We start from the raw sequence: 57,671 nt of genomic DNA on the forward strand, positions 1-57,671 counted from the left end.
AATTGGCAAATCGGCTGGTGTGGATTTGCCACAATCCCCTCAAGTAATGTGACAAAATGATTTGCCATCCGCTCAATGGTGCTGCCATCAAACAAATCGGTGTTATATTTCCAAATCCCTTTGAGTGCTTCTGTTGTATCAAAAATTGTCAAAATTAAATCAAAAGGAGTCGCTTGTGACCGTGGAGTTAGTGTCTTGACAATTAAGCAATCACTATCTGTAATTGATACTTGTCCCTCATTTTGGTGCGAACGATCCCAGACGATCGCTACCTGATAAAGTGGAGAACGGCTAGGGTCGCGTAATGGTTGCAGTCGCTCTACTAATAAAGGAAACGGGTAGTCTTGATGTTCTAGCGCACCTAACACACAACAGCGCACTCGTCTGAGCAACTCTGTAAAGGTAGGATTTCTAGACAAATCGGCTCGCAAAACAACCGGACTGGTAAAGTAACCAACAATCTTTTCAAACTCTTCCAGGCTGCGTCCCGCCATTGCAGAGCCAATTAAAATATCTTCTTGATTTGTATATCGTAGTAATAGTACCTGAAATATTGCCAGCATAACTGTGTAAACAGTTACACCTTCGGTTCTTGCTAATTCTGTAAGCTTATGGCTCAGTTCTTCCTCTAAAACAAAAGGAAAGGAAGCACCTTTATAAGTTTGTACTGGTGGTCTTGGTCGATCTGTTGGTAAACTTAGTATCGGTAACTCCCTAGCCAACTGCTCGCGCCAGTAGTTCCACAGGCGTTCACCTTCCTGACTTGCTAACATGCGGGTTTCCCACTGCACGTAATCTCTGTATTGCAGGTTTTGGGATGGGAGTGTTACTTCTAAGCCGTTGTTGATGGCTTGATAAATTACCCTCAGTTCATTGATCAGCAATTCCAAAGACCAGAAATCCACGACTATGTGATGTGCCGTGATTAGCAGAATTACTTCTTTTGTTGCCAATGCATCTGTTATAATTTCTCGAATTAACAGATGAAAGCGGATTATAGGCCCGTTGTTGAGATGAAAGGGGCGATCGCTCTGTGTCACCAACCAGTTTTGTAAGTCTTCTTGGCTCCAGTTAGCCTCTGTTTGCACTCTAAAGCAGACTTGTTGATTTTCTTGAATTGTTTGTACTGTTTCACCGTACTCCACGGTGTAGATAGTTCTTAAAACTGAATGGCGCTCAATCAAGGCTTGAGCGGCCTGTTTTAATGCTGAAATAGTAACATCTGATACTAATTGTGCTGCGTATCCAACATTGTAAGCTGCACTATCAGGTGCTAGTTGGTATAAAAACCAAAGAGCTTTTTGTCTATGGCAGAGAGGGTGAGTTTGCTTTTGCAGCAGGGAGATAATTTCTGGTTTATATTGCTTAATTTCCGCCAACAACTCAGGGGTTAATGCATCTTCTGGAGCTTCATAGCATAGTTTGCCGTCCTCAACCCACAATTCTATATCTGTTATCAAAAGATTTTGCAGGAACTTGACTATATTCATAACTCACCTCTAATCCTGGTCTTCTTCGTAGATGTGGTAGGTACAACAAGTGTTTTGGAAATGGAATTAACCTCGAAAAGTTGCTCGCTGACAAGTTTTGTTAGACTAACGACACTGAGATTATCCAAGAATTTGGCGATCGCAATGTCCACTCCTAAATCTGCTCTCAGCCGATTTCTGAGTTCGATCACTGTTAAAGAATCAAGCCCCATTTGGTTTAAAGGCTCATCAATATTTAGTCCCGATGCACTAATTCCTAAAGCTTTAGCAATTCGCTCTTGCAGATAAGTAATTAACAGCAATTGACATTTTTCTGTGGAGGCTATCTTTAATTGGTCTAAAATCTGGGGCTGTTGAACTGCTTTCTGCTCAGACAGTCTTTGTTTCTGGACTTTTGCCATCAATTCAGCAATTAAAGTAGGGTAGTCACCCAATGGAAATTGCTCAAGCAACTTCGACCAGTTAATCTGGATTACTCCGACTTGAGCTATATCTTTCTGCACTACTTGTTCTAGAATTTGTAACACCTGTCGCGCTGAGAACGGCTCTACTCCTTGAGCCATTAACTGGGCAAAGCGTCTCTCGCCAACAACACGCGCCATACCAACCGTAGACCAAGGCCCCCAGTTGATACTTAGCCCTGGTAAACCGAGTACCTGGCGATGATGTGCCAAAGAATCTAAAAAGGTGTTTGCTGCTGCATAACTACCTGATCCGGAAGAACTAAATATAGAAATAGCTGAAGAAAAAAGTACAAACAAGTCTAAAGGTAAATCTTTGGTTAGGGTATGTAAATTCCATGCACCGCTTACCTTGGGTGCAAAAATTTTTGCAAATCCTTCCCATTGCTGTTCTTGTAACAAGCGAGCTTCATAAATACCTGCGGCATGGATAACACCCCGCAAAGGTGGTAGAGATATTTTAATTTGAGTTAGTAAATCGGCGACTTGCTCTTTTACAGATACATCAGCTTGGACTACTACAACTTCAGTTCCAGTTTCTTCTAATGTCCTTAAAGTTGCTTGAGCAGCTTCATTAGGTTGACTACGCCCTACTAAAACTAGGTGTTTTGCTCCATGCTCTACCATCCATTGGGCTAGCAATAAACCAATTCCACCAAAACCACCTGTGATTAAATAGGTAGCATCAGCTTTGAGGCGCAAAGATTTTTTGACAATTCTATTACTGTGTACTAATCGCTGAACATACCGTTTTCCGTTGCGAAAAGCTATATGAGTTTCATTAATAGTTGCCTTGTGTGGAAAAATTTCGGCAAATAAAGCTTGTGCATTGTTATTTCCTACTGGGTCTAGATCCACCAGAGTACAGTTAAATTCTGGATGCTCATCTTTAATTACTTTTCCTAGTCCCCAGACAGGTGATTGCGCTACTCCCCCAAGTGTAGATTCCTCACTCACTCGTTGTGCGCCTTGTGTCACCAACCACAATGTAAAAGACGGCAAAAATCTTTTACTAATCAAAGATTGGACTAGGGATAAAATACCACCACATCCTATCTGTGAGGCAATCTCTAAGTCTGTTACTGTAAGAGCGTCTGCTTCAACTGTATCTAAGCCCCATAAATAAACCACTCCCCGCCAGGGAATTTTATCTTTTGCCACTTGTTCAACTAATAGCTGAAAGTCTTCTGGTGAGGCAGGGTTGATGCTGAATTCTTGGCTTGTTATCTGTTTATATTCCTTAGCAGGGAAGACAAAGATAGCAGCTTGTTCTTGTGAGCGTAAAAGTTCACTTAACTGCTGACAAATACCTTGATTGTCAGCAAAAATTAGCCAATTTCCTAATCCTGTTTTGTTTTGATTTGGTTTAGCTGCTTGAGCGAGAATCACCGCTTGCTGTAATAGGCTGCCTTGATAACTTGGAGCAATGGTGGTTGCATTTTGAAAGTTACTATTATGCAATAACTTTTGCCAATTTTCAGTTGTCAGTAATGGGTAGTTGGGACGTAACTGCAAATCAGTAAATCTCCACCATCCGTCTGTTAACCCAAAAATTAAATCTAGCCAGCGTGATTTACTAGTTCCTTCTAGCAGCAATAATAATCCTTTAGGAGCTAATAATTTGTGTACATGCTGCAAAGTAACTTGCAAATCTTGAGTAGCGTGTAACACGTTAGCTACTACAATTAAATCATACTGATGTTCGCTAAAACCTTGCAATTGTGGGTCTTTTTCGATGTCCAATAACTGATAGTTGACAAAAGAGTAATTTTGAAACTTTTGCTTCGCCTGAGCTAGGAATAAAGAAGATAAATCAGTAAAGACATACTCTGTTTGCTCGGCATTAAAGGATGCTAATAGGTAGGAGGTGGTTCCGCCAGTTCCGCCACCAATTTCTAATACTCGCAGTTTACGCCCTGGTGGTAAATGTTCTAGTATTGATACAATGGACTGCTGCATCAGGGTATTCATCACTTTTGCCACTGGTGAATCCTGATATAGCTGGGTTGCTGTAGTTAAATCACCTTCGGGAAATAGCAAATCTAGAGGATTAAGTTCTCCTCGCAGAACTTGTGCTAGATTCGACCCGCATCGCTCCAATAGGGTAAGTGCAGCAAAGGCATCTGGGTATTGAGATAAAAGGCTAGTTATTTGTGAGTGAGGATGCTGTATCTCAGGAACTTTTACCACATACCATTGTTCGCCCTGGCGCTGGAGTATTTCAACTTCTACAAGCATTTCCAACAGCCGAGCCATTAGCCGCGAATGTTGGTTAACTACACCCAACTGCTGTATCATGTCTGGAAGACAAAAGTGTTGCCCCAACTGAAAGTTGAATTTCATTTCTTGGAATGCTGAGATTACATAGGTAATACTCAAAGCTTCCAGTTGAATTAGTACTTCTTGATATAGTTGACTTTCTGGCGATATTAAATGCTGTGTTTGAGGCAAGAGGCGATCGCCTATTTCTTTGGGATTAGGTATATAATCTGCAATTGACTGCTGTATACTACCTTGCGATCGCCACACTATTTCGTAACAGCAATCTCGAATAAAATCTGGTATTTGGTGTTGTTTGTGTTCTCTGACTAAAACTGCTAATAGTTCAGGTAATAATTTTAGTTGTTCTTGTGAGAAATTCCCTGCCTTCTGTACTAACTCAGTTAACTGTTCAGTATCTCCTTGTTCAAGAAGGTTAGTAATCGGGGTCTGGATATTTTCAGGCAATAAAGACTCTGCTTGTTGATATTTTCGTTCGGAAGTGGGAATCCAGTAGCGTTGCTTTTGCCAGGGATAGGTTGGTAGTCCGCTCAGCTGTCGCCCATAACCTTTTTCAAAGCTAGACCAGTCTACAGGTACTCCACAGACATATAATTTTCCTAAACTCTGGAGTATTTGCTGCCAATCATTTTGTCCTTGACGCAAACTTGGAAGCCAAACGCCCACTTTTTCAGGAAGACAGTTGCGCCCCATTCCTAACAAGGTAGGTTTTGGCCCAATCTCCACAAAAATTTCGTAACCATCAGCATGAAGTGTCTTTAAACTATCAGCAAATTGCACACAATAACGTAAGTGTTTTCCCCAATATTCAGGGGTAATATCTGCTTGAGTTAATCGTTCTCCTGTCAGGTTAGAAATTAAGTCAAATTGAGGTGTATTATATGTGATACTAGTAGCAACTTGATGGAATTCTGTTAGAATTGGCTCCATCAAGGGTGAGTGGAAGGCGTGGGAAACTTGTAGTTTTTTTGTCTTAATTCCCTCTGCTTCTAAGGCAGTACAAATTGACTCAATTGCGTGCTGTTCGCCAGAAATTACAGTATTTTGTGGAGAATTTATAGCAGCAAATGCGACTTTTGTATATTCTATTTTGGTAATTGCACGTATAGTGTCTGCCTCGGCAAACACTACAGCCATCTCTCCCCCTGGTGGTAATGTCTGCATTAGACGGCTTCTTGCGGCAATCAGCTTCAGCCCATCTTCTAGGCTAAAGACTCCCGCCACACAAGCAGCAACATATTCTCCTAAACTATGACCCATGACGGCGGTAGGTACGACACCCCAAGATTTCCAAAGTTTGAAGAGTGCATATTCAATAGCAAATAAAGCAGGTTGGGTGTAAGCAGTCTGGTCTAGTGGAGAAGTCTCTGTTGGTTCGGGGTAAAGAATTTTAATTAATGACTTGTCTAAATAGTTACGTGAAATTACCTCGCAAAGGTCTAGGGTTTGGCGAAAGACGGGCGCTGTTTCATACAATTGGCGTGCCATGCCAATATATTGTGAGCCTTGTCCAGTGAATAGAAATGCCACTTTTGGAGGCTTCTTACTTTTTACCTGACCACTAACAACTGTGACAGTCTCTTCCGAAGTCGTAAAGGCATTTAGTTCCTTTTGCAACTGCACACTAGATTCAGCGACAACAGCCAGACGGTAGTTAAAATGAGATCGCTTTGTGTTGGCAGTAAAACAAATATCTGCTAACAATATCTCAGGGTGGTTGTTCAAGAACTTCTGATAACTTTGTGTCAGTTCCAACAGAGCATCTTCACTTTTAGCTGACAGGGTAAGAAGTTGTACAGGACGTTCAATTGGGTTATCTAGGGGAATTTCTGGGGGTGCTTCTGTTAAGACTACATGAGCATTTGTGCCGCCAAATCCAAAGGAACTAACGCCTGCTATTGCCAAATTATTTCCTTGCGGCCAAGGCTCTAAGGTTTGTTGAACTCGTAGAGGCAGTTTCTCAAAGGGTATATAAGGATTTGGCTTTTGAAAATGCAGGTTTGGAGGAATTTGTCGATTTTTGAGAGACAACGCTACTTTAATTAACCCAGCAATTCCGGCTGCTGCTTCTAAATGTCCAATGTTGGTTTTAACTGAACCTACACGACAATAATTTCCAGGGAGTCGCCCTTGTGCCAGTACTTTTCCCAGAGCCTTCATTTCTATAGGATCGCCCAGGCTCGTACCTGTTCCATGAGCTTCAATGTACTGCACCTGGCCAGGTGAGATGCCTGAGTTTTGGTAGGCAGAGCGCAGAACGGCTTTCTGGGCTTGGGGATTGGGAGCTGTAAGTCCATTGCTACGCCCATCTTGGTTGATGGCGCTTCCTCTGATGAGGGCATAAATGCGATCGCCATCAGCCACAGCTTGCGATAGAGGCTTTAAAATTACTACACCTGCGCCCTCGCCGCGAACGTAGCCATCTGCTCGCTCATCGAAGGTTTTGCAACGCCCATCGGCAGCCATGAACCCTGCTTTGGCAAAGTTAACGGTAGCTTCAGGTAACAACAAGGCATTCACTCCTCCAGCCACAGCCAAGGTAGACTCTTGATTCCATAAGCTCTGACATGCATAGTGAATCGCCACCAGTGACGAGGAGCAAGCCGTATCAAATGCTACGCTTGGCCCCAAAAAATTAAACAAGTAGGAAATGCGGTTAGCGGCCATGGAATGAGAAGCCCCAGTACTCATATACATGTCTGCGGTGGCCTTCTCCCACGTCAATACAGAAAAATCTTGTGATGATATTCCCATAAAGACACCTGTGTGGGTACCTTGAAGATGGTCTGGTATTTGCCCAGCATCTTCTAATGCTTCCCATGTAACCTCCAGCAACAATCGCTGTTGGGGATCTATGCTCATCGCTTCCCGTGCAGAAATACCAAAAAATTTAGGGTCAAATTGATCTATCTGTTCTAGAAAACCACCCCAATAAGTTTTTGTTTTATCTAATTTTTCTGTATCTGGAGCTAAGTGCCATCGAGAAGCAGGCATTTCTGTAATGGCATCTACACCGTTGCATAGTAATTGCCAAAAAGCTTTTGGATGATTGGCCTGCGGAAAACGACACCCTATGCCTATGATTGCAATTTCTTCTTTATTCATTGTTAAGTATATGTTAAAAAAAAAGCATGATTTATGAATTATTGACAACTAAAAGTTACAGGCAGAGATGTTAAGCCCCGTAAGGCTAGATTCTTTCGCCACTCTAAGTTGTCTGAAGCTAGCTGTAAATTAGGGAATTGTTGCAGCAGTGTGTTAATAGCAATTTGAGCCTGAGCGCGTGCAAGGGTGGCTCCTAAACAGTAATGAATACCATCACCAAAAGCAAGGTGATTATTCTCAGATCGATTAATATTTAACCGATCTGGGTCAGGAAATTGGGCTGGATCTCGGTTAGCTGCTCCTAAGCAAAGAAGTATCTTTTCACCTGCTTTAATTGTTTGGTTGCCTATTTCTATGTTTTCTAGTACAATCCGGTTTGTCAGTTGAACTGGGCTATCGTAGCGAAGTATTTCTTCAACAGCATTTTGAATAAGTGTCGGTTCCTTTTTGAGCTTTTCCATTTCTTCTGGGTGACGAAGCAAGGCCAGCATCCCGTTGCCTATTGTGTTGACTGTAGTTTCTTCACCTGTTGCAAATAACAATATACAAGTTGACAATAGTTCTTCTTCACTGAGCTTGTCACCTTGCTCTCTAGCTGCAATCAAGCCACTGATTAAGTCTGGTTGTGGATTTTTTTCTCGTTCGGCAACAAGCGTGCGTAAATACTCTTGAAATTCATTGATAGCCTGATTCATGGCTTCATATTCTTCTAATGACACCAGCGCATCTAATATGCGAGACAAAACATTAGACCACTGATGAAGCTGGTCTTGAGCTTCATTCGGTATTCCCAACATGCTACCAATTACAGTTACAGGAAGTGGACTAGCAAGGTCGGCAATAATATCTATATTTCCTGTGTTCTGAACTTTGCCCAGCAACTCATTAACAATTCCCTGGATACGGGGACGCATTTGTTCAACTACTGTCAAAGAAAAGGCTTTTGTTACTAAACCGCGTAATCTCGTATGATCCGGCGGATTCATATAAAATAATAATCTATTGCTGATAGAAGCTAGGGAATTTAGATTCCTTTGTTTGCCTTGGAGGTATTGGTTTTTTTCTTTAATTAATTCTGGCTTGTCATGGCTACAAACACGACCACTTTTTAAAACTGCTTTCACATCAACGTAGCGGGTAAGTACCCAATCACCATCAACAAAGTATCGGTGTAAAGGTTCTTCACTACGGAGGTGATGGTAAGTTGGATAAGGATTAGTGCGAAATTCTCTGTTAAAAGGATTGAATTTGAATGTTTTGGCAGAACTGAGTTTTTTTGTCTGAGTATTTGTATTGGAAGTTAGGTTCATTGAATGTACCTTTCTAAACTACAAGTGGAAAAGTTGTTGATTGCAATAATTGATATTCCGCTGCTAAATACTGTGCTAGCTCTTCAATGTTGGGGTACTCCCAAAAAAGAGTAGGTTCAAGTTCACAACCAAGCCATTGCGCTAATTCACCTGTTAAGCTGACTGCTACTGCGGAATCTAGACCGTATACAGCAAAAGGCTCTTGAATATCTATATTATCTGGGGACACTTTCAAGGACAAGGCTAGATGAGAAACTAGCCAAGTGGCGATCGCTTCTTCTGTAAAAGTTGGTGGGAAGGATTCGCTATTGACTGACGATTCTTGTGAATTTTGCACTTCTTCCCAAAGGGCTGCTACTTCTTGTTGGAGTTGTTGTAAATCTATTTGTCGAAGACTCGTTGTCCAATCTCCGATGACATCCAAACTTTTATTCAAAAAACCATCCCGACAAGCATGGCGTTGAATCTTACCACTGGATGTTTTCGGGATACTCGCTGGCTTCACTAGCACAACAGCATGGACTTGTAGCTCGTGTTGCTGGAATATTGTCTGACAAATTGCCTTAGCTACTTCATCCACATCTAGCTTTTGTAAATAACTTCGCTCTATTTCTTGAACAATGACTAGCCTTTCAATACCTTCTAACTCCACAGAAAATGCTGCACCACAATTCAAACGCATTGCTGGATGGCTCTTCTGGACTGCCAATTCAATATCTTGAGGATAATGATTTTGCCCTCGAATGATAATCATGTCTTTGATGCGACCTGTGACAAATAACTCGCCATCAAGCAAAAATCCTAAATCTCCAGTGCGAAGAAATGGCCCTTCTTTTGAGTCTTGCAGTTGTGCATTAAAGGTCTGTTGAGTTTCTTGAGGTTTTTGCCAATAGCCACCAGCCACACTCGGCCCACAAACCCAGATTTCTCCTATTTGTCCATCTGAGCGCTTAGTTAATGACTCAGGGTGAACAATGACGATTTTTTGGTCTAACCAACTCTTACCCACACCAACAATTTCTCTAGTATCCTTTTGCTTTGTTGTGGCAATTTCTACAAGGTTGTGCTGCAAAGCTTTTTCTTTCACAAAGTTAGTAACTGGCGGAGCTATTTTTAAACCCCCAGACACTATTAAAGTCGCTTCAGCCATTCCATAGCAGGGGTAAAAAACACTTCTTCTAAAGCCACAATCTTTAAAGGTGGTTGAAAACTTTTCTATAGTTTCAGCACGCACAGGTTCCGAACCGTTGAAAGCAAGCTCCCAACTACTCAAATCAAGCTGCGATCGCTGTTCGGGAGTAATCTTATTAACACACAGATCGTAAGCAAAATTAGGCCCGCCGCTGGTCGTTGCTTGATAGCGGGAAATTGCCATTAACCATCTTAAAGGTTTCTGAAGAAATGCACTAGGTGATAAAAGAAAGCTTGGTATCCCTAAATACAATGGCTGTAGCACATTCCCAATCAGTCCCATGTCATGAAATAAGGGTAACCAACCAACACTTACAGTTTTTTGTGTATTTTGGAATGCTGTCTTAATCAATTCCTGGTTGTGTAGCAAATTACCATGACTTACCATCACCCCTTTCGGTGTGCCTGTAGAACCTGAAGTGTACTGAAGAAATGCCAAAGTGTCGCTAGTTATTTTTAAGGGCTGCCAATTTTGTCCAAAGTTGTCGTTAAGCTTTTCGGTAGCTATGTAATGCAAAGCTGCTAGGTCTGGTTCTTGTTTTAAGCTGTGTTCAATATTAGTCAGAACAGATGTTGTTGTGAGGGCGAAACTAGCTTGAGTATCTTTCACAATCGCTTGCAACCTTCTCATACTTTGATTGCGACGTGGTGGATATATGGGAACTGCTGTAACACCTGCGTATAAACAACCAAAAAAAGCGATAATGAAATCTAGTCCGGGTGGATATAAAAGCAGCACTCTTTCTTTTGTAGCTTTCATACTCTGTAACTTGGCAGCAAGCGATCGCGCTTTTTGGTCTAATGCTTGATAAGTTAAGCTAACTTCTTCTGTTTCTCCATCAAGCAAAAAGGTATATCCTACCTGGCTTTGTTGCTCTTGCGCTCTTTTGCATAACAGGTCAACTAAAGTCTCTTCACCGTAAGTTAATACTGAAAATAAATTGTTTGTCATCAATACTCCTGCTTGGTTATTTGTGTAAATGAGTTAGTCAATCTACATATAAATAAAGAGTGTTTCTAGTTGTTAGTCTCTAAAATTTCTGTAACTTTCACGGATCATAAGTTACTGCCTACAGTTATAGTAATTTTGACCTCCATCAAAGTCCCACATTAAGTAATTTACTATAGGGAGCAACGTGAAAAAGTGAGAACCAACAAATAATGTCACTTTAAAAACTTTTTCAAGCTGATAGCATCAGTAAAAACACTAAAAAAACGGTAATTCTGCCCAGTTTCCTATCAATAAACCAATTTTATTGATAGAAAAAATCAAATCTCACAAAATCGCGTTACTCCCCTATAGTAATCCGATTTTATTTATGAAAAAATCTAAGTATGTGTGGTAGCGTGGCAAGGCTAAAATAGTGCTTTAAAAATATCTTTGAAGGAGGCAGGAGGCAGGAGGCTCATAAGGGGATTCAGACCCATCCTGAACGGGAGCCACCAAATTGTAAATTTGGTGGGGGTCTTAAACCCTTGCTCCCTCTGCCTCCTGCTTTCGTTGATAAAACCGCTTCGACTTGCCAAACATCAAGCTGATTCCATAATCATAAGATGTGTATCTATTATTGTCCACGAGTTTGTAGAGATTTAATCTCCAAGCTCGTATTCTCGCTCAATCAATACCCAACAACTTCTCTTCAACAGCAGTCAAATACGGTGGCTTCAACTCACCCAGATGCTTCAAAGCAGTACGGGCAGATTCTTCCAAGTTTTCCTTTTCCCGTAGCCTATGAATGCGATCGCTAATTTCCTGCATCTGCTGACATTCCGATTCCAGGTCATCAGTGATAAGTTAAAATAATTTTACTTTTGTCAATTAGAAATTATACTGAAAACTTAGATAGGTAAAATGTATTGAATGAAGTTTTATACGGAAATGGGGGAGCGACAATGAATTGATAGGTATCAAGATTATGCGTAGGCGTAGCCAATCGAAAAATTCTGTTTTCGACCCCGATTTAGGCAATATTTTAAGTATGATTGCTTATTGACAAATAGTATATGGTCTTAAACTCTCACGAATGCACGTTGCCAGGCCGCAATCATGATGTTGATGGTCAGGGGATGCCCTCAAGCTGGCCTCAGTTTGGGTGTAACCGAGAGAATCGATGCGATCGCAGCTATCTGAACATACTCGAATGACATTCATGGCTGTAATCTATATAGAGCATAGCTTAGAGCTTTTCTTAGTGCCATTCTCTCGTGATCTAAGTCCCCCACCATCTCCTCAATATCCACAATATGAATATCGATCGATTGCAGTCACTTAAGCAAAAACTGACGAATGACGCAGACTTGTCCGATATCTGGCTATTTTATATGGATCATTTTGCGGATCAACCGGAATTGACTGACCTGGGTGAGCCTGCCGATAATGAATATCTAGATGCTGTCCTCCAAAAAACTTGTCAGCAGATGTTTAGCAGGGCAATAAACATTAGTGACTTTTTGCTGATCTACATCGCTCAATATCATTTATTTCATGGAGCTTTCCAAGTTGAAGGACGTATTGGGGTGTGATTTATTTCGAGGATATAAAAATTGGCTTAATTGTAGTGTCAGAGGATTATCCAGCTACTAATGTAGTTAATTATTCAGGGTTTTCTGAGGTGATTCAACTGTCGGCTCCTAATCGCAACGATCGCAATTGAGAGAAGCACAACTTATAGATGTTTCAAGAAGTGCGATTGCATTTATTGACAAGGCAGGCGCAGTTTTCAATTCATGGTTGTTAGAAGGAGGTTTTGTTGGGTTGCAACAAGACAAGACGATTTCTTAAGGGCAGTGACTCTCAAAAAAATACTCTACTGAGTTATTCATCTAGGCATTTACAAGTTCCAAGTTTTACAGACACCGCCGCAGAGAAAGTAAAAAAACTTAGTAATTTGGCACTCGCATGAAACCACTAGTACAAGTCGGCGGAAATAAACCCACTATTACGAACCTTGAAAAAATCATCATTTGCAGTCTTTAAAAATGGTAAGCGTATTTACGCCAAGCTGTACTAGTAAGCTAATAGGCATTTAAATTGCAACATAGTCACTATTACATTTATTTTTTGATTTTCGATACCACTTAATTACTAATTCACCTTTATTTAAAAGTTTATCTAGTAAAAGCTTCGATTCATCTACTGATTGAAAGAGACGATGAGCGATGTACTCTTTACATGAATACTAGACTAATTCGATGATATTGTAATCAGGACTATATGCAGGTAAAAACTCTAATATGAAATTAGGGATTTCCTGGGCAATAAAAGCCAAGAATATCTTTACGTTTATGGAAACTGGTATTATCTAAAATTAAAATAATCTTGGGGACAAGCTCCCGGAAATCCTCAGTGCTGTTTCCCTGACTTATCCACTCTTGTTTAATTAATTTATTTAATTCCTATAACTGCTCATAAAAGATATCTCTCTCACCTTTTTTAATAAAAAAGCATACCCGTTTCCGATCTCCTTCTCGGATTCCTCCCATCACATTGACCCGACCACGCCGTTTATATTATGCAGCTTAAATGCCTATTAGCTTAGTCTGGCAAAGAAAGTTTGCTATGTAATGGAGTTCTCGATATGCTATCTGACGTTGGTGTGCGACTAGAATTTTGGTGAGGCTCAAAGACAGCCCCCATAGTTAATAATCCCTTGATGCTGGATAAGAGTTAGTTCTTTTTGCTTGGGAGGAACTGACCTTTTAGCGATCGCAATCTGTGCAGAAAAATCACACCATCCATTCAGTCCACTGGGGGGCTAGGCTGTTGACTTTGGGTGTTTTGAGTCAATTTCAGAGAAAATTATTTATGCTACTTTTCTTTGTTGTAAAGCGGCTGGAACAGCCGCTTTACAACAAAAACAGGCGACACATTTTTTGCATGAAGTCTTATAGGGTAAAGGGTTCAGAGTCAACACCCTACTGGGGGGCATCTGCCACCATCTGAGCAAGGCGGAACTTTTCACACTCCAGCAGGCAGCATCAGGCTTCAGATAATCCTGATGCTGCCTGCTGGTGTAAGTCCTTGTATCAATACCTTTGGCATTAGCCACCTTACGATAATGCTCCTCATCGATGGCAATAAGAGCCGCCTTCATCCACAGCGAAGTCCCTTCATCACCACCGTTGCCCAAAGGAATAATCGTATTGCCCATCTCTTCTTTTGAGCGATGGCGCTGTTTCGCCCGCCGTAGGCGATCGCCAGCCGCAAGCAGAGGCGAAAAATGCTTTTAAAATTATAACTTAGGTTTTTACTTAGGTTGCCATAATGGAGTGATATCAAGGTTTTTAGCAGGAGATACGGCAATTAAACCTACTTAGTACGGTTTACACCCCTTTGATCTTTGTAAAGCTAACGTAACATTTATTTATATAAAGCAATATTTGCTTACAGAAGCAAACTTAAATAAAAGAGTAGGTAATAAAGCGATGAATCAACCAATTGAATTATCTTTAGAACAAGAATTTAGCCTGAGAACATTTGCTGACGTTGTGCAGCAGATGTCCCGTGAACAAGCTCAAGAGTTTTTGCTGATGCTCTATAAGCAGATGATAGTTAGGGAAGCGACTTACCAAGAATTGCTCAAACATCAGTGGGAACTTGATTCAGGTTCAATCTTGGGCTAAAACAAACTTTGCAAGGTCACTTTAAGCGACTCAGAAGAGAACGAACACACAATTGTTTTTTCAAGGGAATGTTGCGGCAAGGCAATAGAGATTATTTGCTCCAAACTGGGAAACTGCAAAATAACCGACTCACAGTAACAGTTTTGATGGAACACTGAACTACTCTGAACTACACGCCCACCAGCCAATCACACACCACAGACGTACACTCGCTATTCATTAGTCATTAAGTTGGGGGGCAAGCCCATCAATAAGTTCGAGCGCTGTCTGAGGACTATCTACCATTGAGATTGCCACCGCCCGGTTCAGCGACACAATCGGCGAACAGAGAGCAAATCCTAGAGGCTGTTTGCATTATGATACTGAGGATGGAACACTCATACAACTTCATGGGTCTAAAAAAGTCGTACGCTCTTGTTCCATGAGGACTCCGAGCATTAGTTGTTGTTAGACCAAGCAGAACACCCATTTCATCCAAAAATACAATGTTGTCTGGGTCTATTTCTTTGACTTTCTCCCAATACTCGCATCGCAATTTCTGGACTCTTTCTGTTACAGCTTGGCTGCTATGTAAAGTCTTTTTTTTAGCGTTAACTGTTGCTTTTTTAATTCCCGACACATGGTACTATTACTAACCCATTGACCAGAGGTTTGGCCCCAATATTCGCAGTATTCTGCTAAGGTTGCGTCGGGATATTTTTCAACCATATCAGCAAGTTAAGTCGAGTATCCATTCAACTCACTTTTCATAGTTCCACCCTGTTGTTTTGGTTCCAAATTACCTTGAGTTTTCTTCATCTCAAGCATTTTTTGTACAAAACTCTTGCTGACATTAAATATTTGAGCTACTTTTCTGATTGAAGTGTCTCTTTACTCGTAGGCTTCAACAATTTTTGAACGGAAGTCGGTGGAGTAAGCTTTCATTGTCGTAATTAACGCACTAATAATTAGTGTGCCTCATTTACCTGCAATTTCCTGTATAAAGGTAAAGTTTTGGCTATCTAATACTTAGTTTATTTACGCCGTACTGTACTAGAGTATAATCAACTTTGCTTGGTGTGCTTTACGCTTTTTCATACATGAGTAAATTTGAAATAGTCAATCAAGAACTGGTGATTCTGTTAGTGGATGACGAACCCGATAATTTTGAAGTCATCAGCGGCATTCTGTACAATTGTAGCTATCGTTTGGGATATGCCTCCAGTGGTGTTAGTGCCTTAGAATGGCTAAAAAGGAGCCAGCCTGATGTGATTTTGCTCGACGTGATGATGCCAGAGTTAGATGGCATTGAGGTGTGCCGTCGCATCAAAGCTAATCCAAGTTGGAAGCATATTCCGATCATTATGGTCACTGCATTGAATCTTAAAGAAGAGTTAGCCCACTGCCTTGAAAGTGGAGCTGATGATTTTCTGAGTAAGCCTGTGAGTGCACTAGAGCTACGCGCCAGAATTCGCTCAATGCTCCGCATTAAGCAACAGTCTGATGCCCTCAAAGCCTCTTTGCAACTGCGATCGGACATGGCAAATATGATTGTGCATGATTTGCGTAATCCGCTGACCAGCATTGTTCTGTCTTGTGAAATGCTGGAGCGAGCGAATTTGCCCGATCAATGTCAAACTCGGATCAATCGCATAAAAGTAGCGGAACAACAGTTGCGATCGCTAACCGAAAGCTTGCTGCTAATGGCAAAACTAGAGTCAGGAAAAATGATCCTGAATCTTGAGGAAATAGAGCTCAGTCGCCTTGTTAATAGTTGTATGAGCGATATGCAGGCGATCGCAGCCCAGAAAATGATTCAGATGATTCCCGACCTCCCAGAACCCGAAAGACCCATTTGCGCCGATAAGCTCGTGATGCGTCGAGTTTTAGACAATTTATTGTTAAATGCGATTAAATTTTCTCCATCTAGAAGTCAAGTCACGGTGCAAGTCAATTATTTAGATGACATGAGTACCCAGATTCGAGTGATTGATATGGGTGTTGGAATCACTGACGAACTGAAACAACGAGTCTTTGAAAAGTATGAAATTGGTACTCTGATGGAAAACATTGAGCAGGTTGGCTTGGGGTTGGCATTTTGTCAGATGGCGATCGAAGCTCATGGCGGCAGGATCTCAGTGGAAGATAATCAGCCTCAAGGGTCAGTCATATTAATAGAAATCAGCCAGGGCGAACGCATCTAAATATTAAAGATTAAAAGGATTGTTTATCCAAATGCAGCTTTGCAGAAAATCTATAAAACTGATGTATTTGGTCTGGCGGTAATGCGTCTGAACCTATACCAATGACTTCCCCTTTGATATCGCCAAATTCGCTGTAAAAAAATGAGTCAATTCTTATATCTACCTTCATTCATTTTCTACAAAACAGATATCTTTGTTGGTGATAAAAACTTCAGTTATGTACTTTTAATTCTGGACAATTTGCAGTAGTTTTGTCGTCGGAGTGTCCACAAATCTAGGGTTTTTTCCTTGTAAATCGAAACCTGTTCCGGCTAAAGGTACACGGAGTTCTTGATATTTAACGTTTAACTGTGATCGAGAGATTTTACTATCGATATCTGCTAAATGCTTAACTCGATTTTGAGAAAGTTGTTTCTTGGTTTTTTCTACTTCTAATTCTGCCGCAGTATACCAGAATCTAATTATTTCTTGGTAACTTTTAGACGTTATTGCTCATCAATTCCTAACGTATAATATTGATCATAATTTCTTAATTGAGTCCGTAGTAAGTCATTTTCTACTACTAACACTACTCGACTTTTCAGCATAAAAGCAGCTTCTTGTGGCAAATTAACGCGCAAATATAACAGTTCTGTTCCTGTGGTGGTACTTGAACTCATCAATCGGCGATAAATCTGGTTTTCTTTAATTAATGCAACGCGAATTTTATTTAAAGAATTTAATTCGGCAACCGAAGCAATAAATCTCCTGTTAATTGCGATACAAGAGTCCTGGAATCATAAGACCAGAATGTCAATGATATCGCAGTGAAAATAGAGAAAGCAAAGCAGCTTACTTCAAAGAAATTTAAGCGCATGACTGGAGTCAGCCGCCAAACCTTTGAGCTAATGGTTGGGTTAGTCAAAGCTGATGATCGTCCCCCGTACCCTAATTTTACTGCTTCAATTGCTGCATATCGGCGGCGTACAGACACGATTAATCGCGTCTCCTAAAAAAAATCCCCACCCAAGCGTTTGCTTGGATGGGAATATGAGGCGGGATAAAATAATCATCCCGAAAGAAGTAGGGAAATTATTTGCTCTCTGTAAAATCAGCGTCAATCACATCGTCGCCGCTACCAGAACTAGAGGTGGAACCGCCATCTTGAGGTTCAGCCCCTGGTGCAGCACCAGCACCAGCTTGTTGATAGATGTTGCTACCAACGGCGAATAGAGCTTGTTGCAATTCTGGAGTGAGCTTTTTGATTTGCTCATCGTCTTCTTTAGCAACGGCTTCCCGCAGTTCTTTCACTAAACCTTCGACTTTGGTCTTGTCAGCATCGGGAACTTTATCGCCCAATTCTTGTAACTGCTTTTCAGCTTGGTATGCTAAAGAGTCGGCTTGGTTCTTGCGTTCAATCTTCTCACGCTTGTCTTTGTCAGATGAAGCGTTTTGTTCAGCTTCTCTTACCATCCGGTCAACATCAGTTTTATCCAGAGTGGAAGCGCCGGTTATGCTGATGGACTGTTCTTTACCAGTACCTTTGTCCTTAGCGGTGACGTTAAGGATACCGTTAGCGTCAATATCAAACACTACTTCAATTTGAGGAACGCCACGTGGTGCGGGAGGAATACCATCTAGACGGAAGGTTCCCAAACTCTTGTTGTCGTTAGAGAATTCGCGTTCACCTTGAAGGACGTGAATTTCTACGTTGGTTTGACCATCCACTGCCGTGGAGAAGACTTCTGATTTCTTCGTGGGAATTGTTGTGTTGCGGGGGATAATTTTGGTCATCACGCCGCCCAATGTTTCTACACCCAAAGAAAGGGGTGATACATCTAACAACAAGATGCCAGTAACTTCATTATTCAATACACCTGCTTGAATAGCTGCACCAATTGCTACAACTTCATCAGGGTTAACGCTTTGGTTAGGGTCTTTACCCAATACCTGCTTCACAATCTGGTGGACTGCGGGAATCCGGGTAGAACCACCAACTAACACCACTTCATCAATATCGCCTTTGGTTAACTTGGCATCCCGGAGAGCATTTTCTACAGGGATACGGCAACGGTCGATTAAGTCAGAACAAAGTTCTTCAAAGGTGGCACGAGTCAGGGTTGTATCCAGGTGCTTGGGGCCATCCTGGGTAGCGGTGATAAATGGTAGGTTGATTTCTGCTTGGGTAACGCTAGAAAGCTCAATTTTGGCTTTTTCTGCGGCTTCAGTCAGACGTTGTAAAGCTTGTTTATCTTTCCGCAGGTCAATACCTTCGGCTTTCTTGAACTTTTCAGCTAAAAAGTCAACTATTTTTTTATCAAAGTCGTCACCACCAAGGTGTGTATCCCCAGATGTGGCTAGTACTTCAAAAACTCCATCTCCTACTTCCAGCACAGATACGTCGAAGGTACCACCACCAAGGTCAAATACGAGGATGGTTTCGTTACTCTTCTTGTCAAAGCCATAAGCTAGAGAAGCAGCAGTTGGCTCGTTGATAATCCGCAGAACCTCAATACCTGCAATTTTACCAGCGTCTTTTGTTGCTTGCCGTTGAGAGTCGTTAAAGTATGCGGGAACGGTGATTACAGCTTGGGTGACAGTTTCACCAAGGTATTTGCTGGCATCTTCAACTAGTTTGCGAAGAACTTTTGCAGAAATTTCTTCAGGAGCAAACGGTTTACCAGCTATCGGACAATCTAATTTGACATTGCCGTTGCTGCTGAGAACTTTGTAAGAAACTTCAGTTGCTTCGTTACTAACTTCGTCGTAGCGGCGACCGATAAAGCGTTTGACTGAGTAAAACGTATTTTCGGGGTTCATCACCGCTTGGCGTTTGGCGATTTGGCCAACCAAGTTGTCGCCATTTTTCGCAAATGCTACTACTGATGGCGTTGTCCGAAAACCTTCAGCATTAGCAATTACTGTGGGTTTACCACCTTCCATCACTGCCACGCAGGAGTTCGTTGTTCCTAAGTCAATTCCAACTACTTTTGCCATTTTAGGTGCTGGCTCCGTATAACTACAAATGAATGAATGAGAATAAAAAGGACTAAATTTTGAACCAACAGGTCAATAAATCAGCCAATTCAGCATGAATACCTTTGATTTGGCTTTCCTGGGGTTAAAACTCCAGACTATGCTGATATATATACTGAAGCTTAGTGGTAGCCAGTCCATGAAGGGTGGTTTCCCGAACCTTGCTTAGGACGGTTAAACTAACTAAATAGTTTTTTTAGTTGGTTCATAGATTGATTTGCCTTCACTCTGTCTAATGTATGAGAATTAATACTTTCAGTAATTAGGGTGAACCGTAACATCAGAGTGGTGTTTGCCGTCTTTAGAGGTAAAGTATTGGGAATTAGGGATTGGAAATTGTGGATTGGATAAAATAGAACTCAGCACTTAGCAGTTACTCAAGTCGAGAGAAAAGAGTTTCCCAATCAATCACGGGTGGTCTTTGTCCCTGGTTGACTAGTTCAAAAATTTTCCTGGAACTATTTAGCTGAAAAAGGCATTCCACGCAAGCGTTTGCTACGTCAATGCGACTGGTATCACCCGAAAGTGTATCGCCTGTGGCTACGACTACACCGTATTTACCATCGGTTTTTGCCTTTAGCAGTGTGTTGAGGTCGTATGAGGTATAAGGCCCGTCAATCAAGCGTCCTGGACGGATAATGGTGTAAGGCAATCCGGAATTAATAATCGATTCCTCACCTTTTTGTTTGGCATCCAGGACACCAAAAGCGTTAAGAATACTAAAAGGAAACTGATTTTTACGGAGAATTCCACAGGAAGAGACGAAAACGAATCGCTTCAAATTCTGTGGTGCTACTGTAACTAGGTTTCTCACACCTTGGGCATCGACCTTGGCCGGACTATTCTTTGCTTTTGCTTCGCTAGATTTGGGATTAAGGAAAGTGATTCCCCATTCAAGCAAGTTCGGGGTTTGGTCAAATTCCCATCGTGTAGAGGGAAAGGCAGTGGTTCCAGTACAGCAGATTATCTGGGTGACATTTTGCGTTGCGGCTGGGAGTGTAGCTGGCTGACGGATGTCACCAACGGCAATTTCCGTTCTTTGGTTAAACATTTCTTCGGCTTTTGCGGCATTGCGTGTCAGGACACGAACTTTCAAACCCTTTTCTAAGAGTTTGCCTACCACCAGTTGCCCTACTCCACCAGTAGCACCAGCAACTAGTACTAAATCTTCAGCTGAAGTTTCAAAAGAAGTCATAAATTGCCTTTGAGATAGTCTATTTTTAATCTACTCAAAAAATGCGATCGCGTAGCCTCTCTGTAAGAAGTATCGCCAAGATAGACCCAGATTAAAGATTTGGCTAATAGCTGTTGACTGTGTAGCTTTTAGGCACACATGTGGGAATTTTAAAATCAGGGCAAATTCCCCAAAACTAAATCAGCACAGTAGCCAGCACTTGAGGTTTCGAGCAAGGAATGAAGATTAGTCAGAAATTAATTTCGGGTATTCTAGGAATGGCTACTCTCTCAGTAATTATTGGTGCAGTTAGTGCTTATCAACAATTAAAGATAGCTAAGTATCTTGCCCAAGAAGAGGCTGAAGAAGTTGCTGGACTACTGGAATATTTCGTAAGCCATGAGTTTGAATACCACGAAACGCGATCGCGTGAGGAAACTCTAGCTCAATTACAAGAGCATGTTCAATCGCTACACAAGCAACGTCAGCGCGATTTGGAGATTGTAGACCGTAATAAAATCATACTAGCAGATGTCCTTGCTGAAGATATCGGTACACGATTAGATCGCGATCGCAATAATGAAGTTGGTAAAACTATTCACGATGGTATACCAAGAACTTATGTTGAGGCCAGTCCTGACTACCCACAAGGGATTCAATTAATTGCTGTTGTTTTTAAGACTAAGAAGGGTGAAACAATTGGTGCAGTCATTCTAGAATATACACCTCTTTATGAAGCAGCATTAGCAACAGCCCAAAAAAATATTGTTGTCACCTCGCTCATCAGTTTGGCATCTAGCATACTAGCACTATCAGCAGGCTATTTACTCTCTAAAAGCATCTCAAAACCGATTAAAAAACTCCAGCAAGCTGTTGTAAATCTGGCTGAAGGGAAGTTAAATACCAGAGTTAGTATTCGCTCCCAAGATGAAATTGGCGATTTAGCTACTTCGTTCAACAAAATGGCAGACGATCTCCAACATTCCAGAGATGAGTTGGTTAATGCTAATGAACAATTACGAGAGGAAATTAGCGATCGCCAGCAGGCAGAAGCAGAACTTCAGCAAGCTTTAAAAGAACTGCAAAAAACCCAAATCCAATTAATTCAATCTGAAAAAATGTCGAGTCTGGGTCAATTAGTAGCGGGAGTTGCCCATGAAATCAACAATCCGGTTAACTTTATCTACGGCAACCTCAAATACACTGATGATTACACTCAACAGATGTTGCTGTTAATTAAGCTTTATCAAAAATACTACCCTAACCCAGAGCCAGAAATTCAAAATGCTAACCAACTGACTGATATTGACTACCTAATAGAAGATTTGCCTAAGATGTTAGCCTCAATGAAAATGGGGGCTGAACGCATCCGAGAAATTGTTCTCAGTCTACGAATTTTCTCTCACTTGGGTGAAGCTGAGTTCAAAACGGCGGATCTGCATGAAGGAATCGAAAGTACCTTGTTAATTTTGCAACACCGACTCAAGGCACAAAATAATCGTCCTCAAATTCAAATGGTTAAAGAGTATGGCGAAATGCCTAAAATTCAGTGTTTTGCAGGGCAAATGAATCAGGTATTTATGAACCTTTTAGCAAATGCAATCGATGCTTTAGAAGAGGCTTTTCAAAAAGAACTTTGTCCAAATCCCTTGATTCGCATTTTTTCACAACAGGTAAATGATCGTGTCGTAATTCGGATTGCTGATAATGGATCGGGAATTCCAGAAGCAATCCAGTCGCGTTTATTTGACCCTTTTTTCACTACGAAAGCAGTTGGTAAGGGGACTGGTATGGGATTATCGATTAGTTACCAGATAATTACTGAAAAGCATGGTGGTTCTTTGGAATGTATTTCATCACCGGGACAGGGTGCGGAGTTTGTCATTGCAATCCCGATTCGAGCCGGGAAATCAGTACAATCATCAAGTTGCGATCGCCACGATCGCGTAACAGGGTAAGTACGAGGGTTTTTAGAAAATAATTGCGTAGGCGTAGCCCATCGTAGACATCGCTATATAGGGGAAATTGCGCCCGAATTGTTCGGTTCTACCACTTTCAACAGCACACAAATGGTTATAACCTCGGAGGTAGTAGTGAAATGTCTACCTTAGACGCTGTTAGTCGCTCTTGAATTAAGGAGTGAAAACCTGTGTACGAATGGATATTGCCAAGTCTGAGCGAAATCTTGGCCCAAAATCAATCAAGTGTGGCTGAATGTTCACCTGGCAAAGCAGAGCGGCAGTGGCGTGTTAGCCTCGCAGCGACAGAACATTTGCTATTAAATACTTTAGCATCTGATTCAGTTGACACAACCCAAGGACTAGTTTTAGCTGCACCAGCACCCTTATTTAGCCAGCCAAAACTGACTCAAAGTTTAGAAACAGTCACTTTCACGGCAAAACCATTTAATCCCTTGGCGCTGATGCCATTTCAGATGCCAGATGCGATTGCACCTATAGATGAAGAAATCGCTCCTCATGAATCGGTACTTCCCTTATTACCTGCCGATCCTCTCGGTGCAGAGCAGTTTTGCTTAGTATTTACTGATAAATTTAGATTAGTACTGGTTCTAGCAACCCACAAAAACGGTAAAAAAACCTTTTCCTTTTCTTTTGAGCCAGAAGTAGTACAGCAAGCTTGGCGATCGCTCGGAGCGAGGGTAATGCTGGCTAATCCAGAATTTTTTGCCCGCCTCGATGTATTGGTACAACAGTATTCTCCGGTAGCACCAGATTGCCGCATCATGATTCAGTTTAGTCAGTTATTGCTTCAGGAATTAACAGAAGCAGAAGAGACTAAGGAGTGGGCAATCGGAACTGGAGAAGAAGCAGGGGAGCAGGCGGCAGGCGGCAGGGGGTACAAGAAGTATAACAATTCGCAATTCGCAATTCCCAATGCCCAATGCCCCATGCCCCATGCCCAATCCCCAAATCCTGATGTAGAACTGCTCCAAGCTTTTGCTCATGAAGTCCGCACACCTTTAACCACTATTCGCACCATGACTCGTCTGCTGCTGAAGCGGCGAGATTTAGATACTAGTGTGATCAATCGCCTAAAAATTATCGATCACGAGTGTACCGAGCAAATTGATCGCATGGAGTTGCTGTTTAAGGCAGCAGAACTAGAAACTACTGCCTCTACAAAATCATCAAAAACTCAACTCACACCGATGTCTTTAGATCAAGTGTTGCAGCAAAGTATTCCCCGTTGGGAACAAGCAGCGCATCGGCGCAACTTAACTTTAAATGTTGTTTTACCCCAACAACTACCAACTGTGGTGAGCAATCCGATGATGTTGGATCAGGTACTTACTGGTTTGATAGAGAATTTCACTCGCAGTTTACCTTCTGGTAGCCATATTCAAGTACAAGTTATCCCGGCTGGAGATCAACTGAAGTTACAACTATCACCCCAATTTGGATGCAAAGATTCGGGTAAAGCCGCCACAGCTCCAACACCACCAATTCGCAAAGCCCTTGGTCAATTGCTGATGTTCCAGCCAGAAACGGGTACTATTAGTTTGAATATCGCCGCAACCAAGCATTTGTTTCAAGCGATCGGCGGTAAATTGATCGTGCGCCAGCGTCCACACTATGGGGAAGTTTTAACGATTTTCCTTCCCTTAGAAGTTAGCAATAAACATAAATCAGGAGCTAAAGCTTAGGAGTGAATATTTATCAACTATTTTTTAAAATTATAAATTCACTCTAAATTAACCTGAGTTAAAGAAACCTCTTTCTGCTTTAAACTTTCGTTCAAGTCCGTCCCTCCCCGATTCGGAGAGGGAGAGGTCTTTCTATTAAAAAATAATTATTCCCAATTGCAATAATTAGCTGGTTATTAAAGTTTTAATTACTTTTATTAACTTAAGGGATAATCATAATTTATCACTCATTTTCGATTGCGATCGCTTTTGGGGTATTGCCAACAGTTGCCAGTTGGATTGTAAATGTGGAACCTTCATATAATTTACTTTTTACAGAAATAGAACCGCCACAGCGCAGTAGCAATTGCTTTACTATTGTTAATCCTAAGCCAGCACCAGCATAATCTTCAGTAACTCCTGTACGCACACGATAAAATCGGTCAAATATTTTGGAAACCTCGCTTTCGGCAATACCAATACCTGTATCGCGGAATTCTAATTGGACATAATTCCCTTGAAGACGGGCACGCACCCATACTTCACCGCCATTAGGAGTAAACTTAATGCTATTGTGCAGCAGATTAATGACAATTTGCCTTAGCCCACCACTCACGCACCAAATAGGTGGGAGTTCAGTGGGAACGGTGTAGGCTAGCATAATCCCCTTTTCTTGGGCTACAGGTTGGTAGGTACTGACTACTCCAGGTACAATCTCTGAGAGCCGCACCGCCTCCAAAGTCATCCCCTCCAAATTACGTTCTAGTTGCACCAATTCCAACAAACCACTAATTAGGGAATTTTGCTGATCGCATTGGATATTTAACATCTGTAAATAACGTTGTCGCTGCGGGGGTTTGAGATTAGGGGAATTCAATAATGAAAGTGCTGTCTTGATATGCGTCAGGGGTATACGGAGTTCTTGACAGAGATTTTTCAGATATTCATCTTGGAGTTGTTCTTTATTGTGCAGTTCTTGATTTAGCTGCTGCAACTTGGTAGTGCGGGCTGTGATGATTTGACGATTAATTTCATCCTGTCGCAGGAGTTGTTTTGCAAACAGTTGAGTCATGGTTGCCGCTTGGGGCATAGTTGGACAAATAAAATCAGCAGCTACAATTGGCGATGATTCTGGCGCGCTCGCTTTTTGAATACCATCTAATACTTGCTGAATTACTCTCCCCTCAACAGTAGTTATAATCAGCAGTGGCTGATTTTTATTAGTGTTTACCTTCGCCGATGTCTGATTTTTGCGTTTTTTAAGTGGTCGATGAGCCAAAATTAAACTGCAAAACTGCGGCGATAACACCATTAGAAAGTTTTCCCGTCGCAGTTGGCTATCTGGTGGCAGGTGAACGGTGACATGATGAGGAGATGAGGAAGATGAGGAAGTATTTTCTTCCCCTGCTTCCTCATCTTCTCCCGTTCCGCCTTTTTCACTTTCACTTTCGTTAATCTGGCAAGTATAGATGAGACTAGACGCACCTACCGAAGATTGATAACGCGTTAATTCTGATTGCCAAATTTTTTCTGGTGGTAGCTTTACCCATAAAGTGGCTGCAATTTGCTGCTCAATTAGTAAGTCAATTTGCGCTCTCACCAGTGATAGCAGAGTAGCCGGACTGAGGGACAATGGTTTTGGAGGCACTTGCACTCCCATAACCAGTTGATAAACAGACAGATCCTTAGCCAGAGAAACATTCATGAGTCAAGCACAAGAAGGATGAAGCAAGAAATAATTCTGTCTTCGATTTTCACCTTTATGCGTGCATTTTTTACAAAATCCCCACGGAAAGAAACATTAAGTATGAAAAATGGGAATGGGGAATGGGGAGCAAGGGGAGCAAGGGGAAGCAGGGGAGGAAGAATTAATAACCAATGCCCAATGCCCAATGCCCAATGCCCAATTCCCAAATTAACTTTGGATGTTAAGTCTTTGGTGTAAAGCGTCGCGTGCGTGTTCTCGGTCATCAAAATGGATTTTTTCAGTGCCGAGAATTTGGTAGTCTTCGTGACCTTTGCCAGCAAGCAGCACTCCATCACCTGGTTGTGCTTGTAAAATAGCGGTACGAATTGCAGTAGCCCGATCGCAAATTACAATTGGTTTTACTGTTGCGGCAATCCCTGCCAAAACGTCTTCTAAAATCCGTTCTGGGTTTTCTGTGCGGGGATTATCTGATGTCACTACTGCCACATCAGCTAACTCAGCAGCAATTTTACCCATTTTTGGGCGCTTAGTGCGATCGCGATCGCCTCCGCAACCAAACACACAAATCACCTTCCCAGGTATAAACGGACGTGCAGCTTTCAACAGATTTTCCAAGCTATCGGGTGTATGAGCATAATCCACAATCACGCTAATATCTTGCTCATTACTAATTTGTACCCGTTCCATCCGTCCCGGAACTCCAGGGAACTCAGGTATTACAGATGCCACTAACTCCAAATCTAGCCCTAAGTGCAAAACTGTTCCTACGGCTGCTAGAAGATTTTCTAAATTATATTGTCCGACTAAAGGCGATCGAAAAGCTACGTCACCTTTTGGTGTATGTAATGTACCACTGACACCATTCGGCTCGTAACTTAAATCGCTCATCCATAAATCGGCGCTGTTGTCGTTGACACTGTAACTCCAAACCCGTTCAGAGTCCAACGAGGCAATTAACCGCTTCCCGTAGACATCATCAGCATTAATTATTGCCCGTCCCTTCAGATAATCAGGGCTAAATAACAACGCTTTGGCAGCAAAGTAATCTTCCATATCGCGGTGATAATCGAGATGGTCTTGGGTAAGATTACTAAATACTGCCACCTCAAATTCACAACCTAACACTCTACCTTGGGACAAAGCGTGAGAACTTACTTCCATCACCCCAAACTCACTACCAGCATTTATAGCCTCTGCTAGCTGCTGTTGGAGTTCCACGGCAAAGGGCGTAGTGTAAGCAGCAGTTTGCTCAAAACCTGCCCAACGAGTGTAGAGAGTCCCCATCAAAGCTGTAGTTAAATTAGCTTTGATCAGCAGAAATTCAATTAAATGGGTGGTTGTAGTTTTGCCATTTGTACCAGTCACGCCTACCAAGTTGAGTTTTCGCCCTGGATAACCGTAAAAAGCACTGGCTATCTGGGCACAAGCTTGAGTTATGTTACTTGCACTGATAACTACAGCCTGATTTGTGGGGGGATTTTTTTGTGCAGCTTCAAGAGAAACGATCGCAGCTACAGCCCCGGATGCGATCGCACTTTGCCAAAATTCCCCACCATCAACCCGCGTTCCTGGCATCCCAATAAACAAATCTCCCACACCACAAGCATGGGAATTCGTCTTCAAACCCCTAACTTCCACATCCTCTATCGGATGGCTAGGCAATTGTTCAACACTGTCTACCGCCGTTAGTAATTCCCGCAATTTCATGTTGTGAACCTCGTCACATTCTTAATCTTGCGCTTATTCTGCATTATTTTTTTCTAATTAGCTAAATACTTACGCAACATTTGCTCCAACTGCTGCACACTAGCACGAGGAGAAGGACGCGGCAATAGTGCTTTTATAATTTCTTCCTCCGCCCCCTTGGCGGCTTGGCGGTTCGATAAATAAAGTACCGGCACCTCATACTCATACGCAGCAAACCAATCTTCACGAGTCGTAATATCCCTAATTTCCAACTCTAAACTGAGATTTTGGATTTTTTCTAGCTTTTCTTGCAAGCCTTCGCATAAATGACAGCCTGGTTTACTGTATAAAATTAATCGCATTGGTTATTTGAGTTGTGGTAAGAAGTTATTTTAGGATAACGAACCGCCAAGCCGCCAAGGAAAGATGAAAGATATAAGTTTTGATGTGGGTGAGTATGTTGATCTTATGGCATTGTTGCTGGATTTGCAGCTAAGAGATGAGTACCGGGATGGGGTGGGGGCAAATTTTGAGAGAATTATGGCGATCGCTAACCTGGTTAATGAGTTTCCTTTAACAGAAGAAGTTGAAGCTGCACCTGTATTTGAACCGTAAAGGTTTGTAATTAATCACAGTAGTCCTGTACATCAATTCCGAATTAATATAATCCTCCGACTTACATATACCTTAATATAGATCCGCTCCTTAGCATCTAGCCTTTACAGTAAATATTAAGAAGACATTTATGAGAGTAGTAATTCATGCCTGATGAGCATCGTTTGGAAGAAGAATTTCTATCCCAAGAAGCTGAAAGAAGAATATCCGAAAAGCTAGATGGAGCAGAGAAAATAGAAATAAATGTACAAACCGATCTGTTGAAAATCGTTCAGGGACAGGCGGATGGAGTTTCGGTTGCTGGACTTGGGTTAGTAATCCAAGAAGACATTCGCATACAGGAAATCAAACTACAAACAGATAGTATTAATATCAATCCCTTAAGCGCTCTTTTTGGTCAAATAGAACTCAATGAGCCGGTAAATGCCATAGCTCGGATTATACTTACAGAAGTAGATATGAACCGCACTTTGGCATCAGATTTTGTTCGCAGCAAAATGCAAGATTTTGATTTGGATGTAGATGGCAGAATTGTGAGTTTTGAAGTACAAAAAATCGAAGTATTTCTACCTGGTGATGGCAAAATAGAATGTAGGGGAAGAGTACTGTTAAAGGAAATGGAAAATACTCGCCCTTTAGCTTACACTGCACTTCTTCGCCCACGGACTCATTCAAAACCCGCGATGCTAGAGAGTTTTAACTGCACTGAGGGAGAGGGGATTTCCATAGAATTAGTTGCAGCTTTAATGCAAAAAGCCAAAGAATTGATGAATCTACCATATTTTAAATGGGAAGATATGGTGTTCAATATTAAAGATATAAAAGTAGAAATTGGCAGTTTAATACTTCTGGCAGAAACTCAAGTAAAGCAAATACCTTCATCAATAACTCAACTATCTCCTTAGTAGTATTGACACTAGCTAAAGATAATTTTTGTTACCGAGGGATGATGTAAAAGTAGTAAAAGGTTTCTACTATTTAGAAAGCTACTTATTTCTAAATTACAACTATGCAAGAGTATGATATTGTGCTGATCGGTGCTGGACACAATGGACTAGTTTGTGCAGCTTATTTGCTAAAAGCTGGTTATAGCGTCCTGTTACTGGAAAAGCGTTCTGTTCCAGGTGGTGCAGCAACAACTGAAGAATGTTTACCCCAAGAGGCTCCTGGATTTAAATTTAACTTGTGTGCTATTGACCATGAATTTATTCACTTGGGGCCAGTTGTCGAAGAATTAGAACTAGAAAAATACGGCTTGCATTATTTGGAGTGCGATCCAGTTGTTTTCTGTCCTCATCCTGATGGGAAGTATTTCTTAGCACATAAGTCGCTGGAAAAAACTTGTGCAGAAATCGCTCGTTATAATGAACGTGATGCCAAAAAATACGCCGAATTTGTAGATTATTGGCAACGAGCCATCGGTGCAATGATTCCGATGTTTAATGCACCACCGAAGTCAATTATTGATATCGTTGGCAACTACGATATCAAAAAATTAAAAGATTTATTTTCGGTGATTGGTTCCCCAAACAAAACGCTGGATTTTATTCGCACCATGTTAACCAGCGCTGAGGATTTACTTAACGAGTGGTTTGATGAGGAATTTCTTAAAGCGCCGCTAGCAAGACTAGCAGCAGAATTGGGTGCGCCGCCATCACAAAAAACCCTTGCCATTGGTGCAATTATGATGGCAATGCGTCACAATCCTGGAATGGCAAGACCTCGCGGCGGAACTGGCGCACTTGTGCAAGCTTTGGTAAATTTAGTCACAAGTAAAGGTGGCGTTATTCTCACAGACCAGCATGTTGAAAAAGTCTTAATTGATGATGGTAAAGCTGTTGCTGTGCGAGTGGCTGGTGGTACAGAATACCGCGCTAAACATGGGGTTATTTCTAATATTGATGCCAAGCGGTTATTCTTACAAATGACTGATAAAAGCGATGTTGATGGAGCCGATCCTGATTTATGGGAAAGGTTAGAACGTCGTATCGTTAACAATAACGAAACCATCCTCAAAATAGATTTAGCTTTAGACGAACCACTGCGCTTTCCATACCACGCCCACAAAGACGAATATCTTGTTGGTTCTATCTTAATTGCCGATTCTGTGGCTCATGTAGAACAGGCTCATAGTAAATGCACCTTGGGGGAAATTCCTGATGCTGACCCATCAATGTATTTAGTGATGCCTAGTTATTTAGATCCCACATTAGCACCACCAGGTAAACATACTGTATGGATTGAATTTTTTGCCCCTTATCAAATTGCCGGTGCAGAAGGCACTGGTTTAAAAGGTACTGGTTGGACTGATGAATTGAAAAACAAAGTTGCAGATAGGGTAATTGATAAATTAGCAGACTATGCACCGAATGTTAAGAGTGCAACTATCGCCCGTCGTGTAGAAAGTCCAGCAGAACTAGGAGAAAGATTAGGTGCGTATAAAGGGAATTATTACCATGTTGATATGACTCTAGATCAGATGATATTTTTCCGTCCCTTGCCAGAAATAGCTAACTACAAAACGCCAATTGAAAATCTATTTTTGACTGGTGCAGGGACTCATCCAGGTGGTTCGATTTCGGGAATGCCGGGACGCAATTGTGCCCGTGCATTCTTACAAGCAAAGCATCCCATTAGTCAAACCTTGAAGGATGCACGCGATTCGATTAAATCAACTGTTGAATCGGTGTTTGGCATTAGTTAAGCGTTGTACAGACAGAGTATATTATCTATGGGAATTTACCACACAATTGCGATGTTTACAACGGGCTACGTAACGTACATCTAGCAATCCTATTTGATTTGCTCGTTACCGAGAGGCTCAGATCCCCGACTTCTTGAATAAGTCGGGGATCTTTTTGTTCGTAACTCCTGCACGGATTGCTATAGCCACACAAATAATTGTTTTTTAATGAAATAAGTTCCAAGCAATTGCTTTATGTATATTTAATATGATAATGTACTATACGCTTGATTTTCAGAAGCATACATGCATTGTCAATAAAGCTCTTTTTGAAAATATAAGTAAATTAATGGCTAAAAACTAGTGTATTTTGATAATACTCAAAAAACAAACAAATTTTAACATCGTCTCATAAGTTTTGTAGGTACAGCATGGTTTTTCAGCGCTGCTTCGTTGCATCTGGCTTGATAGCTTTCTTCGCATTTGGTTGTAGTAGTGGGGCAAACTCATCAATAGAAAATACTACACAAGTTGTCCAAGAAAGGAATGTAACCCAGCTTTTCATAGAAGCGAAGACTACCCAAAAAGCAGAAGATTTTTTTCATCAAGGCAATCATTTATTAGATGGAAAACGTTATGAAGATGCTATTGCATCTTATGATAAAGCGATCGCCATCAAAGCTGAAAGTCCTGAAGCTTGGATTAACCGTGGCATAGCCTTGACATCGTTGCAGCGTTACCAAGAAGCTATTGCATCTTACGAGAAAGCGATCGCCATTAAACCCGGCAAATATGAAGCTTGGTACAATCAGGGCATAGCTTTGACATCGTTGCAACGCTACCAAGAAGCTATTGCATCTTACGACAAAGCGATCGCCATCAAACCCGACAAATATGAAGCCTTAATTAACCAAGGCATTGCTCTGACAAAGCTACACCGCTACCAGGATGCCATTGCATCTTACGATAGAGCGATCGCTATCAAGCCAGATTTACACCAAGCATATTACAATAAAGCTTGCTCTTATGCATTGCAAAGCAATCTCGAATTAGCAATTCAAAACCTAGACAAAGCAATCAAGCTGGTTCCTGATAAATACAAAAAATTAGCAAAAACTGACCCAGATTTTAGCAAAGTGCGTAGTCAGGAGCAGTTTCAGAAATTACTGCAATAGGATTTTGTCACCACCACTCAGGTAGAATATAAGCTTGCTGTAGCAATGATTTACACATGAAAAAATTGTTAATCACCGGAGCAAGTGGTTTTTTGGGATGGCATATTTGCCAACTTGCAAAACGAGAATGGGAGATTTATGGCACTTATTTATCCCATTCTCTTGAAATTCCTGGCATGAAAATGCTAAAAGTGAACTTAACAAATTTTCAGGAATTGCAACGCATATTTAGTGATGTCAAACCAACAGCAGTGATTCATACTGCTGCACAATCACAACCAAATTTTTGTCAAACCCACCCTGAAGAATCGCACGCAGTTAACGTCATAGCATCCGGTAATATAGCCGGACTTTGCGCGGATAACTCGGTTCCTTGTGCTTTTACCTCAACCGACTTGGTTTTTGATGGCTTAAATGCACCCTATCGAGAAGCCGACGCAGTGTGTCCTGTCAATCTTTACGGTGAGCAAAAAGCGATCGCAGAAGCAGATATGCTAGAAAGATATCCCATGACCGCAGTGTGTCGGATGCCATTGATGTTTGGTGCAGCCACGCCTACAGCGAAAAGCTTTATTCAGCCATTTATTGAAACTTTAAAAGCAGAAAAAGAACTAAATTTATTTATAGATGAATTTCGTACCCCAATAAGTGGAACAACTGCCGCCAAAGGACTTTTATTAGCATTGGAGAGAGTTAACGGTATCATTCACTTAGGTGGCAAAGAGCGGATTTCGCGTTATGATTTTGGACAAATATTAGTTGAGGTATTTCAACTCCCTGCCACCGGTCTTAAATCCTGCCGACAAGAAGATGTAAAAATGGCAGCACCTAGACCGGCAGATGTTTCTTTGGATAGTTCCAAAGCTTTTGCATTGGGGTATCAGCCTTTATCTTTACGAAAAGAATTGCAGGAATTAATTAATAGTTAACAATCAGATTCTATTTGTTGTACTCCTGAAATCAGCACGTTGAAAAGCGGGACTTTGTGTAGCTAACACAATCTTAAAAATGTAGGAATTACGCAAAACTACACGCGGTAGGGGCAATTCATGAATTGCCCCTACCGGAAACTCATATTTTTTGCGTAAGTCCTGAAATGATTACAGAGATGGATTAATAGAACCCAGATAGAGAAAGCGATTCCCAATCCAAAATCTAAAATCCCAAATGGCATTCTCCCATTTCTTCCCAAATGGAGCATCTGGTGTATGGAGTGTAATCATCTGGATATGAGTGATAGACACGATATTAACCGTAGAAGTCACCCTAGATCAGATTATAGTCACCACCTGAAATCGATATTTTGGATAATACACATTATGCCTATTTAGTACAGTACGTAAGTTCTAAGGGTAATATACTTCTGAGCAAAAAAATGAGTGTTATTACTGAAGCATTACCAGTATTTACACCGTATCCTCTTCAGTTGTAGAGCAGCATTGATGGATTATTAAGAAAGAATAAAGGTATGTATTAATACGTTAGTTTTCGCTTAAAACATCCATTAACTTAATCAAAGTTCAAGAGATATAAAGATATGTCAAGTAAAGTTGCTAAAGAATTGGCAGATTTTTTGCTGCAAATAGAACAGCGATCGCAGTTTCATGCAGGCTATCCATATAATTTAAATTGTGATTATAGTCCGCTCGGCAAATTTTTCAATCATCTATTAAATAATGCTGGAGATCCATATATAGAGCCAGATTTTGGTCTTCATTCTCGTAAGTTTGAGCAAGAAGTATTATCCTTTTTTGCTCACCTTTATAAGATTGCAGAAAATCAGTTTTGGGGTTATGTTACTGCTGGTGGAACTGAAGGTAATTTATATGGAATCTTCTTAGCAAGAGAAATCTACCCTAATGGGATTCTTTACTCATCACAAGACTCTCATTACTCAATTCCCAAAGCCGCAAAATTATTCCGCATTCAACATAATCTTGTTAATTCGCAAATTAATGGAGAAATTGATTATGACCATTTTGAACAACTCCTTAGCGAAAATCGTAGTTATCCAGCTATCATCAATCTAAATATTGGGACTACCGTCAAAGGTGCAATTGATAACTTAGACAAAGTTCTAGAAATTTTAGAACGCAATCAGATTAAAGATTACTACATTCATTGTGATGCTGCACTTTCAGGATTAATATTACCGTTTTTAGATGGCGCTCCACAAGTGAACTTTCAAAAGCCCATAGATAGCATAGCTATTTCTGCTAAATTCATTGGTTCTCCCTTACCTTGTGGTGTAGTTTTAACTAAGAAAAAATGGGTCGAAAAAGTTGAAACAGAAATTGAATATATTGGTTCAAAAGATACAACTATTCTGGGGTCTAGAAACGGTCATACTCCCCTAATCCTTTGGTATGCAATACAAACCAGAGGTTATGATAGATTAACTATAGAAGCCAATATCTGTATTAAGAATGCTCAGTATCTCTACCAACAACTTCAAATCAGAGAATATCCATGCATGTTAAATAGTTTTTCCAACACCGTTGTGTTTCAAAAACCTTCTCAAAAGTTAATTAAAAAGTGGCAGTTAGCAGTTTTTGAAAATTGGGCACACATTATAGTCATGCAGAATATTGGTCGGGAGAAAATCAATATTTTTATTAATGAACTCTTGTTAGAACAAGGGTTATTTAATAACACAGCAAACTTTCAATTACAGTCAGTACTACAACACTAAGCTAGACTCTCAATTATACAAGGTATTTTTCCAAATAGAATTGGATACCAAGCAACTTATCTCCTTAAAAAGTTTTTGTAACACAAGTTACCAGCAAGTAGCATTTCCACTTCTCCACTTTCCATAGGTGGTAAGAAAAAATACCCTTGTCCATAATCACATTGTAACGCTTTGAGTTGTGCTAATTGTTCTACAGTTTCTATGCCTTCTGCTGTTACAGACATATTTAAATTATGAGCTAATGTCACAATCGCTCTGACAATTTCTAAATTTTCTCCTCGACTACCTATATTAGTGACAAAAGAGCGATCAATCTTCAGGGTTTTAATTGGTAGGCGGTGTAGATAACTTAAGGATGAATAACCAGTACCAAAATCATCCATGTGCATCTCGACCTTTAGCTCTGTTAACTGAGAAAGAACAGTGGTGGCTAATTCAAAATTATCCATCAACAGGGTTTCAGTAATCTCCAATTTCAAACTGGATGGCTCCAGTCCAGTTTCCTGCAAAATATATTTAACTTGGTTAAACACATCGGGTTGCGTGATTTGTTTCCCCGAAAAATTCACACTCATTGTCAGAGATAGTGAGCTAGGAAATTTTTCATGCCATCTGTGCATTTGTTGACAGGCTTCAAAAAGCACCCATTGCCCGATACCAACAATCATTCCAGTTTCTTCAGCTAGGGGAATAAAATCTTGAGGGGAAATAAGCCCTCGTTCTGGATGATCCCAACGGATTAAGGCTTCAAATCCAATAATTTTGCCAGTTGCTAGTGAAATAATTGGCTGGTAATCAAGACGAAATTCTTCTTCCTTGAGCAGCGCATTTCGCAGAGCAGTTTCTAACTCCAAGAGCAAAGATGCACCCTCGTACATCTTTTGGTCAAAGACCTCATAGCGTGCCTTACCAAGTAATTTTGCACGGTACATTGCAACATCGGCATCGCGGAGAATATGCGCTGATTGTTCATAATCTGGTTTACTTAAAGCGATGCCAATACTAGCATTAGTAAATACCTTATACTCATTTAATTGAAACGGCAAAGCTAGCACCTTTTTAATTCGCTCGGCTACCTGTATGGCAATGTTAATATCTTCAATTTCTTCAATCAAGATGGTGAACTCGTCTCCCCCAAAACGGGCAACAATGTCCCCAATTCGCAGAACTGACTTGATCCGATGAGAAATTGCAATCAAAAGTTGATTTCCTAATAAATGTCCCAGACTGTCATTAACAACTTTAAAACGATCTAGGTCTAAGAAAAGTACAGCAAATAAATAATTATTTTGCTCCTTAGTGCGTTCTATTGCTTGCTGCACTCGCTCCATAAATAATCGTTGATTAGGTAATCCGGTTAGCCCATCATGAAGACTATTGTGCAGTAATTGCTCTTGTGCTTGTTGGCGCTTGATAATGTCTTGTTCTAGTTGTTCATTAACTCTAATAAGTTCAACAGTGCGTTCTAGAACTAGCTGCTCAAGCTGATAACGATATTGGATTAATTCTTCCTCTACTAATTTGCGTTTAGTAATGTCACGGATAATAACAACATACTCCCGTAGCTGAGAATTAAATGGCTGTGAAATAGTCGATTCAACAATTCTTACACCTTGGTTTATTTTTAAGGTTTGCTCAGTCCTGATAGACCATTGCTTTGGTTTGCCGTGATAGGATACCAAGAGTTGATTCAAGTTTTGCCCAAGCAACTCCTGAACATTAGTTTGAAATAATTCTTCAGCCGCTGCATTGGTCTGACAAATTTTACCATTTTCATCTAAGACTAAAACAGTATCTGGAATGGTATTGAGAGTAGTTATAAATAGGCTTTTTGCTTGTTTGCGTGCTTCATCAATAGCAACGATTTGTGGTAGAGTTGTCCAGCAAGCGATCGCTACCCCAATCAAAGAAAGCGTCACTAACAGAATAGCTAGTAAAGAATTTTGCGGATTATCCGAAACTCTACCTAATAAATCGCGGATAACCCAACTGCTTGTAGCAGTAATACAGATTAATGATACTAGGACGATTACCTGTAGTATCAGAAAATCTGAATTGTTTGTACTAGACAAAGTGTAGTAACGCTGTGTCCACCATTCCAACTGTAATGGCGAAAATCTTAAGCGACGTAACCCTACATCTCCTATCATCAGAAGAATGGGTAATAATAATCCCACTAAAAAATCTCTCCAATTCCAAGCTAAACCTCCTACTATTAGAACTACCGCTTCTAAAAAGAAAAAGCCAAGTGACCACCAAGGAAATAACACATAGGGTTTGCCTCGACACAGCCATAATCCCAAATGTAATCCCATTATTGAAATCAGATAACAAGTACCTGCTACTGTGACAAGTTGAGATACATTTCCTAAATTTAGACACAGCAAACTGATTAAAAAGGTAACGAAGATAGCAGGCCCAAGGACACCTTGGCGGGAAACCAATGCAAATATGGGGGCAATCTGTCTATCTACGGCAAGTTGGTATAATATCCGGGGAGAGTTAGAAACTGCCGTCGCCGAACTTAGAAGGCAAGATACAGTAATCAAAAGTGTTATAAGAAAAAAGGCAGATTCACCCCAAAAAGGCTTAGAGGCTGTGACCAGATTTAAAAACGCTTCATTATCATCTTTTATTGGATTTGGAGCCGAACACATTAATACCCAAGAAGCACCTAAAAAGACTGGAGGAATTAGCCAAGCAGCTACTGTTAAGAATTTTAGGGTTTTATACGGATGGTAGCTATCAGCAACAAAAGAAGAAGTAGTTTCGCAAGCATAAATTGAATAGGTAGCCAGAAAAAACCACTTTGCCCATTCTTCAAAGCTCAAACTATATGTGCTTGCTGCAATAAATTGAAAACTAGTATTTGAGAAGGCTAACCATAAAACACCTTGAATAGAAAACAATAGCAGCAATAAAATCGCTGGAAATACAAAAAATAAATGCAGAAGCGCTAAAGCACGAGTCCCACTGAACGCTAAAATAAAAGGAATCGCTGTAAATAGAACTTTTAATAAAGTTTCTGGGCAAGAAATACCTAATGTTTCAAAATTGACTTTAATTAGGTCTGTGAGAATAATTGCATACAATGCTGGTGCTGCTGCCCAGCTAAAAAAGTATCCTAATGCTACGTAACGCCCGAAGCCAGGAAAATTTTCTAATAACCTTGTCGTATAATTTGGTGTTCCTCCAGCCACATCTGGCCAATTTCTACCTAGACTTTGTACCTGCAAGTTCAGTAAAATAGAAATGACCGTGCCAGCCAACCAAACTAATATCGCTTTCGGCCCTAACGCAGCATGAATAATGGGGGCAGTACCAATCCATCCCACATGACCTGTTAAGCCAAAGCCCCAGGTTTCGACATAACTAAGTGTCCGTGGTAGGCGTATTACCAAGTTCTGATTTTTCTCTACCTGTATAGAATTATTAGTAAGCATTGTTTCTTAGTGAGATTTACTGGCCTTTTCACTCAATAGCCGAATCTCGCTATATATAGCTTCCGTATAACTGCTGAACTTATGAAAAAGAGAACTTACTTATAGCAATCTTATCTAATTTATGAAAATTCGTCCTGTCCAGATCCCCGACTTCATAAAGCTTGTCGGGGATCTATCCTTTCACAAATAATTTAGGATTGCTATATTAACCTGATTATCTTCCTCTCCAACGCTAATAGAAAAACGATTGGGGTTTTTAGAGCTTTTGCAACAACTCCTGAGTTAACTGAAAAAATGCTTTTGAACCAGCTGATTGGGGAGCATTTAAAACGGCTGGCATAAAACTATCAACAGCCTTCGCAACATTGACATCAACTGGTATTTGTACTTTACAAATTTTATCTACCCCAAAATCTTCCACAACCCGATGCATTACTTGTTTATAGTACCTGCCAGTCAGAAGGTTAGCGCTGGACATGCTGAATATAATTCCCAGCATTTTTATATCTATTTTGGTTTCATGGCCATGACTGTCTTTTAATTTGGCAATGCGTCTTTCTAGCAGTTGAATACCTACTACAGATAAGGGTTCTGGTTTTGCAGGAAGGATGTAGAAATCGCTGGCTGCTAAAGCGCTACGAGTCAATAAATTATATCCAGGGGCGCAATCGAGAAGGATAAAATCATATTCTTGACGAACTGGTTTTAAAATGTTATTTATCAGGACTCTTTCAAAGCGATTCCAAATCGTTTCAAAGTCCTGTTCACCTAATGCAGTTGCTTGTTTATGTAACATTTCTGAAACAGCGAATTCATCATACAAGTCGATGTCTCCTGGTAATAAATCCAGTCCGGGAAGATTGCAAACCGGGGATTGAATTATATCTTGAATTGTCAATTTTGCCTGTGGGTCTGGATTGATCATTTCATCAATCAGATACCTAAATGTCTTACTTTGTTTACGACGCTTGGCAAAATCTAAAGGCGACATCAAACTGAGTGTAGCGCTGATTTGGCTGTCTAAATCAAGGACAAGCACCCGCTTGCCATGACTTTTAGCTAAACAGGTAGCTAAGTTGACGGTAAGGGTGGTTTTACCAACGCCACCTTTCATATTTGCAGTAGCAATTACATATCCCATTGGTTGAGTCCTCTGTTGACGCATTCACATCTAGGTAGCGTACACCGCTCTCGATTTTAAGACTTACGCAAAACTATGCGCAGTCGGCGCAATTCATGAATTGTCCATGCAGGAAAATCAAGGTTTAGGCTATTTTTTGCCTAAGTCCTGGATTTATGAAATCTTCCATTAAATTTAATATTTTCAAAAAAGCAAAAGGTGAGATTGTGTCAATTGTAAGCGTTGAGTTAGGTAACACGATTTAATCTTAGCCGTAGTACTGAGATGATAAATGGATTTACCGCCATACTGTACTAGTTTAATCGCTGTCACTTTGGTTAAAAGCTAGATAACATTAGATTCGGCGTGTTTTCTGTTCGGGAGTGCCAAAATGTCTAAACAGCTGGGTCAAAAAATTGCACCCACACCGATATCAAATAATATCAGTGTAGTGGATTTGATCGATCAATACTTCACCGCTTACAACTCAGCGCGGTTGCGGGAAATCTGCCAACTTCTGAGTCGTGACGTGCTGACGGAAGGTGTCACGGTGGGAGTTAGCCTTTCCGGTGCGATGACACCAGCAGGATTTGGGGTTTCAGCGCTTGCACCCTTAATTCGCAACGGTTTTATTGACTGGATGATTAGCACTGGTGCAAATCTTTACCACGATATGCACTATGGTTTGGGTTTTGAACTTTTTGCTGGTAATCCATTTTTGGATGATGTGAAGCTGCGCCAGGAAGGGACGATTCGCATTTATGACATCATCTTTGGTTACGATGTGCTATTAGAAACCGATGCCTTCATCCGCAAGATTTTGCAAGGAGAAGCGTTTCAGAAGCGGATGGGAACTGCTGAGTTTCACCATTTACTGGGTAAGTATGTTCGGGAAGTAGAAAAGCAGTTGGGTGTGCAGCATTCCTGCTTGCTTGCTACAGCTTATGAGTATGGCGTGCCTATATATACGTCTTCTCCAGGAGATAGCTCTATTGGGATGAACGTGGCGGCTTTGGCTTTGGAAGGTTCGCAGTTGGTGATAGATCCATCAATTGACGTAAATGAAACGGCTGCGATCGCATATAATGCCCGTGAGTCAGGTGGTAAAAGTGCGGCGGTAATTCTCGGTGGCGGTAGTCCTAAGAACTTTTTACTCCAAACTCAACCGCAACTTCACGAAGTATTAGGGCTAGAAGAACGAGGACACGATTACTTTATCCAGTTTACCGATGCACGTCCAGATACAGGCGGTTTGTCTGGAGCAACCCCATCGGAAGCTGTTAGTTGGGGTAAAATTGACCCGGAAGAGTTACCTAACACAATTGTTTGTTATACCGATAGCACGATCGCTCTACCATTGGTAACAGCATACGTCTTGAATAAGTGCCAGCCTCGTCCCCTAAAGCGGGTGTACGACAAGCGAGAAGCTATTTTCGATAAACTCCAAAAAGACTATCTAGCAGCCAAAAACCAACCATCAGACCAGATTCCCGCAGCAGTGGCTGAAAGTGCTTCACAGCAAACAGCGACTTATCCCTGTGGTCGGCTAATTCCGAACGCTAATTAGGGAGTAGGGGGAGTAGGGGGAACAGGGAAAAAATAACTAATACCCCATGCCCCATGCTCCATATTTTGACTAGTAACCTCATCCAATTGCTTCTAATCCAAACAGTTGTTACTTGCTCATAGCGATCGCTCCATGTTATCAACAACATGATTTATTTGTTGATGCCCAGATAAATTCTCTGCCTAAATAAGCTGTTAAATGTTGATTATACGGTTCAAAATAATTTGTAAAATATTGATATATATGCTCATTAGCAATAGGATAATTTCCAGCGTTGTATTTACAGGATTGGGAAAGCTGATAGTAGGGAAGCCCTAAAAACGCAAAGGTTTGGTTAACTGTAGATTCGGGGTTTTTATACAGACTTTCACTTTCTATAATAAGAAATTGTTCTATAGGAAAGTACTTTATCCAATTTTGAAGCTGGTCTATATAAATACCACGAGACAAATAAGTATAACGTTGATGATTAAAACTGTAATAGTCAGGATTGCTGATAATTTTCTCAGTTTCACCAGTAAGTCTTGTTGATTCAGAAGCAAAGGCTTCCTCTAAACAGAGAGTCTCAATTTTACAGCGAACTTCGTGATAGTAGTGAGAAATTGCTCTATCAACAGGGTTTCTTAAAAGAACAATGATTTTTATTTGTGGATAGTGCTGTTTAATACGTTCGGGAACCAGAGGATGAAAGATATAGTAGGGGCTAGCTTCTCCAGTCAAAAACTCTACTGAGTTTTTAGAGGCAAACTGAGCTTCATACCAGTCAATACCTTTTTGGTATTGTAAATCAAAAAAGTGAATTTCCTTTTGACTAGATGGGACAATTTGAGGGTGCTGAATTAGATAATTATAAAGAGAAGTTGTACCACCTCTTTGAGTTCCGATAATGATGAAGTTGGGTTGAGTAAATATCATATAGCAATCCTAAATCATTAGTGAGAAAATACTGAATCAGCAAAAACTTCATGTTTACTAAAAAATATAGTTGCAGAAGCAAATCAGTTGATATTGAATGAAATCATTATTTCATCCGAGCAGCAGTCAAAACCATATCTATTAAAAGCTTTTTTAGAACCTTTGGAACCTCTGAAGATACACCATCGCAGAAGAAATTGTTAATAAAATATATTCAAGTCGTATTGTAAGGGAGACAATTACAGCTTGTAAACTATTTACTCGACAGAGTTAAGTGTATTTATTGGCTAAAGAGACTGAGTTTTACGCTTACCGAGAGATTTATAAAGATGAAGATTGGGGGGCGATCGCAAGGGAGGCGTTAGATAAATTACCAAAATTATGGCATTTAACAAGGGCGCAACTAGATCCTAACTCATTAGGTAAGCATAGCAAGTCGATACAATGACATAGCAAGTCGATACAATGGCATAGCAAGTCGATACAATGGCATAGCAAGAGGTTGCGTTAAGATAACACGGCGATGCAAATACTCAATGGCAAGATGGCACTCATTAGCAAATAGCGCGATCGCATCAATATAATAGCGCTTTTGTATTGAGTCTAATAGATTTACCCCCTAGCCGCTTGCCTACAAGGGAAAGGGAATAATAACTCCGCAAGGGTTCAAACTACGTCAAAATTTAACTAAACGCGATCGCACTTACCGACAATGCAGATTACCCAAAGTCTCCATACAGCAATTCTCGTGACTGACTTAGAACGCTCCGAACACTTTTATGGCAAAGTATTGGGATTAGCCAAAATAGATCGTTCCCTAAAATACGCTGGTGCATGGTATCAAGTCGGCAACTATCAAATTCACTTGATAGTTGCACCTACTGTCCCTACCGAAAACCCAAACGAAAAATGGGGACGCAACCCCCACATCGCTTTCTCAGTCGCTAACTTGGATGCTGCCAAACAAGAGTTGCTCAATCATAATTATTCCATTCAACCCAGCGCTTCCGGTCGCCCTGCCCTATTTACTCAAGATCCTGATGGAAATATTATTGAGTTGAGTCAGCAGTGAGAGGATTAGAGGATCTCTGAAAAGTTTTTTTGTATACACCTAACACTTGGAGATCCCCCTAAATCCCCCTTCAAAAGGGGGACTTTAAGACTCTTATTCCCCCCTTAAAAAGGGGGGGTTAGGGGGGATCAACAAATATTTGATACTTTTCAGACATCTTCTTAGGGACAAGGAGAATAACCATGCCCAATGCCCAATGCCCAATGCCCAATGCCCAATGCCCAATGAAAATAATTGCCTACTCTTATACCAATCCGCTATTAGAATCTGCTCCCGATCAAGCTGATTGGGGATGGGAGGTGGATCGGGTTTATGAAGATTTGGGCAAGCCAGAGTCTTTTGGACACGCTACGCGAACGCAATTACAACAATTATTTACAGATTGTGAAACTGAACCAGCAGATTATCTTTTGATTCGGCGATTGGAAGAATTAGGGGATACTGTAGAAGAAATTAGCGATCGCTTGCATCAACTCGAAGCAATGGGAGTAGCGATAATTGCCACAGAACAACCCTACACTTCCGAAAATTACCCTCTCGGCGCTGACTTGCTAAATTTGCTCAATGCAATTCAACGTCAACAACGCAGTCGTCGCATCCGTCAAGGACACGCCCGTAATCGTCTTGAGGTTGCGCCGCCACCCGGCAAAGTTCCCTACGGCTATCGCAGAGGTAAGGGACAATATACTATCGATCGCAGTACTTCACCAGTAGTCAAAGATTTTTTTGAACACTTTTTACTCTATGGTTCCCTACGCGGTTCAGTTCGCTACTTGGCAAAAAAATACGGCAAAAAAATCTCTGTAACCACAGGAAGACGCTGGCTAACTAATCCAGTTTATCGCGGCAATACAGCTTACCAAAATGGTGAAATTATCTCTAATACACATATTCCGATAATTTCTAAAGAAGAAGCAGCCCAAATTGACCGACTTTTACGCCGCAACAGTCGTTTACCATCCCGAACTGCTAGTGCTAGGCGTTCTTTAGCTGGATTGGTTGTCTGTGCTGAGTGTCAATCACATCTGACGGTTACTCGTGTCACCCAACGTAACCAAGATAAGGAGTATCTTTATTTACGTTCTACTAGCTGTCCTCAACGCCCCAAGTGTAAGGCTATTCCCTACCAAGAGGTGTTGGAACATACAATTGAAACTGTTTGTCGTGATTTACCCTTAGCTGTAGCGGGGATGAATTTTCCGCAATTGGATGCAGTCAAGAATAGTTTAAGAGAAGCGATCGCTCGTCAGCAACAAATACTTGCTCAGTTACCCCCTTTAATTGAAACTGGAATTTTAGATGTTGAAACAGCAAAGTTAAGGGCTTACAAACTCCGCACAGAAATTTCTGCACTCGAAGCAAAGTTGGCGATGCTTCCCCCAGTTAACTTGCGTTCTGTTGCTCAAGCTGTTTCTATACCACAATTTTGGTTAGATTTGTCGGAAACAGAGCGACGATTTTACTTTCGAGAATTTATTAGACAGATTGAAATTACTCTTCAGAATAAAGAATTAAAACTACAAATTATTTTTATTTTTTGATTTAAACACTATTTCTGAGACGGTTGATCCTTCGTATACGAAACAGGTTTTGGCCCTGCATTCCGCACATTGATAATTTTATTGAGGATATCAAACCAAAAAGGCGCACCCATAGCAATAGCAAAACCACTCACTATCCAACCGCAAATTAATTTAAAAACCTGTGAAATTCTGATGTAAATCATATTAGATTTTGTCGTATCTAATAACTCAAACTGTTGATTAATATTTTGCCATCCAATGGGTATAGAAGCATTTCCTAATAGTTTCTCAATGCCCCTTCTGGCTGCTTCGTCATTGATATAATCGATTCGTTGACTTGCGCTTTGAGCAATGGTAGAGCGGATAACCGAATCCTCTGACAGTCTTTTAACCAGATGGAATGTATCAGTATTGGTTAAGAAAGCAACTGATATTCCAATTAAAATAGCAACTCCTTTGGCATTACGCTTATAAACACCGCTTGCTCGATCCATAGAGCGATCGAACCATGTTTCGACTTCATTTTTAAACTGATTTATTTCTTCTGTGAGATCGCCAACCTTTATCCTGCTACGTTGAGCAATCACAGCAAGGCTTTTGATTAAACTATCAGGGACTTCATCAGGTAACTCACTATTAACAAAATCTATAAATTTCTGGTCAATATCTCCATAAATTTCTTGAAGTTTTGTGTAACTTGGACTCGTTGGATCGTTTATACCTTTTTTAAGTTCTTTATAAGATGCTAATATCATGTGCAAGTTGGTTTTTGCTTCTTCACTAGGATGTTTCACATGATTAATTAACTGGGGAATTTTTAAGGCATCTAATAAAGTAATTGCAAATGTTTCAGAAGGAAGATAGGAAGGGCCACTTTGTTTATCTAGTAGTCGTTTATCAGGGTTTTTAGTAATTTCCCGGAAATGCTTTTCTAGTTTCCCCTTCGCTTGGTGATTTAATGTATTAATCAAAGGATCGTTATAAAGTTTCTGTACCAAGTCGATTGCATTAATAATATCTGATTTTTCACTTTCACTACCACCTGATAAAAGTAATTCAATTGAAGTTCTTAAATGTTTAGCTCTCCATTGTAATAATGTGGCGAGCAATTCCTGTATTTCAGAAGCTAGTAAGCTCAAAATCAAGTAAATAAAAACTAAGCCAAGTGCAATATCCACAACTACAGGTAAGTTCATTGACAGGCTCCAATCATTTTCTAGTTATTTTTGTAAAAATTCCTTTTACAAGATTGTATAACACAGATGTTTTAATTGAATAATTGCTTAATTAAATTTAAAATGCCAAAATTTTTAGCAGTGTCCAGATTTCCGACCTCTTTAAGAAGTCGGAAATCTGATTTTTTACGAATGACTTAGGATAGAAATAAACACTTTCAAAAGTTATGCTCAAAATTTTGAAGTGTTGAGTGTGGGATTGAAAAAATGTAGCAAATAATTCGTTATTTTTTGAGTTATTTAACTGATAGCTAAGTAGATAAAAATTAAACTCAGCATCCGAATAAAATAGAACACGAGTTAATATACGCATTAAATAGCAGGTAATAAATAATTGTTTGATTGTATTCTTTGTATCATTTATCGGATTATGTGTTCTTTCAATAACTAAGATAAATTTTTCAAAAAATAGCGCTAATTAGAGAAATTTGAGTTAATCTTGGAAACTAGCAATTGTTAATAATATCCGTTGCTACTGGATGGCAACATTGGAGATTCGCTCCGGTCTCTATGTAATCAAACCAGCAAGTAAAATGATTACCATAGAATATGCAAGAAGGAAGCTTTGTTTGGAGTCATCTAGAAAAACAAAATCGCACGGTTGGCAGATGGATTGATTGGGTATGGCTAATAGTATTGCTGTTGGCAGCAGTGTTACTGTTTAGCATCAATCTGGGAGGATTGCCCCTGCGAGATTGGGATGAAGGGACTGTGGCACAGGTTGCTCGTGAAATTTGGCACGCTCCAGCCGGTTCAATGCGTTGGCTTTATCCAACATTAGGAGGCGAACCATATCATAACAAGCCGCCTTTGATGCATTTGTTAATTGCTTGGGCTTATTCTCTTGGAGGCGAAAATGAGTTGACAACGCGCCTACCTGGAGCAATTTTAACAGCGACATCTGTACCTTTACTGTATTGCATTGCTAGAGAGATATTTCGCCAACGTTGGGCTGCTATTTATAGCGCCTTGATTTATCTAACAATGCTACCTGTGGTGCGTCATGGGCGGTTGGCAATGTTGGATGGGGCGATGGTAAGTTTTTTGATGGTGATGATGTTGTGTGTGTTGCGATCGCGCCGAGATTTACGTTATTGCCTTGGTGTAGGTGTGAGTTTTGGGTTGATTTGCCTAACTCAAGGATTGCTAGGCGTATTACTAGGTGCGATCGCGATCATATTTCTCTTTTGGGATACGCCACGATTGCTCACTTGTTACTATCTGTGGTTAGCAATCTTCATTGGTATTCTGCCTGTAGCTGGTTGGTATAGCGCCCAACTAATTCACTATGGTTACACTTTCGCCCAAGTTGGGCTTGTAAACCCATCACTAGGTCGAATTGGCTCATTTGTAGAGGGTAATCCTGAACCACCTTGGTACTATGTTGTTGAACTTCTCAAATACACATGGCCCTGGTTATTATTCTTACCACAAACTGTCCGCTTAACCTGGGAAAATCGCAACCTTAGTTGGGCCAAACTAGTAATGGCGTGGAGTGGTGTTTATCTCTTGGTAATTTCTTTCATGATTACCAAAGTTCCCTGGTATTTATTCCCGATTTACCCTAGTTTAGCTTTAGCTTTTGGTATCCAATTATCAGATACAGAAAATTCGCCTTTACTCTCATCCTATCCCCGCGCTTGGGTTGCGGGTTTAGCAATACTTGCAGTAGTCGCTTCTGCTGGGAGCATTTATTTCAGTTGGGGTACAAGATCACAAACAGACTTACAACTGATTTTTGCAGCAGTCGCTTTAACTATGACCTTAGCAGCTATTTTGGCAGAAAGAGGCGACGGGCAATTTCTGAAGATTTTATTTTGGGGAAGTTATCTTTCGCTGCTGCTGTTAATGAAATCTAACTACTGGGTTTGGGAATTATCGGAAGCCTATCCAGTTAAACCAGTCGCCGCCATGATTGCGCGGGCAAATCCAGCTACGAGGAAGATTTACACATCTTTTCCCTACCATCGTCCCTCGTTGGATTATTATAGCGATCGCACCATCATTCCCGCTTCTGTTGGCGAACTAGAGTATTATTGGCACTACAACGGGCAACCCTACTTTCTGCTTCATGCATCTGCTTTCAACAATCTCCAACTAGATTCAATGAAGTTAATTGGCCAAGCTGAAGGCTGGAAGTTAGTTACAAAAGAAACTAATAGATTATAAATCTGGGGCATTGGGCATGGTTATTTTCCTTGTCCCCTTGTCCCCTTGTTAGAAAAAATCGGATCGTTGCCCAAAATGTAATGATAATCCTGTGGCGATCGCCTTTTTCTAAAAAATGTAAAAAACCTGCGATTTAGTTTGAAGAGATGATGAAATAAGTAATTTCGCGGTTTTGCTGGCGAGATTAATTTCTGTATGCTTTGAATATTACGAAATATTTCATTTCTTAAATTTAGCTAGGAAATACTCATGCCGTTACAAAATCTTTCATTGTTACCAGAACCAGCAAGAAGGCTTGAGACAGTAGTAAATCAACCCTTTTCAGAAGCGTGGGCGAAGAAGTATTTGCAAAATTTAACTCAACAGGACGATCGCATCGAAGTTCTCAAGGGCAGCGAAATCAAAAGTGAGGTTGCAAAAACGTTAATGCAGGCACTCCGAACCACAACTCTTCAAGCGTGGGGAAGAACGGAAGCGCTTTTGTCTCAAGAGGTGATTCGGCATCAAATTGACCCTGAATTAATTGATCCGTGGGCAGTTGCAAAGGATACCCACCAAATTTATAAAGCAGCCCTCTCAGCATACAGCGAACAGATTTCCCCAGCGAAGTTTTCTACTCGGATTGCCAGAGATTTGGGAAAGATTAGGCGTAACTACACAGCAGATGATCCTAGAGTGATCGGGTTTATTAGTATGCAGTTTCACTACAGTGGACAAATACTACTCAACTTGATACCGCCAGCGCAGCAATCATCGCTGAGGGATTACTTCAAAGTGATTGATGACTATCTTTATATGCCACTCCAGCGTTCTTACGAGGCAGCAGCAGCTTATGATTACGACTCACCACGATTACAAGCTGTTCAGAAACTTTTACCGTTGTGCAGTGAAATTGCAACGAAGATTTCAGAACGAGTGATGCAGATGTATCCCAACTATCAAACCTATACAGGTCCTTTAAGTAACACTAACGTTCAGATTTCGAGTGTCCGTGATATAGAGATGTTCCAGGTGTATTTATGGGTCTGTGTTTTGGAAAACAACATTAGCGCTATACAACAAGAGCTATTTCCATTGTGTGTCATGCTGTATCCTCGATTAAAGGTAAGATGGGAATTAGTGCGGCAATTGATTCACTTGCTCGGCGCTGAGATCCGCTCTCGTCTAGAACCGGAACAGGCTGATTATTTTCTCCCTTACTATGATTCGTTGTGGGCAATGTTTTCACCGCAAGTATTCTCGGATATTGACACTCCTTAGTTCTAACATGACTATTTCTAAAGACTTCTAAATAATAAATATCCAACTATTTTTTTTAAATGGATGTCTCGCCCATCATATTAACTGAGTGGGTTAGAAACCCAACCTAAAAATATAATTTATTTCTTTCTTAGAATTCCCTCAAGCTACTGGCTTTAGGGAATTCTTTGGTAAATTACAGATCCTCTAGTGTCCCGATTTTCCACATTATTTGGCTAGGCTCAGAGCATCTGCTTTACTCCGCAAAAAATTAAGGAATCATTGCTACCTTAATTACCTGTCGTGCCTTCATTTCACAAAATACCTGTTCTAAATCTTTTAATGGTCGCTGTTCGCTAATAAGTAACTCAAAGGGTATTTTGCGACTAGCGATCAGTGCCAACGCTTCCTGCACATACTCAGGTGTATTATGAAACACGCCTTTAATGGTTAGTTCGCTGTAGTGTAGCTGTTCTGTATTAAGAGTAATGCTGGTATCTCGTGGACATCCACCAAATAAGTTGACTGTTGCACCAGGACGGGCGCAGGCGATCGCAGTTTCCCAAACACTTGGTACACCTGTCGCTTCAATAACTACATCTGCACCCCATCCTTGGGTAAGTTCTTTCACTACACTGGGAATATCCGAGATTTGATGATAATTAAAGGTCTGGGTTGCACCCAATTTCTGACCAATTTCTAGCCGATGGTGATTACCTCCCCACAGCAATACCTCAGCTTTGTCACTCAACGCCGCCACAAACATCAGCCCGATCGCCCCATCTCCTAAGACGACTACTTTATCTTTAGCTTTGATATTAGAACGGGCTACACCATGCAATACACAAGCTAAGGGTTCCGTCATGGCTGCTAATTCCCACGACAACTCATCGGGTATATGCAATAAATTATGCTGTACTATCGGTGCGGGAATTCTCAAGTATTCTGCAAAAGTACCATTATTCCAGGTCAGATTCGGACATAATGAATACTCTTGGCGTTGACAAAAAAAGCACTTCATGCATGGTGCAGAATTATTAGCGACGATGCGATCGCCCACTTGCCAATTTGTAACCCCTGCACCCAAGGCAACAATTCGCCCAGCACCTTCATGACCAAACAGCGTTGGTGGTTTCAACATCTTGGCATGACCACCACGCCGCCAGACTTTCAAATCTGTACCGCAAGTTGTTGCCGCCCCCACTTGAATCACAACTTCACCAGCCCCGGTAGTGGGGTCAGCAACTTTTTCTAAGCGTAAATCTTCTTGCCCATAAAGTAACGCTGCTAACAAAATTTAAAACCTATCAATTAGCTCCATCCGATTTTACCAGTTTGAGCTAATTGATAGGTGTAAACAAATCAGTCTTGATTTTTAGTCAAATTTTATTAATCTAGGTAACTTGGTAGAAATAAACCAAATTATATTACGAAACGTAAACAGGCTTAAAGCCCTTACTAATGACCAATAACCAAGGACAAATGACAGCCCTTGCCAACTTACTTAAACAAATAGTAAAAACTAAGTATTTACCACTGGCTGGGGAATCACTCCGGTGTTTCGGGTTTCTACATTAGGCAAGCGAGTAGCAGTTAATAGTGGCACTTCTTGTCTGCATGACAGGCAAAACCAATATAGTTCACCGTGACGGGCATGACGCAGGAGGGAACCACCGCAACACGGGCAGGTGTTGGCTTTCGTACTCATACCAATATCCTCCTTAAAAAAATTTGTTGTTTTAAATTCAGCAAAAAAATCAGTTGATTAAAAATTGATTTTGGTAGCATGAATGCAACCATTCGATTCTATGCGGTCTTTAATAATTTGTCTGTAAACAGCTTCATATCCGTTAACCATTTGGCTAACGCTAAAGTTGTTTTCTACATATTTTCGACAGGTTTGACGATCGAGTTCCAAAGCGAGTGGAATCATTGTCGCCATTTCTGCATAGCTTTTACAGATAAAACCTGTTTTACCGTGGGCAATCACTTCAGGTACTGAGCCGAAATTCATGGCAATAACTGGTGTACCAGTTGCCATTGATTCAATCATTACTAACCCAAAAGGTTCTTGCCAGTTAATGGGGAAAAGAGTTATGGCAGCATTCCCCAGAAGTTCAGCTTTTTCGGCGTGGTTAATTTCACCTAGATATTCAATCTGCTGACCATCAATGTGGGGAGCAATCTCTTGTTCAAAAAACTCAGAGTCTCCGACATCAACCTTTCCTGCCATCTTCAAACGCCAACCACTCTGCTTGGCAATAGCGATCGCATGTTGTGGCCCTTTTGCTGGCGAAAAACGACCTAAAAATGCTAAATATCCAGGTTCTGACGGTTGGGCTACGAATGGATAATCCGCTACCTCAATTCCATTATAAACCGTGCCAACATAATTTAGATCGACTTGACGTTGCGAGTTACTAATGCTGATGTATGGTTGCTTTTGGTAGTAGCTAAATGCGTGACGGGTGTCGGTTGTAAAATTATTGTGCAAGGTATGCACTGTAGAAGTTGCTGTTATAAAACTCGCTAAAGGTAGCGCTGAAATCCCTACATGAGAATGGATAATATCGAATTCCTTAGCACGTTGGTAAACTTGGCTCAGTTCTAGCATTTCGTATACTGCATACTCTTTTACATTTGGGTCTAAGCGTAATGCACGCGGATAAACTGCTTCTAAATGAGCTAAAGTTTGAGAATCGCCAGAGGCAAATAATGTCACCTCATGACCGCGACGAACAAGTTCATCAGTCAAGCGACTCACTACCAGTTCTATTCCTCCATAAGTAGGAGGTGGAACCCTTTCCCATAAGGGGGCAACTTGAGCGATTTTCATAAGTTTTTTTGCTTCAGTCTATGAAGTTGTCCTCAATATAAATAGGTGCATCATTATTCTATGAGAACAAAGCATTTCTACTTGCTATTTTGACATCTAAATTAACCTAAAAGGCTACTAAAAGCTAAAGAAAGGTTAAGCATCCCGCAAATTTTATACCGCCAAATCTAAACAATTATCGGCAAATGTCAACTCAGAGCTACACTTCTAACCTATAGTAAATCAATTACTTGTTGCATCTGTCTTGGGGATCATAATGAAGTAGAATATTTTGTAGTAGAACTTACAAAATTGAATATTTTGTAGCTGCTAATACTAAAATATTGAATGGGATCAAATGATTAGAGGTTTGTTTAAAGGTAATTGGCAAATGGAAAGAAAATTATAAATATTAATTAATTGTACAATAATTACATAATTTGTAATTATTAATTTACAAAAAATTCTGATAACTAATGAAAATCGCTACTTGGAACGTCAACTCAATTCGCACTCGTCTCGAACAGGTTACTGATTGGTTAACCCTGAATCCTGTTGATGTTCTCTGCTTGCAAGAAACCAAAGTTGCTGATGCCGAGTTTCCGCGATCGCCTTTTGAGCAGTTGGGCTATAACCTTTATATATCTGGACAAAAATCTTATAACGGCGTAGCCCTGATTAGCCACCAACCACTTTTAAACGTAAGTAGCGGTTTTAGGGCGATTTTGCCAGATTTACACCACGAATGGGACGAGCAGAAGCGGGTGATTACAGGTGTAATTGATGGTATTAGGATTGTTAACTTATATGTTCCCAATGGTGCAGCAGTAGGAACTGAAAAATATGAATACAAACTACGCTGGTTAGCAGCGCTACATGAGTATTTACGATTGTTGGTGCTGTCAGAACCTGCAATTTGTGTTTGCGGTGACTTCAACATCGCCCTAGAAGATAAAGATATTCACGAGCAAGTGAGTACAGAAAATCACATTATGGCAACAGAAACCGAGCGCCAAGTCTTACGCGATATTCTAAAACTGGGATTTGCCGATGCTTTCCGCAAATTCACCACAGAAGGCGGAAATTATAGCTGGTGGGATTATCGCGCCGCCGCCTTCCGTCGCAACTTAGGTTGGCGGATTGACCATCACTATCTCACACCTGTGCTGTACGATCGTGCGACAAGTTGTATTATCGATGCCGCACCTAGAAAATTAACCCAGCCCAGCGACCATACGCCGGTAATTGTGGAATTTTGAATTGGGGATTGGGCATTGGGGATGGGGCATGGGGCATGGGGAAGAGGTGAAAAACTTGTTGCAACTTCTCCTCTGCCCGCTAATCTCCTAATACTATTCGTAAAAGATTACAATCTAATCATTTTTGTTAATTAGTAATACTACTGAAAAATATCTAAAAATAGTAGATATTAAATTAACCTTCATGCTGAATTTTTAAGTAAGAATCAATGATGCCTTTAAATATAAGGCGTAAACTTAGCCTGCCGTAGACATCGCTAGGTTAAAAATTATGTTAACTAGGTTAATTTTCAGTATCAACTGTATAGCTTAAACCTCTTAACTATGCCCAATGCCCAATTCTCAATGCCCCATCAATCAATTTAACGGCTTATATATATCCTCTGAACTGGGATTGAGATAGGGACGCTGTAAATCTATTAGATGTCGTGCAAAGTGTTGGTCAATAACTCTCATCCGTTCCTCCATTGCATTCTTACCTTTTTGCCAAGCTTCTAACAAAGCATTAGCAACGATTTGGCAACGGTTCATCCCAAAACTTTCTTGTGCGGCAAATTTTTGGGTTGGTTCCTCGGCTAAACCTAAACCTGGGGCTAAAAATTTGGTAAACAAGGGGATTTCGGGCTGGAAATGGGATTGATTTTCTGGATAAATAGCCTGAAGGATTGTGCGAATTGCTGGATAGTCGGAGAGTTCAAAGTAGAGTAGCCCCGAATCATAGCGTCCGTATGCACAGGGATTGTGAAGAACCTGAAAGCTAAAGGGTATCGAGGCTGCATTCAATTGCAGAGTCAGGCTTTCCATGAGAGCGATCGCACCAGATGGCGTAAAGTTAAAGTAAATTCGCCCTGCTCCCAAATCAGCATCAGGATTGCTCTGCTGTTCCTGTCCAACATTACTAACTGCTAAGTAACAGCCATTTTGCAATCGATTTTTGGGCATCCAGATTGCCACCATATCACCCACTCTCGTAGATTTCTTGCTGGATTTTAGATGGCAATCTGGCTCAACATAAAGTGTTAAACCGCCTTTAGTCACCGCCATAGTACCATCAGGTTCTTTTCGTAAGACCTGCCATTGAGGATCAAAGTAACCTATGCCGTGATTACTGGCGTGTAGATGCTCGTAAAACTTCCAATCAATTTCTAAGATGGAATTATCTGCTAAATTCTGCCTTGGCGGACAATTACTACTATCAGTATTGACTGCTAAAGTACTTTGTAGAGAGCCATTGTAATAGATACCATAAAGAAAGTTTCGCAGCAATAGGGTGAGATATTTCTGTTGTAAATCTACAGAATTTTGCTGAAATCTATCGGCTACTTTAGTTGGTAAAGCAAAGGGTCGATAATTGGGATGATAAATACAAAAATTTGGCTCAATCTGAATATTCTTAGCAATATCGAATAGAGAAGTTAGCGGCTGATTGACAGAGTAATTTAGCATTAATCAATTTAGAAATCAAATTTTAAAAAACAAAATTCAGGTGCCAGGAGCCAGAATTCATAATTGTTCTGTTGCCTGCTATTAGCAACCACGAAGCCGAGTTTTTTCGTAATAAAGACGAAGTAACTGTGGCTCTTTGACAGACTGAGGAAGTTTATGAATTTTTCCCCCAGGGTTAAGAATTTCTAACTCTGATATCCCGAAAATAGTTAGTACACCTTGCTGCGGCATAGTCAGTAAACTTTTAGCCACTTGCAGCATACAAATATCAGCATTATTAAAGGATTTTCGGCAGGTAATCATATCCTGAATTTGATGAATTAGTGCCAGCCCTGCAAATTGGATAACGCGCTCAATAAAGTCACTACGGTATGACAAAATCATGGGGAAAGCATTTAGATAAGCCCTAATTAGAGCAATAATAGAAGGTTGTAAACTCTCTAACGGTGTTAACGCCAGATGTAAAGATTCTTGTAAATCAATCGTGGGGTCTACTACGAGGCTATTGAGCCAAATTCCTAAATAGCTTGCTAGTAAAGTTCCTAAATCAAAGGCTGGATCTCCCCAAGAACAAGCTTCCCAATTAATTAGTCTTACTAGGCAATTGTCTAGTTTCTCCCACCTGGAATGAACCAAAATGTTGTTCAATTTCAGGTTGTTGTGAGTCAAGCAGCAAGGATTCCAGGCATAAGCCAAATCTGCGATCGCAGATTCTAAACTCTCCGATTGCTGGTAGAGTAGATAGAATTTCAGCGCATCCGTGGGAACATTCCCAAAAATCTCCGGACCAATTGACTCTACCCCTTGCGCCGGATTGTAAAAGCCATAGCGAAACTCTCCTTGGGGAGCAGTTGCCATGAAATCCTTATATTCTCGGCGGTTATAGGTTGCGCGATGGAGTCCCGCTAAAGTAGTGCCGATAGCAGTAGCAATTTCTTGTGGACAAATCTCATTGTTGTGGTACAATGTCGCAAGTTCCCGATATTCACTTAAGTAGTTGCGGACAAGGATAGAATTTTCTTCGTCAAAATGGACTACTAACGGTGCGTAGTTTACCGCCGTAGGCATCGCAGAAATATTGCCAAGAACGGGAAACTGCTGGAGCAACTGATGAAATAGCCACTCCTGAAACAATTCACGAGGAGCGCCGTCATTGCTTTTAACGTTACGTTCTTGTTTAATGAGCAGTTTCCGATTATCTGCTAGAGTCACAAGTAAATCGAAATTGTTCTTACTACTTCCTGGCAACTCAGATTTATCTGATGCGTCATCTTCTGAGCTACACAGCCCCGCTTCTTGCAGATACTGGATAACGTTATGAGAAGACAGTGATAATACCATGTATTACTTCCTACTTCGTTAAATTACTTAAACTTATCTGTGTCGATATTTGGTTGTACTTAGCAGTTTTCGGTAGATAATGAATAACAATAAAGATTTGTACAATCTACTAATATCCCATCTTTCCGATAAAAACCTGCCAAAATGGTACAAATTCCTTTACAATTGCTTTAAAATTCACTCCTAGATCGGGTGACATCTTTACACTTTATCAGCATAGTTACTTAGATACATCTAGAGCCAGTTTTGTGGTAGAGCCTTTTGATGTAGCAGAATCTCCAGCAAAAAACTGATTGGTGGTAGATGTTATTTGGTGGTGAGTAGTCATCCTGAAGGCAGCGAAGAATTTCAGTAATCCTTCGCAGAGGGAAGCATGACATTCAACGCTATTATTTTTATTTATCATCCCAAAGCTAAAAAAACCGGAATTTTTAGGCGATTAGTAATTATTTTTTTCTTTAATTTTCACAATTGAGTTCTGGAAGCTTTGTTATTACGTCATTGATCTTACTTACGTATTGGAGATGGCTATAGGCGATCGCAGACAACGGTTACATGAGTGCATCTTATGGAAGTGTAGTTTTATAAAAAACCTCTACCTGGTTTTACGTAGTAAAATCGTCCCTCTCCGAGTACGAAGAGGGAAAGAGTTAAGACCTGGTTTCGATATCGTATAACTGGCAAAGGGTGAGGAGTTTTTGCTTGAGGCGATCGCGCACATTCTCTGGTAATATCACTACACAATCTGGCGCATACTGCATCACTTCTCGCATAAACCAAAAAGTACTAGATACTCGCCTGACAACTCGCCGGACTCGCGCTTTATCTGGTATCCACTCATTAATATTGTCTTCTGGTTTTGCTTGATACGCAAAAGCCAAGCCAGCAAATAGATGCATTTCCACTTCTATCTCAGCCAAACTTCGCCATTCACCAGAAATTGGCATGACAGCAGCTTCAGTAATCCTGTCTAATCGTAAACTCCAGTTGTGAACCAGTTCTGGTATATCAAAGTTTCCTTCTGTCTCTTCGCACCAGCAATCAAGATATTGCCGCTTTTCGTGGGGTGTAACTTTGGCGTGACGTACAGTGAAGTTTAATAAGCATCCGGCTGCATCTTGATAAGAAAGCTGAAATGGTTGGTTTCGCAGGATGTAGTTATCTATTTGTAATCGCCAAGCTGGGGGCAAATTTTCTAAGAAACGTTCAATTTCGCCTCGCAATGGTAATGATAATTCGCTGCGTTCGAGAAGTAAGTTTGCAATGATTTGGGCTTGTTCAATTTGCCCGATGTCTGTCAAAGCATTGATACAACGATGTAATGCCCTGATGCGTGGTTCTTTCCAATCGTTATTGTTACCGATGAGTAACTTACGTTGAGCGATCGCTTTAATTAACTTCGAGATGTTAGGGTCTTCTCCCCACATCATACCGAATTCACGAGCGATCGCTTCTAGCTCCGCTTTATCACGTTCTGATATCGACAGTGTAAT

The 57,671-nt window shown here is 40.7% G+C and carries 42 protein-coding genes and 2 pseudogenes (1 of these 44 running past the window's edge); 20 read left to right on the forward strand and 24 right to left on the reverse strand.

Annotated elements, in window-relative coordinates; genetic code table 11:
* The 5 genes from V7K38_RS18030 to V7K38_RS18050 all read right to left on the reverse strand — a co-directional run.
* Positions 1-1,490: condensation domain-containing protein (locus V7K38_RS18030; RefSeq protein ID WP_334859767.1), on the reverse strand; the 1,490-nt coding region annotated here is incomplete at its 3' end.
* Positions 1,487-7,336 (reverse strand): type I polyketide synthase, encoded by a 5,850-nt coding sequence (locus tag V7K38_RS18035; RefSeq protein ID WP_334859768.1) that lies wholly within the window; start codon positions 7,334-7,336, stop codon positions 1,487-1,489. The genes V7K38_RS18035 and V7K38_RS18030, both read right to left, overlap by 4 nt.
* A 38-nt stretch (positions 7,337-7,374) precedes the next feature.
* Positions 7,375-8,646 (reverse strand): cytochrome P450, encoded by a 1,272-nt coding sequence (locus V7K38_RS18040; protein ID WP_334859770.1) that lies wholly within the window; start codon positions 8,644-8,646, stop codon positions 7,375-7,377.
* Positions 8,647-8,659: 13 nt separating this feature from the next.
* Positions 8,660-10,789, reverse strand: a complete 2,130-nt coding sequence (locus V7K38_RS18045; protein ID WP_334859772.1) for an AMP-binding protein — start codon at positions 10,787-10,789, stop codon at positions 8,660-8,662.
* A 663-nt stretch (positions 10,790-11,452) separates the two neighbouring features.
* Entirely contained in the window at positions 11,453-11,596 is a 144-nt protein-coding gene (locus V7K38_RS18050; protein ID WP_334859773.1) for a hypothetical protein, read from the reverse strand.
* A gap of 485 nt (positions 11,597-12,081) precedes the next feature.
* Here V7K38_RS18050 and V7K38_RS18055 point away from each other — a divergent pair, with 485 nt between their 5' ends.
* Complete coding sequence (locus V7K38_RS18055; RefSeq protein WP_334859774.1) at positions 12,082-12,360, forward strand: hypothetical protein; 279 nt, start codon at positions 12,082-12,084, stop codon at positions 12,358-12,360.
* Entirely contained in the window at positions 12,357-12,491 is a 135-nt protein-coding gene (locus V7K38_RS18060) for a hypothetical protein (RefSeq protein WP_334859775.1), read from the forward strand. Before V7K38_RS18055 ends, V7K38_RS18060 begins: the two co-directional genes overlap by 4 nt.
* A gap of 372 nt (positions 12,492-12,863) precedes the next feature.
* On the opposite strand, the pseudogene V7K38_RS18065 reads toward V7K38_RS18060, so the two are convergent.
* Positions 12,864-13,344 (reverse strand): annotated as a pseudogene (locus V7K38_RS18065) (transposase); the annotation flags it as partial.
* Between the two features lie 296 nt (positions 13,345-13,640).
* Positions 13,641-13,988, reverse strand: a complete 348-nt coding sequence (locus tag V7K38_RS18070; protein ID WP_334859776.1) for a hypothetical protein — start codon at positions 13,986-13,988, stop codon at positions 13,641-13,643.
* Positions 13,989-14,262: 274 nt separating this feature from the next.
* On the opposite strand from V7K38_RS18070, the gene V7K38_RS18075 reads away from it, so the two are divergent.
* Positions 14,263-14,460, forward strand: a complete 198-nt coding sequence (locus V7K38_RS18075) for an NblA/ycf18 family protein (protein WP_334859777.1) — start codon at positions 14,263-14,265, stop codon at positions 14,458-14,460.
* 274 nt (positions 14,461-14,734) lie between these two features.
* On the opposite strand, the gene V7K38_RS18080 is transcribed toward V7K38_RS18075, so the two are convergent.
* Positions 14,735-15,079 carry a hypothetical protein gene (locus V7K38_RS18080; RefSeq protein WP_334859779.1) on the reverse strand — a complete coding sequence of 115 codons (345 nt, stop codon included), beginning with the start codon at positions 15,077-15,079 and terminating at the stop codon, positions 14,735-14,737.
* Positions 15,080-15,539: 460 nt separating this feature from the next.
* On the opposite strand from V7K38_RS18080, the gene V7K38_RS18085 reads away from it, so the two are divergent.
* Entirely contained in the window at positions 15,540-16,643 is a 1,104-nt protein-coding gene (locus V7K38_RS18085) for a hybrid sensor histidine kinase/response regulator (protein ID WP_334859780.1), read from the forward strand.
* 485 nt (positions 16,644-17,128) lie between these two features.
* On the opposite strand, the gene V7K38_RS29695 is transcribed toward V7K38_RS18085, so the two are convergent.
* Entirely contained in the window at positions 17,129-17,302 is a 174-nt protein-coding gene (locus V7K38_RS29695; RefSeq protein ID WP_442940783.1) for a hypothetical protein, read from the reverse strand.
* Between the two features lie 147 nt (positions 17,303-17,449).
* On the opposite strand from V7K38_RS29695, the pseudogene V7K38_RS18095 reads away from it, so the two are divergent.
* A pseudogene (locus V7K38_RS18095) lies at positions 17,450-17,560 on the forward strand (IS5/IS1182 family transposase); the annotation flags it as partial.
* A 154-nt stretch (positions 17,561-17,714) separates the two neighbouring features.
* Here V7K38_RS18095 and dnaK read toward each other — a convergent pair.
* The gene (dnaK, locus tag V7K38_RS18100; RefSeq protein WP_334859781.1) at positions 17,715-19,619 is read right to left on the reverse strand and encodes a molecular chaperone DnaK; all 1,905 of its coding nucleotides are present in this window, start codon (positions 19,617-19,619) and stop codon (positions 17,715-17,717) included.
* 412 nt (positions 19,620-20,031) lie between these two features.
* Positions 20,032-20,853 (reverse strand): SDR family oxidoreductase, encoded by an 822-nt coding sequence (locus V7K38_RS18105; RefSeq protein ID WP_334859782.1) that lies wholly within the window; start codon positions 20,851-20,853, stop codon positions 20,032-20,034.
* A gap of 257 nt (positions 20,854-21,110) precedes the next feature.
* Here V7K38_RS18105 and V7K38_RS18110 point away from each other — a divergent pair, with 257 nt between their 5' ends.
* On the forward strand, positions 21,111-22,790 hold the full coding sequence (locus V7K38_RS18110; protein WP_334859783.1) for an ATP-binding protein: 1,680 nt from the start codon (positions 21,111-21,113) through the stop codon (positions 22,788-22,790).
* Positions 22,791-22,981: 191 nt separating this feature from the next.
* Positions 22,982-24,496, forward strand: a complete 1,515-nt coding sequence (locus V7K38_RS18115) for a sensor histidine kinase (RefSeq protein ID WP_334859784.1) — start codon at positions 22,982-22,984, stop codon at positions 24,494-24,496.
* Between the two features lie 223 nt (positions 24,497-24,719).
* Here the strand turns inward: V7K38_RS18115 and V7K38_RS18120 are convergent, their stop codons facing one another.
* The 3 genes from V7K38_RS18120 to V7K38_RS18130 all read right to left on the reverse strand — a co-directional run bounded on the left by V7K38_RS18120 (position 24,720) and on the right by V7K38_RS18130 (position 28,231).
* Positions 24,720-26,180, reverse strand: coding sequence for a DICT sensory domain-containing protein (locus tag V7K38_RS18120; protein WP_334859785.1), 1,461 nt, complete (start codon positions 26,178-26,180; stop codon positions 24,720-24,722).
* 210 nt (positions 26,181-26,390) lie between these two features.
* Entirely contained in the window at positions 26,391-27,890 is a 1,500-nt protein-coding gene (locus V7K38_RS18125) for a UDP-N-acetylmuramoyl-L-alanyl-D-glutamate--2,6-diaminopimelate ligase (RefSeq protein WP_334859787.1), read from the reverse strand.
* A 53-nt stretch (positions 27,891-27,943) separates the two neighbouring features.
* Positions 27,944-28,231, reverse strand: coding sequence for a glutaredoxin family protein (locus tag V7K38_RS18130; protein WP_334859788.1), 288 nt, complete (start codon positions 28,229-28,231; stop codon positions 27,944-27,946).
* Positions 28,232-28,295: 64 nt separating this feature from the next.
* Here V7K38_RS18130 and V7K38_RS18135 point away from each other — a divergent pair, with 64 nt between their 5' ends.
* The 6 genes from V7K38_RS18135 (at position 28,296) to V7K38_RS18160 (ending at position 35,034) form a co-directional block, all read left to right on the forward strand.
* On the forward strand, positions 28,296-28,484 hold the full coding sequence (locus V7K38_RS18135) for a DUF4089 domain-containing protein (RefSeq protein ID WP_334859789.1): 189 nt from the start codon (positions 28,296-28,298) through the stop codon (positions 28,482-28,484).
* 146 nt (positions 28,485-28,630) lie between these two features.
* On the forward strand, positions 28,631-29,389 hold the full coding sequence (locus V7K38_RS18140) for an LmeA family phospholipid-binding protein (RefSeq protein ID WP_334859790.1): 759 nt from the start codon (positions 28,631-28,633) through the stop codon (positions 29,387-29,389).
* A 104-nt stretch (positions 29,390-29,493) separates the two neighbouring features.
* A complete protein-coding gene (gene crtO / locus V7K38_RS18145; protein WP_334859791.1) occupies positions 29,494-31,188 on the forward strand; it encodes a beta-carotene ketolase CrtO in 1,695 nt (564 codons plus the stop codon).
* 410 nt (positions 31,189-31,598) lie between these two features.
* On the forward strand, positions 31,599-32,342 hold the full coding sequence (locus tag V7K38_RS18150) for a tetratricopeptide repeat protein (RefSeq protein WP_334859792.1): 744 nt from the start codon (positions 31,599-31,601) through the stop codon (positions 32,340-32,342).
* A 56-nt stretch (positions 32,343-32,398) separates the two neighbouring features.
* Positions 32,399-33,271 carry an SDR family oxidoreductase gene (locus V7K38_RS18155; RefSeq protein ID WP_334859793.1) on the forward strand — a complete coding sequence of 291 codons (873 nt, stop codon included), beginning with the start codon at positions 32,399-32,401 and terminating at the stop codon, positions 33,269-33,271.
* Positions 33,272-33,879: 608 nt separating this feature from the next.
* Positions 33,880-35,034 carry a histidine decarboxylase gene (locus V7K38_RS18160; protein WP_334859794.1) on the forward strand — a complete coding sequence of 385 codons (1,155 nt, stop codon included), beginning with the start codon at positions 33,880-33,882 and terminating at the stop codon, positions 35,032-35,034.
* A 56-nt stretch (positions 35,035-35,090) separates the two neighbouring features.
* Here the strand turns inward: V7K38_RS18160 and V7K38_RS18165 are convergent, their stop codons facing one another.
* Complete coding sequence (locus tag V7K38_RS18165; RefSeq protein ID WP_334859795.1) at positions 35,091-38,477, reverse strand: amino acid permease; 3,387 nt, start codon at positions 38,475-38,477, stop codon at positions 35,091-35,093.
* Positions 38,478-38,733: 256 nt separating this feature from the next.
* Positions 38,734-39,618 (reverse strand): ParA family protein, encoded by an 885-nt coding sequence (locus V7K38_RS18170; RefSeq protein WP_334859796.1) that lies wholly within the window; start codon positions 39,616-39,618, stop codon positions 38,734-38,736.
* A 370-nt stretch (positions 39,619-39,988) separates the two neighbouring features.
* Between V7K38_RS18170 and V7K38_RS18175 the strand changes: the two genes are divergently transcribed.
* Positions 39,989-41,164 (forward strand): homospermidine biosynthesis protein, encoded by a 1,176-nt coding sequence (locus V7K38_RS18175; protein WP_334859797.1) that lies wholly within the window; start codon positions 39,989-39,991, stop codon positions 41,162-41,164.
* A gap of 138 nt (positions 41,165-41,302) precedes the next feature.
* Here the strand turns inward: V7K38_RS18175 and V7K38_RS18180 are convergent, their stop codons facing one another.
* Positions 41,303-42,079, reverse strand: coding sequence for a sulfotransferase domain-containing protein (locus tag V7K38_RS18180; RefSeq protein WP_334859798.1), 777 nt, complete (start codon positions 42,077-42,079; stop codon positions 41,303-41,305).
* Between the two features lie 283 nt (positions 42,080-42,362).
* Between V7K38_RS18180 and V7K38_RS18185 the strand changes: the two genes are divergently transcribed.
* The 3 genes from V7K38_RS18185 (at position 42,363) to V7K38_RS18195 (ending at position 44,692) form a co-directional block, all read left to right on the forward strand.
* A complete protein-coding gene (locus V7K38_RS18185) occupies positions 42,363-42,527 on the forward strand; it encodes a hypothetical protein (protein WP_334859799.1) in 165 nt (54 codons plus the stop codon).
* 264 nt (positions 42,528-42,791) lie between these two features.
* Positions 42,792-43,151, forward strand: a complete 360-nt coding sequence (locus V7K38_RS18190) for a VOC family protein (RefSeq protein WP_334859800.1) — start codon at positions 42,792-42,794, stop codon at positions 43,149-43,151.
* 224 nt (positions 43,152-43,375) lie between these two features.
* A complete protein-coding gene (locus V7K38_RS18195; protein ID WP_334859839.1) occupies positions 43,376-44,692 on the forward strand; it encodes a recombinase family protein in 1,317 nt (438 codons plus the stop codon).
* A gap of 8 nt (positions 44,693-44,700) precedes the next feature.
* Here V7K38_RS18195 and V7K38_RS18200 read toward each other — a convergent pair whose 3' ends face one another.
* Positions 44,701-45,870, reverse strand: coding sequence for a hypothetical protein (locus tag V7K38_RS18200; RefSeq protein WP_334859801.1), 1,170 nt, complete (start codon positions 45,868-45,870; stop codon positions 44,701-44,703).
* A gap of 588 nt (positions 45,871-46,458) precedes the next feature.
* Between V7K38_RS18200 and V7K38_RS18205 the strand changes: the two genes are divergently transcribed.
* Both V7K38_RS18205 and V7K38_RS18210 read left to right on the forward strand, forming a co-directional pair.
* Positions 46,459-48,078, forward strand: coding sequence for an ArnT family glycosyltransferase (locus V7K38_RS18205; protein WP_334859802.1), 1,620 nt, complete (start codon positions 46,459-46,461; stop codon positions 48,076-48,078).
* Between the two features lie 249 nt (positions 48,079-48,327).
* Positions 48,328-49,338 carry a hypothetical protein gene (locus V7K38_RS18210; protein WP_334859803.1) on the forward strand — a complete coding sequence of 337 codons (1,011 nt, stop codon included), beginning with the start codon at positions 48,328-48,330 and terminating at the stop codon, positions 49,336-49,338.
* Positions 49,339-49,588: 250 nt separating this feature from the next.
* Here V7K38_RS18210 and V7K38_RS18215 read toward each other — a convergent pair whose 3' ends face one another.
* The 3 genes from V7K38_RS18215 to V7K38_RS18225 all read right to left on the reverse strand — a co-directional run bounded on the left by V7K38_RS18215 (position 49,589) and on the right by V7K38_RS18225 (position 52,153).
* Complete coding sequence (locus V7K38_RS18215; protein ID WP_334859804.1) at positions 49,589-50,611, reverse strand: zinc-dependent alcohol dehydrogenase; 1,023 nt, start codon at positions 50,609-50,611, stop codon at positions 49,589-49,591.
* Between the two features lie 228 nt (positions 50,612-50,839).
* Positions 50,840-51,025 carry a hypothetical protein gene (locus V7K38_RS18220; protein ID WP_334859805.1) on the reverse strand — a complete coding sequence of 62 codons (186 nt, stop codon included), beginning with the start codon at positions 51,023-51,025 and terminating at the stop codon, positions 50,840-50,842.
* 57 nt (positions 51,026-51,082) lie between these two features.
* Positions 51,083-52,153, reverse strand: coding sequence for a glycosyltransferase family 4 protein (locus tag V7K38_RS18225; RefSeq protein WP_334859806.1), 1,071 nt, complete (start codon positions 52,151-52,153; stop codon positions 51,083-51,085).
* 455 nt (positions 52,154-52,608) lie between these two features.
* Between V7K38_RS18225 and xth the strand changes: the two genes are divergently transcribed.
* Entirely contained in the window at positions 52,609-53,391 is a 783-nt protein-coding gene (gene xth / locus V7K38_RS18230; RefSeq protein ID WP_334859807.1) for an exodeoxyribonuclease III, read from the forward strand.
* Positions 53,392-53,748: 357 nt separating this feature from the next.
* Here the strand turns inward: xth and V7K38_RS18235 are convergent, their stop codons facing one another.
* The 3 genes from V7K38_RS18235 to V7K38_RS18245 form a co-directional block, all read right to left on the reverse strand.
* Entirely contained in the window at positions 53,749-54,837 is a 1,089-nt protein-coding gene (locus tag V7K38_RS18235; RefSeq protein WP_334859808.1) for a T3SS effector HopA1 family protein, read from the reverse strand.
* An 81-nt stretch (positions 54,838-54,918) separates the two neighbouring features.
* Complete coding sequence (locus V7K38_RS18240) at positions 54,919-56,178, reverse strand: aminoglycoside phosphotransferase family protein (protein ID WP_334859809.1); 1,260 nt, start codon at positions 56,176-56,178, stop codon at positions 54,919-54,921.
* Positions 56,179-56,828: 650 nt separating this feature from the next.
* Positions 56,829-57,671, reverse strand: partial view of a WYL domain-containing protein gene (locus V7K38_RS18245; protein WP_334859810.1) — the 3' portion only. Its footprint extends 21 nt past the window's final position; only the last 843 of its 864 coding nucleotides appear in the window; its start codon lies off the right edge, out of view; its stop codon occupies positions 56,829-56,831.

The organism is Nostoc sp. (assembly GCF_036917465.1).
GTDB lineage: Bacteria > Cyanobacteriota > Cyanobacteriia > Cyanobacteriales > Nostocaceae > Nostoc.

Excerpts from the sequence above, each read along its gene's own strand:
- V7K38_RS18035 (WP_334859768.1), bottom strand. The coding sequence starts at position 7,336 with ATGAATAAAGAAGAAATTGCAATCATAGGCATAGGGTGTCGTTTTCCG.
- V7K38_RS18040 (WP_334859770.1), bottom strand. The coding sequence starts at position 8,646 with ATGAACCTAACTTCCAATACAAATACTCAGACAAAAAAACTCAGTTCT.
- V7K38_RS18045 (WP_334859772.1), bottom strand. The coding sequence starts at position 10,789 with ATGACAAACAATTTATTTTCAGTATTAACTTACGGTGAAGAGACTTTA.
- V7K38_RS18050 (WP_334859773.1), bottom strand. The coding sequence starts at position 11,596 with ATGCAGGAAATTAGCGATCGCATTCATAGGCTACGGGAAAAGGAAAAC.
- V7K38_RS18055 (WP_334859774.1), top strand. The coding sequence starts at position 12,082 with ATGAATATCGATCGATTGCAGTCACTTAAGCAAAAACTGACGAATGAC.
- V7K38_RS18070 (WP_334859776.1), bottom strand. The coding sequence starts at position 13,988 with ATGGGCAATACGATTATTCCTTTGGGCAACGGTGGTGATGAAGGGACT.
- V7K38_RS18075 (WP_334859777.1), top strand. The coding sequence starts at position 14,263 with ATGAATCAACCAATTGAATTATCTTTAGAACAAGAATTTAGCCTGAGA.
- V7K38_RS18085 (WP_334859780.1), top strand. The coding sequence starts at position 15,540 with ATGAGTAAATTTGAAATAGTCAATCAAGAACTGGTGATTCTGTTAGTG.
- V7K38_RS29695 (WP_442940783.1), bottom strand. The coding sequence starts at position 17,302 with ATGAGTTCAAGTACCACCACAGGAACAGAACTGTTATATTTGCGCGTT.
- dnaK (WP_334859781.1), bottom strand. The coding sequence starts at position 19,619 with ATGGCAAAAGTAGTTGGAATTGACTTAGGAACAACGAACTCCTGCGTG.
- V7K38_RS18105 (WP_334859782.1), bottom strand. The coding sequence starts at position 20,853 with ATGACTTCTTTTGAAACTTCAGCTGAAGATTTAGTACTAGTTGCTGGT.
- V7K38_RS18110 (WP_334859783.1), top strand. The coding sequence starts at position 21,111 with ATGGCTACTCTCTCAGTAATTATTGGTGCAGTTAGTGCTTATCAACAA.
- V7K38_RS18120 (WP_334859785.1), bottom strand. The coding sequence starts at position 26,180 with ATGAATGTTTCTCTGGCTAAGGATCTGTCTGTTTATCAACTGGTTATG.
- V7K38_RS18125 (WP_334859787.1), bottom strand. The coding sequence starts at position 27,890 with ATGAAATTGCGGGAATTACTAACGGCGGTAGACAGTGTTGAACAATTG.
- V7K38_RS18130 (WP_334859788.1), bottom strand. The coding sequence starts at position 28,231 with ATGCGATTAATTTTATACAGTAAACCAGGCTGTCATTTATGCGAAGGC.
- V7K38_RS18135 (WP_334859789.1), top strand. The coding sequence starts at position 28,296 with ATGAAAGATATAAGTTTTGATGTGGGTGAGTATGTTGATCTTATGGCA.
- V7K38_RS18140 (WP_334859790.1), top strand. The coding sequence starts at position 28,631 with ATGCCTGATGAGCATCGTTTGGAAGAAGAATTTCTATCCCAAGAAGCT.
- crtO (WP_334859791.1), top strand. The coding sequence starts at position 29,494 with ATGCAAGAGTATGATATTGTGCTGATCGGTGCTGGACACAATGGACTA.
- V7K38_RS18150 (WP_334859792.1), top strand. The coding sequence starts at position 31,599 with ATGGTTTTTCAGCGCTGCTTCGTTGCATCTGGCTTGATAGCTTTCTTC.
- V7K38_RS18155 (WP_334859793.1), top strand. The coding sequence starts at position 32,399 with ATGAAAAAATTGTTAATCACCGGAGCAAGTGGTTTTTTGGGATGGCAT.
- V7K38_RS18160 (WP_334859794.1), top strand. The coding sequence starts at position 33,880 with ATGTCAAGTAAAGTTGCTAAAGAATTGGCAGATTTTTTGCTGCAAATA.
- V7K38_RS18165 (WP_334859795.1), bottom strand. The coding sequence starts at position 38,477 with ATGCTTACTAATAATTCTATACAGGTAGAGAAAAATCAGAACTTGGTA.
- V7K38_RS18170 (WP_334859796.1), bottom strand. The coding sequence starts at position 39,618 with ATGGGATATGTAATTGCTACTGCAAATATGAAAGGTGGCGTTGGTAAA.
- V7K38_RS18175 (WP_334859797.1), top strand. The coding sequence starts at position 39,989 with ATGTCTAAACAGCTGGGTCAAAAAATTGCACCCACACCGATATCAAAT.
- V7K38_RS18180 (WP_334859798.1), bottom strand. The coding sequence starts at position 42,079 with ATGATATTTACTCAACCCAACTTCATCATTATCGGAACTCAAAGAGGT.
- V7K38_RS18190 (WP_334859800.1), top strand. The coding sequence starts at position 42,792 with ATGCAGATTACCCAAAGTCTCCATACAGCAATTCTCGTGACTGACTTA.
- V7K38_RS18195 (WP_334859839.1), top strand. The coding sequence starts at position 43,376 with ATGAAAATAATTGCCTACTCTTATACCAATCCGCTATTAGAATCTGCT.
- V7K38_RS18200 (WP_334859801.1), bottom strand. The coding sequence starts at position 45,870 with ATGAACTTACCTGTAGTTGTGGATATTGCACTTGGCTTAGTTTTTATT.
- V7K38_RS18205 (WP_334859802.1), top strand. The coding sequence starts at position 46,459 with ATGCAAGAAGGAAGCTTTGTTTGGAGTCATCTAGAAAAACAAAATCGC.
- V7K38_RS18210 (WP_334859803.1), top strand. The coding sequence starts at position 48,328 with ATGCCGTTACAAAATCTTTCATTGTTACCAGAACCAGCAAGAAGGCTT.
- V7K38_RS18220 (WP_334859805.1), bottom strand. The coding sequence starts at position 51,025 with ATGAGTACGAAAGCCAACACCTGCCCGTGTTGCGGTGGTTCCCTCCTG.
- V7K38_RS18225 (WP_334859806.1), bottom strand. The coding sequence starts at position 52,153 with ATGAAAATCGCTCAAGTTGCCCCCTTATGGGAAAGGGTTCCACCTCCT.
- xth (WP_334859807.1), top strand. The coding sequence starts at position 52,609 with ATGAAAATCGCTACTTGGAACGTCAACTCAATTCGCACTCGTCTCGAA.
- V7K38_RS18235 (WP_334859808.1), bottom strand. The coding sequence starts at position 54,837 with ATGCTAAATTACTCTGTCAATCAGCCGCTAACTTCTCTATTCGATATT.
- V7K38_RS18240 (WP_334859809.1), bottom strand. The coding sequence starts at position 56,178 with ATGGTATTATCACTGTCTTCTCATAACGTTATCCAGTATCTGCAAGAA.